A 55,026-nucleotide genomic window follows, 5' to 3' on the forward strand; every position below is an offset into this window, starting at 1 on the left:
ATAAAGACAACCCCTTTATTTGAGATTAACTCACAAAGGGTTTGTCTTCAGTCTGAACCTTACATTTTTGTAAGGTTAACTCATCTCTTGATTAAATTGTATGATAAAACGGCTTCCTTCACCCTTTTTTGACTGAACACTTACGGCTTGGTTGAGACGCTTACTAATTAACTGCACCATGTATAAACCAATACCAGAAGATTGCTCGTTCAGTAAACCGTTATGGCCCGAATAACCCTTATCAAAAATCTTAGGTAAGTCTTGAGAATGAATACCTCTTCCATCATCTTCAATGACCAAGTCATAACTAGCTTGTCTCCATTTAATCCATATATTCCCTTTGGGGCTGTATTTTAAAGCATTGGATAAGATTTGTTCGATCATAATCTGACACAGATTAGCCTCCGTTAAAATTGCTTGATCGATCGGTTGATAGTGTAAAGTAATCTCCTGATTGATGAACTGATGGCGGTAACGTTTTAAGAGCGGTTGGATAATCTCATTCAATTGAACCCGGCTAAAGACCATGTCTCTTTTAGGGTTAGTTACTTTAAGATAATTTAAAGCTAAATTGGAATAAGATTCAATTTTGACTAACTCTTGATTAAGTAGCCCTTTCGACGGATCATCGCTTTCTTCTAAGAGCATTTTACTTGCCGCAATCGGTGTTTTAATTTGATGGACCCATAATAAGAAATAGTCTTCCAAATCTTTCTCCCTATTTAATTGAATATTCTTCTCAACAAGTGAACTCTCCAATAAAGTTTGAAATTTTACTTGGTAACTTACTTCCATTTGAAAATAAAACCATTGCCTCCCTAAATATAAGACTAAAATAAGCACAATCAGTAAAGAAGGGATGAGGTAATGCATCCAGTTTAGATGAAATAAGTAAAAAACAAGAGCAAAAAGAGCTAAGATAAAGAGAACAAATAATATCAGACCGCGATATTCATTAATGAAAGCTTTCATTTTTTGCCTCTTTCTTTAAAAGACAATAACCGACTCCTTTTTTAGTACCAATTACCGGCCCACGATTAAATGCTATCAATTTTTTTCTTAAGCGTGAAATATTGACCGCTAATGTATTATCATCAATAAATTGGTTTTCTTGCCAGCAGGCATCAAGTATTTCATCCCTTCTTGCATAATTCCCCTTTTTCTTAAATAAGACTGCTAATATTTGGTATTCAGTGGCGGTTAAGTCAATAATTTCTTCTTGGTATCCAAGGCTTAAAGCTTGTGTATTTAAAGTCATCCCATCAAAACTAAGATTAAGACTGTTATCTGGTTGATAGTTATAACTTCTTCTTAAAAGAGCCTGGATTTTTGCAACAGTCAGCTGACGATCAATTGGCTTGACTAGATAATCATCTCCCCCCATCTGTAAGGCTACTAGCTGGTCCATACTTTCAGATAAAGAAGAAATAAAAATAATTGGAATTTGTGATTGAGCCCGCAACTGACTACACCAATAATAGCCATTTTGATAAGGTAAATTAATATCTAAGAGGACCAGATGGGCTTGCCAAGAGAGGCATTCTTCGACAACATTTTCAAAGTCTAGACACTTTCTAACTTCAAACCGATGCTTAATTAGTGTATTCGCTAAACCCTCAGCAATAATCGGGTCATCTTCAACGATAAATACTCGCATACCCTTCTTCCTTTCTAAAATTGATCACGCGCTTTTCTTAATTGGATGAAATCTTTCAAGCTTTCAGCTTGTAGGAACAGATTAATTTCCTTTTCAACAGCTAAACTAGTCGGGAGGCTCGGTAAGCCTTTGGACCTTAAAACTTTGACAGCTTGTTGCTGGTTCATTAAGTTTTGGTTGTCAGGTTCGATGGTTAAAGCAAAGGCCAAGTTGGTTAAAGTGTATTCGTGTCCAGCATAAAGTTGCGTTTCATCAGGCAAGTCTTTTATTTTTTGAAGACTGTCATATTGCGCTTGATAATCATTAGTAAATACACGCCCACAACCCGCTGAGAATAAAACATCACCACAGAAAAGATGCTTCCCCAGTAAATATGACACATGCTCAGCACTGTGCCCTGGTGTTTTAAGCACCTCAAACTCTAAACCACTTATCTCCAACCGGTCACTCCCTTTGACCACTTGATTAACTCTTTCTTCAACTTCAATCGGTCCGTAAACGGTCACCGCATGCTTTTGACTGGCTAACAATTCGCTCAATCCACCGACGTGGTCCTCATGAAAATGCGTTAAGAGAATCGCTTTGACTTTTAAGCCTAATGTTTTTAAGTAATTTATTAAAGGTTCACTTTCTCCTGGGTCCACGACAATAACTTCATCTTCTTTTTCAATTACCCAAATATAATTATCTTCTAAAGCAGGAATTGCTTTTATTTGCATCAGTCTCATCCTTTCTAAACTTTTTCGTGATTTAATAACCAAATCTTCCTATCAGCCCCTGCACTATAAGCAGTCAAAGCATTTGTTGCTGAGATCACTCGATGACAAAAAATGAGCAACAAAATAGGATTGGCTCCCACTGCCCCTCCTACTGCTTGAGCAGATACCTTTTGCTTAGTTTCGGCTTCAATAGTTTTCGCTATCTCTTTATAAGTCATTGTCTTTCCGTAAGGAATTTTCTTTAATATTCGCCAAACGTTTTGCCAAAAACAGTCTGGTTCATTGGATTGAGAGGAAAAAATAATGGCAGAGTTAGTTTGTCCGCGGAAATAGCTTTCTAACCAATTGATATAGGGTTTAAATTCAGGTCTCGACCAGGAAATAAAGTGCACATTGTCCGGTAAATTTTCTTCCACCCTTCCTTTGTTCTTGAACCATCGGCCAATGAGCGCTTCTTGGTCTACTAAAAGTTGTAATCGTCCAATCGGACTATCATAAATCGTAGAGATCAACAAAACTCCCCTGATCTTTCATTCAATTTATCCTAACAAATTAACATCTACAAATGAATAAAAACCGAATCTTAATTGAAGATACTGACATCCTTTAAACCTTCTAAGTTAACTCGGTAAGTCAATCCAATAACGATTTACCCTTACACCCTTTTCTATTCTTTGGTCTTCCAATACACCCTTCCACTTTTTAATGGTCGCTTGAGAGGCTTTATTACTGGCTCTACAAGTAATTAGAATGCGTTCATTTCCTAGTTCATGGGCTTTCTTCAAGGCCTCACCTAGCATCCAACTTGCTACACCTTTAAACCGATAGTCTGGATGAACCACATAACCAATCTGACCCCCAGAATGAAGTAAATAGTCATTCAGATGAGGACGTAAATTAATGGCACCGATCATTGTTCCTTTTTCATCAAGACATAGCCATTGAATCACGGGTACTCTACCGACAGGTAGTTCCTTCCCTTGAGACCAATTCTTCATTAAATTAATCCACTGGTCTAATTTTCCATGATATCGGTGAAGACTAGAAGTCCCAGCAATCCATTGATCAGATTCAGGATAACTGTCTAAAAATGCTTCAATTCTATCTATATCTTTTAAATCAGGTTGTTTTAAAAACATATGATTATCGTTCCTTTTCTTATAAATGTTAATAGCTTATTGCTTTCAAGAATGGTATAGTTATTTTAAGGCAAAATTTAAGGAGTGATCTTTTGAAAGACATTGTATCCATACTCTTGACTATCGCTTTAATCGCTGGTAGTAGTTATCATTTTTATAAAAGAAGTCGCAATCTTTTTGTAGAAGTAACTCAAAGCTACTGGATTTGGACTCAATTAATAACCATCGGTTTGTTAGTTTGGATTGGTTTTCAATTTGCAACTAGTAGGTGGCATTATTTATTGATTGCTTCAGCTATTCTTTATTTTATCTCGGGCCCATTAGCTAGAGGTATCTCAAAAAATGATTTTTCTATTTTCAGAGGAACTTTATCCGTAATGATTCCAATTTCTTTTGCAAAGGTCGATCGTGTTGTTTTAACTAGAGATCTTAAAAAAAACCGTATCAATCTATTAGGAAAAGCCAATAAGCAGTATTTTGCCCAATCTTTTCCTTTAAATGATGAAGGCAAACTAATCGCCCATTTAAAAGAAGCAAATATTGAAGTAGATGTTCAAGATGTTACACGTCCTTAAAGTAAAGTCAGACAATCATTGTCTGGCTTTTTGGAAGCTTAATTATAAATAATCTTTAGATTTTAACCAAAACACAACAACGATACTGATTATTAAGCTTAATAGAATTGTCATAAAAAATCCCGCTTCGCTATTTGCAAACGGAAGTGGTACATTCATTCCCCACAATCCTCCAATAATTGTCGGAATCGTAAGAATAATCGTAATCGAGGTCAAAACTTTCATTACATTATTCAAATTATTGGAAATTACATTCGAGAATAGATCACTTAATTGACCGGTGATTCGCATCCCTTCATTAACCATTGATTCGGCCTGATACGACTCAATCAAGACATCATGCATTAAAGACTTCAAAGCAGGCACAGACTGAAATCTTTCATCCTGACTAATTTTTTCCAGAACTATTCGATTATTATGCACGGCTGTTTTTATATATGCCAAGCTTTTATCAAGTCTCATAAGACGGTAAAGTTCTTTATTTTGAGAAGAATACTCAATATCTTTTTGCATGTCTTCAATTTCTTCATGCACCCAAGCTAAAACTTTAATGGTTTCGTTTTGAATTTTCCAAAAAACTTTCATTATCATCTCTTCATAGCTTAATTGAATATTTCGATCAAATTGTTTAAAAAGATCTGAAAAATACTGAGGATCTTCATTGAGACTCACAAACAGCTGGTCTTCCACTTTTACTAGCGAAATAGCTCGTGTCTTGTATTCGCATTCTTCCAAATTATTAGATTGTGGTAGTAGGTACTGTAAAACGACTAGGTAAGTCGAATGCCCTTTGATATTAACCCCATCTTCTATACGCGCTATTTCAAAAGGATCGTTGACGCTTGTAAGGTAGTCGTTAGGAATGTTTAACTTTCCACAGATATTCTCCAACTCTTGCTCGGCTAACCCTTGAAATAATTGCCAATGAACATCTTTCACCATCTATTCAGTCTCCTTTAAATTGTTTAGAAATTTCATTTACTTGGTTTAAATTGCTCAAGAATGCTCTTTTTTATATTCAAACTATTTAATCGTTGACCCCACTTTATTATAAGTGAATTTTTACTTCAAATACTATTATATCACTCGCTAAATGTATAACCTTCAATTAACAAGCACTTGTCAAAAAAAATAAGATGCCCTAGAATAAAAAAGGAGGTTTTTTATGAAAAACACTTATACTTCAATCAAAACGCTCTTGCTCTGCGCCCTTACCGGATTAATAACTGGCTGTGTAATAGCAGCTTTTAATCTTCTTATCAATCATCTTGCAAATTTTTCATACTCCTTATTATCACTCTCGCATCAAAATATAACAAATCTTATTATTTATGCTTTGTTTATGCTAGGTCTGGGATTTTTTACCGCCTTTAGCTTAAAAATGGAACCAGCTATCGGAGGGTCAGGTGTCCCACGAATAAATGGCCTTCTTCACAAGCATTTAAATCAAAATGGGCTCACCGTTTTAATTTACAAATTTTTTGGTGGAATTGCTGCTATTGGCTCCGGCTTAACTCTAGGAAGAGGAGGCCCATCTATTCAAATCGGCTCTACTATCGGGCAAGTTGTGAGTAAGTTTTTTCATAGCGATTCTTCTATCAGTCGTTACCTAATAGCTGGTGCAGCAGGAGGAGGAATGGCGGCTACTTTCAATGCACCTTTATCAGGGCTATCTTTTATCTTAGAAGGTTTATTCTATAAAACAAGTAGGCAATTATTTATTTATGCCGGTATAATCGTGCTGCTTGCTAATCAAACAGCTAATAGCATTTTAGGAAATCAACCTTCTATTATTCTGCTTAGACAAGCAGAACTTCCAGATAATTTATTGATAACTTGTCTTGGTTTAGGGATTATTACGGGTCTTTCTGGTGTATTGTTTAATTGGATAATAATCCAGGGAAAAGGTCTTTCACAGGTTTTAGCAATTCCTCAATGGCTAAAATCAATCCTACCTTTTATATTAACCGCTATTATACTCTATTTTGACCGTAATTTATTTGGTTCTGGAGCTAATTTAATAAGTTTCCCAATCGGCGCGAACCCTAATCCTAACTACCTATCTTATTTATATTCAATGAAGATATTATTATTAGCATTCGCTTTTTGTTCAGGCATGCCCGGTGGTATCTTTTTTCCATTATTATCTATTGGAGCTATATTAGGTAATCTCTATGGCAGTTTATTATACAATTTAGGATTGATTCCCTCTGACCTTATCATCTATCTTTCTTTATTTGCAATGAGTGGACATTTTGCTGCAATTGTCAGAGCACCCCTTTCTGGTATTTTTTTAATTCTTGAAATGACAGGTGTTTCTCTCCCATGGTTATTTCCTATCACCTTGGTTACTTATCTTAGCTACTTAGTCGCTGAGTTACTAGCAAGTCCTCCCATTTGTGAAAGCCTACTTGATCTGATATTACTTAATCAAACTCACTTCAATCATACAAAAAAGTCTGTTCCTCAATAAAGAGAAAACAGACTTTTTATATTACATGGTACATTTAAGGGGACCCCACTATGTTTGCTCAGTTTAAACGAACTATTCGTTTTAATGGATTAGTGATACTCTTTCCACAATAAATAAACTAAGGCAACAAAGAAGAGTAAGCCTGATACCTGCCATATAACATAGTTCATAATTAAAGCAATAACTAATTTACCAAAATCTTTACCTAGAGGGTAAAATCCTAAAAATTGGGTATCTGCGGTTGACCTCAAACGTTCTTTTAAAATATAAATAATTAACATAATAGCTAGTGGAAATAGAATGAAATTACTTAAAGCATCAAAGCCATTAATAGCAAAATAAATAAAAGAAGCAACAAAATTATAAATCCAAAAATTCTTTTCAACACTTTGCACATATATATTTAGTGGGATCATATTCATCTTCCTTTCTATGGTTTAATTATACTATTTTAAGTTTTCAATCTAATCAGACTTAGGACCTAAAAGAAAAAGAAGCCATTATTTTTTTTATTCAACCACTCCTTGCGACTTTGCCAACTATAGTTGCTAGATAAGCAGCTAAGTCTTTTGATAAAATTAAGGAAAGTTTAAATAGGAGGAATTTATTATGACTATTGGTGAGCGTATTCAAACTTTAAGGAAGAAGCAAGGCTTGTCTCAAGAAGAACTGGCAAATAAAATTGATGGCTCGCGACAAGCTGTTTCTAAATGGGAAAGTAATCAAAGTAATCCAGATCTCAAAAACATTGTAGCTTTGAGTGAAGTTTTTAAAACTTCAACAGACTCCATCCTAAAAGATAGTCTAGGCGATTTTCAAGCTTTTCAAAGTAACAATCCACTCTTTATTCTAGCCTTTGCCTTAACTTTTTTCATTTTAGTTGGCGTTTGGGCTTATTCAGCGAACCGTTTTCGTGAGGATGAGATCTTTTGGATGGCTTTCTTGTCTGCTATAGCTGGGGGAAGTTTAGGGTATATTGTACACAAGAATCGTAAAAATCAATAGAAAGACAACATTTAAGAAAAATCTTTAATGTTATCTTTCTTAATGAAACTCGCTTTAAAAATCTTTTTTGCTATAAGATCGAGCAGCTAATATGTAAGAAAGACTGAGTGATAGAATGATATAAACAGACAATGGCATGAGTAGTTCTTGAAAAGAAAATTGATTGGAAAAATTGGTAAATGGAGCAAATAATGGTTCATTTAGAGTTCCTTCACTTTTAGCTAAAAAAAAGAAAAAATAGAAAGACATTAAACTACATATTTGGTAAAAAAATTTACCAATAACATAATATGCAAAGTATGAAAATGAGATCGAACCTATTGAATAAGTAAAGGCAATTAAAACTTCATTAGGAGAGTAGGCCTTGAATTCGGGTAAAAGATAATTTGGTAAAATAAAACTAATAAAAAATAGCGTCCCCATCAAAATAGTGTAAACATATTTAGCTAAGACGATTTTTTCAGCCTCAATAGGTAAACTATTTAAAAGCACTCCCGATTTCTTAAAATTTTCCTTTTCATTCATAATTAGTGGGTACCAAACTGTCAAAACAACGGGACAAATGATTGGAATTTGAAATGAATCGGATAGAACACATCCCACAAAAAATATAGCCATAAAAATCAGTAAATTTTTTTTAGAATTTAAAATAAATTCTTTATGGATTAAAGCCTTCATACTATCTCCTTTCATCAAATAAATTAACCATTATCTCTTCAAGATTAGCCGGATCGATAATCACTTGTTCTCCAAATAATTCTTTAAATAGCTCATAGTTTGACGAAAGGCCCTCAAATCCGACTGATGTTTCTCGGCAATTAATTAATTGGCTCCTGAGCTCGTCGTCTAAAATTTCTTTAGGTCCCTTCACTAACCTGTATTGGTTGAGGAGATAATCTTTTTCTTTATTAATAATCAGTTCTCCATAATGAATCATTGCAATATGATCAGCTATTTTTTCTATATCTGTCATAATATGACTTGAGAAAAAAACAGACTTTTCAGAGTCTTGGATATAGTCAAACAAAATATCTAAAACTCTATTTCTTACGATAGGATCCAGCCCAGAAGTTGGCTCATCAAGAATAATCAACATAGGATCATGTGATAAGGCAATGGCTAAAGAAAGCGCTACTTTCATACCCGTTGAGAGTTCTTCTATTTTTTTAGCTTTTGATAATCCAAATGATTGGGTGTAAGACCAGTAGGTTTCCCAATCCCATTTTTTATAAAAAGGGGCGATCATTTTTCCCGTTTCTTCGACTGTTAAGTGATCATAGAAATAATTTTCCGCATAAACAAAGCCTATCTCTTCCTTAATGGCTACCACATGCTTTTTAAGATCCTTACCAAAAACTTTAATCGATCCACTTTCTGCTTTCATAAGTCCCATAATTAATTTTATGATCGTGGTTTTTCCAGATCCATTCGGTCCCACAAAACCAGTCACATAACCTTTACGAATCTTTAAATCTAAGTTGTTAATTGAGAAATCAGTAAATGTTTTTGATACTTGATTCATTTCAATCACAAATTCTCCCATTATTTACCCTCCTTATAGATCCTTTCCACCAATACTTTTATTTCTTCCAAACTGAGGTCAATCATCGCACTTTCTTCAATCAGATTTTTAATTAATGCTTCCATTCTTTTTAAGTATTTCCTTCTAATGAAATCATGGTCTTGCTCAGCTATATAGGTACCTTTCCCGACCACTGAAGTTACATAACCTTCTCTTTCAAGGTCTTCATAAGCTCTTTTGGTCGTTATTACACTGACTTTTAAGTCTTTTGCTAAGCCCCTTACCGAAGGAAGTAAGTCTCCTTCTTCCACATCCCCATTTAAAATGGCTTGGATAATCTGTTCTTTTATCTGTTCATAAATAGGCTTGGGATTTAACTTGGATATTAAAATGTTCATTGATTCACCTCACCTTAGCTGTTGTGTATATATACAGTATATACACAACGGTTGTTTTTGACAAGTTTTTTCCATAAAAAAGCCTCCATTCTTATAATAAAGAATTGGAGACTTAGACTTTTATTTCATATAGGTTACTAACTGATACTCGTCTGTTCTAAATAAACCATTTTTCTTATAAAAACTTTGTGTTTTATCAGTATCGTCAGTCATCAATATAATTTGCCGCACCGCTTGGTATTCTTTTAATATCTTCTGCAATAACTGACTACCAATACCTTGTCCTTGATAATCTTCAAGTACTAAAATATCTTGAATATAGATAATGGTTAGCCCATCCCCTACTACACGTGCTAGGCCAATTAGTTGATCACCCTCCCAAGCTGTCCAAACTTTTAAGCTGTTTTGGATAGCTTTTTCTAAAAGCTCTGGTTCTTTAGTATAGGCTGTCCAACGAACATTTTCATAAAGAGCTAAAATTTGCTCAAATGGAAGCAGTCCATCTTCTCTAATTTCAATATCGTTCATTAAAATCCTTCCTTACTTTATAAACTTAAAAAATCGGCTTAGTTTAACGACGAAAAATAATCATCACAAAACTGATTCCATTGGACTTGATATTCATCATGTGTCAAAACTTTTAAGTCATAAGGTGATAATATGTCACGAGCTATTGCCTCTTTGACAAAATATTCCAAACCCTCATCAGCAGCTGTTTCATAAACTTGAATCGTTTTAAAGCCATTTTCTACAGCATAAGCCAAACGGCTATGCCCGTCTAAAGAGACCCATCTCTTGTTCATTTTTGTAACTGGTATGATGATATCTGTCTGTTTTCTGATAAAAGATGAAATAGCCTGCAATTTGTCCTTATCTACATAGAACTGCGAAGGCTGAATTTAACGAAGTTCAAGTTGAAACAATTTCTGCGGAGGATATTGTTTGATAATCTTATCATTCAGGTCAATAAATGTATCAATAGGCTCAGCATAAAAACGAAAAGCTTCAATTAAGGCTGAAAAGTTATTATCATCTTTTCCTGTAAATCGAGCAGTATGACGATTAATAATCTGAACACTATATGGTTGATTATCCATTAAAAAGGCACCCTGCTGCTTTAAGATTTCTTCTTAAAGCGATTATCTTGATAATGATTTAACCGTCTTATTTCCATTGCACCCCTCCTATAAAATATCTAAATAAAATTGATTCCCAATATCTAAGCCTTTTTCAGTAAACCAAATACGCTCATGGTCATAATCAATCAAGCCTAACTTTTTATGTTTAGACAGGACTGCTTGGTACTTGGTTAAAAAATCAATACCAAAGCGCTGATTAATTTCACTAAATTCAAACCCTTTTAATAAACGTAGGTTCAACATAATATATTCCTTTTCGCGATCTTCCAAAGAAAGCTTTTCACTGATCTGAATAGGATATTCGCCTTGATCAATCATGCCGTAGTAATCATCAAAACGTCGATGATTAACAAAACGCACGAAATCAATATTAGAAGAAGCTCCTAAACCAATTCCTAAATAATTCTTCAACTGCCAGTATTTTTTATTATGGCGACTTTCAACATCACCTTTGGCAAAGTTGGAAATTTCATATTGGTGGAAACCATGTTTTGTCAGTTCTGATTGGATATAATGGTACATTTCTCTTTCAATTTCATCATCTAAAACGCGCATCTGTCCGGTTAATACCCAACGCTGAAAAGGAGTGTTCTCTTTAATCATTAGGGAATAATAAGAAATATGATTAAGCGGTAATTCCATAGCTAATTCTATGTCCCTTTTTAAAACATCCATGTCCTGTTTAGGGTTAGCAAACATCAAATCAATTCCCAATTTCTTAACACCTAAGTCTTTTAATAAAGCAATCTTTTGATAGACTGTTTCACGATCATGTAAACGCCCCATCATTCTTAAGGTTGCATCATCAAAGGACTGGACTCCCATAGAAAAGCGATTAAACCCATATTTTAAATAGGTTTTTACTTTTTCTTCCGTGACAGATTCGGGATTCATTTCAATCGAAATCTCACAATCTGAAAGAATCACAAAATGACTCTGGATGCCTTCCATAATCTTAACCATCTGTTCAGCTTCTAAATAAGAAGGTGTTCCGCCACCAAAATAAATTGTGTCTAATTGATAGTTTCCACTATAAAGAGCCATTTCTTTAATTAAGTAGGTAACGTATTCATCCATTCTCTCTTCCATATCCACAAAGGTTAAAAAGTCGCAATAATGGCATTTCTTTTGACAGAAAGGGATATGTATATAGAGTCCAATTGTTTCTTGCATAGCTTCTCCCACCTTTAATTCTCTCATTCTACTATAACGAGTTTGATTTAAATTTAATAGTACTTATTCTTAAAAAAGAGAAGACGATTGCCTTCCCAAATACTCTACCAATGAAGAGTCACTTGATGTTCCATTTCAATTGAAGCATCCCCAAACAAATCGAGCAACCAACGGCCATAATCATTGAGTTGGTCCAAAATTAAACGCGCACGGTATATTTCAATCTCTAAAGGACGGCTATCTCCTAGGACATCCCATAAAGCATCTAAATTATGACCCGTGTAGTGGGGCAAATTTAATCGATCAATCAAATAGCAATAAGTCGTCTCCTTGTCTGTAAAGGCTTGGCCATCTAATATAATTTTCATACTCTTCATCCTTTCAATAAAGCTGCTTAAAACTATCATAATGATCGTCAGTGTAATAAATCAGCCCATCATTAGAATACACGATTCGTTCAGATCCACGATGGTGACTGTACCCTGCTTGAATATCAGCTTCATAGTATTGCCTTCCTTTTTTCTTAGGTAATTTGCCCTCTCGATTGCCAAATCGATTGCCACCAATCACATAAATCGGATCAGCAGTTGACCAGTTTTGCTTAGTTGCCTCTTCCTTAGTTATATAATTAGCTGGCAATCGATTATATTGATGAATATAGGCAGCGACTTGTTCTAGATTATAATAAAACGCTTCTTCTTGAACGACCTCGCTCGTATTTTCTTGGTTAAGCCATGGATCTGTTTCAATTTTTAATTCTGTAAAACCCTCTCGGCTTGTTTTACTGGAATCACTTGCTAACTGTTCACTGACTGGTTCTTCAGTGAATTCTTGCAAAAACTCTTCAACTTGTAAGCAGCCACTTAAAGAGATGGCTAGAAAAAGTATTAATAAGCTTAATAAATAGTTACATTTCGTTTTCATGCATTCCTCCAAAAAATATTTCAGCAACATATAGATACTAGCATACTTTTCGCATATTTATTCTTTTTATTTAAGAGTTAAAGTTTTTTAATTATCGGTAGATTCTGGATTACTTTCAGCAAACACCACCACATAGATCTTGATTTTTGCAAGACAGGATATATTTGCTACTCATATCCAATTACCATATAAAAAACGGTCGAGTATAAATACTCAACCGCATTTTATTCTCCCTATAATATAATCTACCGAACACCTCATGCATCCGATGAACGTGTATAAGTAGAATGTTTCTTAATTTCTAATATATCCTAAGCTCTCCCTAAGATAAATGTAGTTAGTTCTTTTAGCAAATCTTATAATTATTCCGTTTCAAGAATACCACTCACAATATGGTCAACATTCCATTTGATCATTGTGATGTATGTATCTCCTTCTTCGCCTTCATTTGCTAATGAATCTGTAAAGATTTTCGATTTAACAGGAATTCCTGTTTCTTGAGAAACTGTCTCCATTGTTTTAGGATTGATTGATGTTTCAACAAATAAGGCTTTCACATCACGCTCATTAATAATATCTAAGATACGCTTCATTTGGTCAGGTGTTCCTTGATTATCTGTATTGATTTCCCAAATATAAGCTGCTTCAAAGCCATAGGCCTTAGAAAAGTATTTAAAAGCTCCTTCTGAAGTAACTAAGATTCGTTGATCTTCTGGAATTTTAGCAATTTCATCTTTTGCATATTGGTCTAGATCTTCTAATTCTTTGGTATAAGCTTCTTTATTTTTTAGATACTCTTCTTTATGCTCTGGATCAGCTTCAATTATTTTTTCAGCAATAAGATCAACATATTTAATGCCATTTTGTACGTCTAGCCAAGCATGAGGATCTTGCTCATTTTCTTTACCTTCAGCTGTTAAATGCATAGGTTCTACTTCTTCAGTCACCGCAAAAGCTACATCTTTTTTATCAGTTACATCAAGTAAATCATCAAACCAACCTTTTCCTGTTTCGAGGTTAAATCCGTTATAAAAAACGAGATCAGCTTCAGATACTTCTTGAGCATCTCCTGGTAACGGCTCATAGCTATGAGGGTCTGTTCCAATTGGCACTAAACTATAGACTTCTCCATGTTCTCCAACGATATTCTTAACCATATCAGCGATGATTGAATAACTTGCTACGATTTTTAGGCTTTTATCTTCAGCGGCTTGGGCTTTTACCCCCCCTCCAATTCCTGATAAGATAGTAGATAATAATAGAGTCAATGCAATAAATTTTTTAAATATTTTCATGATACTTTTTCCTTTCTAAAAAAATTGTTTTTTGGTGAAGCAAAAAATGAAATTAAGAAAACTAGTGAACCCAACAAGACAATTGCTGAACTCGTAGGCAGATTATTTTGGAAACTTATATATGTTCCGATTAGTCCCATTGAAGCTCCAATTATTGAGGCTAATAGAATCATATGGATTAGTTTATTTGTCCATAAATAGGAAGTCGCAGCTGGTATAACTAACATAGCAATAACCAACACAATTCCTACTTGGGAGAGTGAGGAGACAGTTACAACGGACAACATAAGCATTAATAAATAATGATAGAAATCCGTATTGAGTCCATATGCTTTCGAAACAACAGGATCGAAGGATGAAATTAATAACTCTTTATAAAAGAGACTTACAATAATAATCACAGCAACGAGTACCCAAAAAGATTGTTCTAACTCAGAATTCGGAACCGCTAAAATATTACCGAACAAGACGTGATTTAAATCGATTCCACTTCGTGCTTGACTAATTAAGATAATTCCTAAAGCAAAAAATGAACTTAAAATGATGCCAATCGCAGTATCACTTTTAATGTTAGATTTTTTTGAAATATATTGAATTAGAACAGCAGCAAAAATCCCAAAAAGCGATGCTCCAAACAACATATTAATACCAAACATATAGGAAAGAGCTACCCCAGGTAATACCGCATGCGATAATGCGTCTCCCATCAAGGCCATCTTTCTTAAAACAATAAAGCTACCTATAATTCCAGACACTACCCCTAAAAAAATTGCGGATAAACCTGCATTAATAACATAGGAAGGTAGGTCAAAGAGTTGAGAAAACACTTCTGTCAATTTAATCACCTAACCCTTTTATTTGAACATTTCCTAATGAGCCTCCGTAGGCTGCTTGAATATTCGCATTAGTAAACACTTCTTTAACTGCTCCCTCAGCGATGACTGATTTATTTAAAATTAAAAGTCGATCAAAGTATGACTGCACCTCATGAAGATCGTGATGGACCACTAATACCGATTTCCCTTCACTGCGCAATTGCCTCAAAATGTCCACAATAATATTCTCACTTTTGAGATCAATCCCAACAAAAGGCTCATCTAAAAAGAAAACTTCTGCTTGTTGAGCCAGTGCTCGAGCAATAAACACCCTTTGTAGCTGACCACCAGATAGATTACTAATTTGTTTTTTTCGAATATCCTCAATCACTACTTGCTCCAAACAGTAATCCACAATTTCTCTTTCCTTCTTACCTGGTCTTTTAAATAATGGTAAATTAGGGTAAGTTCCTGTTAAAACAGTATCTTCAACTGTAATGGGAAAAGTTAAGTCTAAGTCACTTTTTTGAGGAACATAGGCAATTTTTCTTAATTTATTTTTAATGTCCTCGCCATTATAAGTCACTTTTCCACTGCTAGGAATAATTCCTAACATTGCTTTCATTAAGGTTGATTTTCCAGCGCCATTCGGCCCTATAATACCCTCACTGTATCCAAATGGGATATCAAGGTTCACATCGACTAGTGCTTTGTGCCCAAAATAATCAACATTCAAATGTTTAATTTGAATCATATATATACTCCTTTCTTCACTAGTAAGAGTGTACACTATTTTTTACCTTTAAGCAATAAATTATTTAGGAGGGTCTAATATTTTTGTTTTGTGATTGCTATAGCATAATTTTGTTTGGTGAAAAACTATTTTAGTCTAGTTAATTGTAGTTGTGTTATACTAAATTTACTAAGAAAATTCACTAAGAAAGACTAAGGTATTAAAAGCTTATGAAAGAGGGAGAGATAATGAAACGATCCAATGTCAAAGAAAACTATCTTAAAGCTATTTTCAGTTTGAACGGTAGTGAAGAATATGTTTCAAATAAATTAATTGCGGACAGCTTAAATATTTCAGCTCCGTCTGTAACCGATATGATTAGCCGATTAGTTGAAGACAATCTTGTTGAATCCATCGCCTATAAAGGAGTGCGTTTAACCAGACAAGGATTAGAAAGTGCGATTAAGGTTGTGCGTAAACATCGCATTGCCGAACTTTTTTTAATGAAAATCTTAAAATATGACATCACTCAAGTTCACAACGATGCTGAAACCATTGAACATTTAGAAAGTGACTATTTTTTTGAGAAATTAGAAAAACTGCTAGATTATCCAAAATTTTGTCCTCATGGAAGTATTATTCCCACAATTGATAATTATCAAGAAGTTTATCGGACACCTCTATCATCATTTAGTGAAGGTGACCACCTAGTGTTTCGTCGCTGTATCGATAAACATGAACTACTAGAATACTTACAACAAATTAATCTTGAATTAAATCAAAGAATTCACCTAGATAAGATTGATGACACAAATCGTATTTTTATTTTTTCATATAACGATGATCAAACAGCCTATTTTAGTTTCGATATGGCAGAATTGATTTTCTGCGAAAAAATTTAATTTCTAAGACTATTAAAGATGAGTCTATTGGCAAATAAAATATACCCACTTTCGCATCCTATCACCATAAAAAAACGCTGGATAACTTCCAGCGTCTTTAATTTATTTAAGTGTTTGATAAGTAAATCCAGCCGGCAAGAATATGGCCTGTCTTCGATTTAAATCTTCGATGTCATCAAAAACTATTGAATAAACCATTTGATTTTGAGCGGATTGAATGGTCAACCTTCTTGATGGACTATCATAAGCAGATAAATAAACAGTATGTGTGTAAGAATGATATTTTTTGTTAGGGATAAAGCCTTTAGGTAAAGCAACAGAAGATAAGACGCGGTAAAGATTGCCAAAGGCAGACTGACTGTCATGATTATCAAGTGTTTGTTGTGCTAGATAATAAGCTTTTAAAAAACGTGATTTTGGATCATATCCACCAGGTAGGTCTTTAGCAGCATTAAATTGGTTCAAATTTTCTTGATTAAAAGTAGTTTGCAAAAGTTTTTGATGAGAAGGAAATTTTGGTGCATTGGTCATGACGCCATAAGGATTTTGGTAGACTTTTAGTTTTTTCTTTTCAGGCTCAACCACAATGCAGTTTTGCTGACTGTCTGAAAACATAAAGTGGAAAATTGGTGTGATGACTTTATTTCCATTCATATCATGACTTGAGATGTGAACGGTCGGTAAAATCGCTAAGACTTCATCAACATTGCGACAATTACCTAAGATATAATTCATAAAATAAAAAGCAGAAACATTGTTCTTCTTTTTATCTACTTGATTATCATATAAGCCAAATCCTCCAAAATCATTGGTGATTCCAATCAGACCATGCTCATTGACCCCATCCTTTAAAGGGTCCATATTTCGAAAACCAACTCCAAGCATCTTATATTGAGAATGGTGAAAGCCGCCTAGCAAATTTTCAGCTACCGGATACCCCTTAGGCAAGTAAAGTATATTGTAGTCAACGGGTGCTTCCAGATCCATTGTTCGTCCTGCAACATGTCCGCCGGGGTAATTAATTTTAATTCCTGTACACATAGATATTTCCTTTCTATCTTTAGTATCAACCGACTAAATGATCAGCTCGAATTCTCAGTATAGCATTATTAGATCCGATAAGCGTTAAAAGTGCTTTTAAAAGATTGTTACTTTAAAAATTAAATAACAGAAGGCTTAGCTATGACGATTAGAAACTTCATATATTATAATCCATCACATTTCTCATTTAATTAGGACACATTATTGTCCAGTCAATTCCCAATAATAGCAGAGTATTAATCATTTTTGGCTGAGAAACTGTCTAAAAGTTGCTAGCTTCGATAAAATAGTAATCATTCTGAGGCAAAGTCACTGGAGTGAAGTCTATGAGATTGTGTGCAATCTCATATTATGAAAAACTTCTGAAAACAGTAGATAAAATAAAATCTGAAAGCTTGAACTTTATTTTAACCACAGGAGGGGGGCGGTCATTGGTGGGAGTAATTTATGACTGCTGCTTTTAATGGTGATCCTATCGATACCTTCTCAATCATCATTAGTAAAGTTTTAACGGTTAAAAAGATCAGACGAGAAGAAAAAACAGCTATTGAAACCACACGCAATTTCTTCCAGCCAATTGGATTGCCTGCTAGCTTACAGAAATTGATCTTAAAGCATAATATATCAACTATCTAGTCAATTAACTTGAGGCCAATAAATTTACTAAAATTGGTGAACACAAAAATCATACGTTGAAAGTATCCAGAGCAATCTATAAAAAAGCTTTAAACTAGATAAAAACAGCCACATCAAATTGGCTATAAGGTGATTCCAAAAAGTTAGAGTTAAAAACTAACTTTTAATGAATTCTTTTTTTCTAATTTTAAAGTATTTTAGTATTAGCTTCTATATTATTAGGTATTTTTGTCTTTCTTTGGTATAAGGAAAGTGATGAATGAAAAAAGAAGTTTTATAAAATAGCTGGTATTCTTACGGCTGTTATAAGTTTACTCACTTATTTACCTTTATTTGGTGTCTGTCCTCAGAGTATTCAAGCTAGTTAGCTGTCTTAAGTTGTAAAGTTAATATTTGTTTAAAGTAGTTTTCAGCTTTTGAGAGCTACTTTTATTTTTTGATATTAAGTAAATAATTATCTATCACGTAGTTCTTGTTTTTTTGCTTCTTCCTCCTTGGCTTTAGTTATCTTATATTCTAGTGTTTCTTTGTACTTGCTATCTATCAAAGCTTCCTCGTATCTTTCTTTTACTATTTTTTGTACGTCTTCTATCGATTTAGCAGACTTTCTCTTTACATCGTAAAAATCTTCATTATTTGCTGGTTTAAAAGCTGGTGTATCTTCTTTTTTAGGTTTAACCTTCTTCTTAACTTTTTTGTTGTTTGTGTAGGTTCTTCTTTGAACAGATCGCTATAATCTTTGTTTCCGTCGTTTTCTACCACTTGTACGTTTATTAGAGACGTTTGTGTGATTGGTGAGCGTTTTATTGCTGACGATTTCTTTTGTGCAGTTTTCTTTCCTGCGGGCTTTGGTTGACCTTGCGTATTTCATTCAATAGCTAAGTGAAGTTTTTCTTTAGCATAAAGAGTTCCCAATTTATCAGCTCTTATTTTTTGCTCTATAAAATCTTCGTCTATAATTAATAGGATAAATTACCATGCTTTCGTTCCCTCGCATCTACTTTATAATTTAATAATATATCCTCTTTAAACTTCTTCATGGTCACAACTTCAGAATTGGCTAGGGATTCTAGGATTCTCTCTTAAATCGTCTTTCCAAACACATTTACCCTTGTCAGCTGTTTTAATTTCGCTAATCGTTCTACAATTAATCGCTTTATCTTTTGATAAGTAATTACATTCGCACCAAATTCTCCTAGTATTTCGTCGTGCTTAGGCTGTATATTTACCAAACGATTATTAGATCTTGATAGTTTGATACACCAATTGGATTCGGGTTGTTTATAACAATGTGATTATATAGGAATGCATTTTCGTTGTCTGCTTGTGTAACTACTAAAACTTGTCGACCAGGGAACAGCCTTTGCCCCGTTTCTAAGTCTAGCTCATGAACTTTCTTTATGTCTTCGGGATTATCTACTATAAATTCACCTCTTGAAAACGATGGAATAGCGTTATAAGTTTGAACATTTTACCCTCATTAACATTGAAGCTATCCCACACTTTAGAAAAGATTCTAAAGCAGTTTCTGATAAACAATTAATTCCTGAAGCTTGCATAACTCAATCCATATCTTCGCGATGGCTCTTTTCTTCCATCGCTTGTCACCCTTTTCCTTTTCTATTACTACCTTTAATCGCCAGTCAAAATTATCTTTAGACATACATATGACCTCCTAATTCCGTATCCGGATTTAGGAGGTCAGTACATTTTGAGAGTCCTTTTTAATATTATTTATAAGTTTTCTTCCGTTTTTTACTATAGTTCTGAAAGAATTTTAAGTGTATCCAACACTTGTCCTTCTACTCGGTTATTAAGATCATTTAATTCTGAACCCATGACAACCACTATATATTCTTTACCATCTTTTTCAGCTAAAGTGGCCCAGCATAAGCCGGCTCCATAGGTAGTACCAGATTTGCCACCAGTAATCTCAAAACCGTCTTGATAAAATTCCCGCAATTTTTTGAAAACAGTACTTTCCATATAAACACCTGAGGGATGGGCATTAGTTGCCGTCGATAAATAGTCTTTACGTTTAAAGATTGCTTCAAAATGACCATTTTTTAAAGCTTCTTTCAATAACATAGCGATTTCCTTAGCAGTAGTTACTTGACCTGCTTGATCCATGCCATCCACGCTTTTAAACTTAGTTTTTTTTAATTTTAATTCTTCAGCTTTTTCATTCATCCACTTAATAAAAGTCTTTTTGGATCCGGCTACATTAAGTGCTAATGAATTTGCACTTTCAGCTCCTGAAGGAAGCATGGTGCCATAGAGCAAATCACGAAAAGTGGTTGACTCATAAGGATAATAACCCGCCATAGCTGCGCCTTCTTCTATGGCCTGATAGTAACTGGCTTCATCCACTGGAGCATAGGCTGATAGATTATCGATATGTTCTAGTGCAACAAGTGTTGTCATAATTTTTACTAAGGAAGCAGGTTTACGAGAGACGTTGGCTTTTAAAGACAACTCGGTTTTGTCTTCTGTTAAATTATAAACATAAATACTTTTAGAATAGTAAGCCTCCAAAGCCAGGACTTGATATGGATACAAAAGATTTACAAGACTGATCAGTGTAAGTATTATTATCGATTTTTTAAAAAAAGATAAATCTCGCATCCAAAACGCCCTCTCTATTTTATTATTTCTTTTTTAGAGTCTCATACTTTTCAAAGTCGGTCAAGTCAAGAACGGAAATTTCTATTTTAATTCAAAAACAGCCTAAACCAATATAAAGAGTAGAGCTGTTAGTTATTAATTTTTTTGAAATTTAACTTTGGCCTGAGCAATTTCTCTTTGAATAACTAGTCGCTCTTCATCAGATACTTTATCACAGGAACATCCTACTATATTGGTGGGTGTTTTAACATTCAATCCGGCCAAAGGACAATCCGTTACAGTGCAAGATGTCCACTTGTTCTTTCCGGCTTTAAAAGATTACCATTCTTTTTTAGGAGATAAATTAAACCTCCTACAATTATGAAAAGAATCATAAAGGTTTTAAAATTCATTAACAGAAATGAAAAGAACAACTCAATGAAAGAATTCTGATAAAACTATTGAATCTAATTCAATGCTTTTTTTAACTTATGCTGCCCTATTCACTACAATAACCAGTGGGATTCCTAACTCTAATAATTGGATAGTTAAATAAAAACTTCTTTCAAATCTATTCCCATCTACTACATTTAAATCATATCAGCCTGCTCATCTAATAGATAATCATGTGACAAAGTTTCTTTTATATAGGAAGGTAAAAAAATGCCTGGTAAATCAACAATGACCGTGGTAGGATTCGTTTAAAATTAGCCCTCTTTTTATCAATCGTCACGCCCGGCCAATTTCCGACCTTTTGATTAGATCCGGTGAGCAGATTAAAAAGTGTGGTCTTCCCACAGTTAAGATTAGCTAATAAGGTAATTTTACGCATGCTTCGCTCCTCCCGATAAAAGGGTTGTTTAAATTAATTTAGCTTCACTCTTACGAATCGAAAGTTGATAACCTCTCACTCGAATTTCGAGTGGATCTCCTAAAGGTGCCAATTTAACAAGCTCAATGATTGCATTTTTTGCAATTTCCATATCCCTAATGCACTTTCTAAATTAAGTTTCACTTTCTACTTTTATAAGCTTCGCTCTCGATTTGACTTTCAGCTGACTAAAAGCTACAAAATCTTCATTATCATAAGATAACATTTCGATCGTCACACTTTTAGCAAATTACAGACTGACTGCAAGACACATTCCTTATCAACATCACACTCTTATTTTATACTAAAACCATTCAATAAATAATAAAACAATGCGAAATGTAAAATTCGAGACAAAATGCTTGCATTTTCTGTTCATTCATGTTAAATTTAATTCGAATTCGAGATAACAAAATCGAATCTTATTAAATGCTTTGACTCTCTAAATTTAAAGGAGGAAATTTTATGAACAACTTATTAGGAATCCACCACGTGACAGCTATGACAAATAGCGCAGAAAGAAACTATGACTTTATGACAAAAACTTTAGGCTTACGTTTGGTTAAGAAAACAGTTAACCAAGATGATATCCATACTTATCACACTTTTTTTGCTGATGACCGTGGAAATGCTGGTACGGATGTAACTTTCTTTGATTTTCCTAACTTACCAGAAGGCGTTAAAGGAACAAACTCAATTTCCCGTATTGGTTTGCGTGTAAAATCTGATGAGGCTTTAGAATATTACTTAAAACGTTTTGAAGAAAAAAATGTTAAACATGAAGGTATTAAAGAATTATTCGGTAGCAAAGTATTAGCTTTTGAAGAAGAAGATGGCCAAGCCTATCAAATCTTCTCAGATGAAAATAATGAGGGTATCCCTGGAGGAATTCCTTGGAAAAACGGTCCTATTCCTGAAGAATTTGCTATTTACGGCCTTGGGCCTATTGAAATTACTGTCGGTTACTTTGAAGAATTCAAAGCTGCCTTAACAACTATCTATGAAATGCGTATTGTCGAAGAACATGACGATGTTGCACTCTTAGAAGTTGGTGAAGGCGGACACGGTGGTCAAGTTATTCTACGCAAAGACGTTGAAACTCCACAAGTGCAGCAAGGTTATGGACTTGTTCACCACGTATCCTTCCGAGTAGCCGATGACGAAGCGATTCAAGCTTGGGCAGATCGTTACCAAAAATTAGAAATTGGAAATTCTGGTTTGGTTGATCGCTATTACTTTAAGGCTTTATACGCTCGCATCGGTCACATTTTAATTGAAATCTCTACTGATGGACCTGGCTTTATGGGAGACGAATCTTATGAGAATCTGGGTGAAATCTTATCTTTACCACCATTCTTAGAAGGTCAAAGAGAATCAATCGAAAGTCAAGTTCGCCCATTTGATACTGTTTGGAAAGGGGAATAAATCATGGTTGATAAAATTCAAAGTATTCATCATATTAGTGCCATAGTGGGTAATGTGCAAGAAAACTACGATTTTTATACAAAAGTCCTCGGTTTAAAACTTGTTAAGCAAACTGTCAATTTTGATGACCCTTCTGTTTATCATACCTATTTTGCGAATTCGAAGGTTGATAATGGAACAATTATGACCTTCTTCCCATGGGATAATGACCATAAAGGGACAAAAGGCGGGGGGCAAGTCGGAAGAATTGCTTTTTCTATTCCTAAGGGCAGCCTCACAGCTTGGCAAAATCAATTAGAAAAACATGAGATTACTTATCATAAGAGTAATATGTTCTCTGCAGCCACTTTAGAATTTTCAGATCCTCATGATCTAGATATTGCTTTAGTCGAAGCTGAGACAAGCTCAGACAATAATGAAATTATCGGTTTCTATGGCTTGGTACTCCTATCTACCAACCCTCAAGGGACTCTTGACTTGTTAACACGTGAAATGGGGGCCAAATTGGTTGAAGAAGCTGACGAATACCTACACATCGAATTAAGCGGACCTGAAAAACACCGTGTGTTACTTTTAAAAAAGGCACAACCACTAGGACGTTTTGGCATAAGCACTGTTCATCATGTAGCCTGGTCAGTTGATCGATTGACTGACCTTCAAGCTTGGCATGACCATTTAAAAGAAGCGAATTATCATCTGACTCCTGTCAAAGATCGTAAATACTTTAAATCGATTTATTTAAGAGAAAAAGGTGGCATCATTTTCGAATTTGCTACTAAAGAACCTGGCTTCCAAGTAGATGAAGATTTCGATCATTTAGGTAGTCAATTAAAACTACCTGAACAGTTTGAGTCTAAGCGTTCAGAAATCGAGTCATCTTTACCTAAATTTATAGTGGATTAGGCGAGTAGATAATATGTTATCTTATAAAGTTACAGACTTATCACCTAAAGATCAGTATAAGGTTTTAATTGGTTCAGTCATCCCTAGACCTGTTACAATGATAGCCACACAAAATGACGATCAAAGCTTAAATTTAGCACCCTTTTCCTACTTTAATATGGTAGCTTACAATCCACCCATCCTCATGGTGTCCATTCAAAGAAAAGGTAAGATGAAGGATACCGCTCGAAACATCCTAGCTAATAAAGAAGCCGTTTTCCACATCGTAGACCAAGAAAATTTACAAGAAGTCAATTTGACAGCTAGCAATTTGCCAAAAAATAAGAGTGAATTGGATTTAACCCAATTCACTCTTGCTAGCAGTCAAACAATTCAAACGCCTGGTATAGCTGAGATGAAAGTAAGGTATGAAACAGTATTACACCAACACATCGAGATCCCATCATCAAATGGTAAAGAAGTTTCAGCTGACTTATTCTTGATGCGAGTAGTACATTTCCATCTTTCTGAGGAAGTTTACCAGAATTCTTATGTGCTTGCTGATCAGTTAAAACCGATCAGTCGTTTAGCGGGTAATGATTATGCAACTTTAGGACAGACCATTCAACTTGAAAGACCAAAGTAGGAGGTAATTATGGAATATATCTATCACGCAGCTGATAATGCTGAATACACTTTTGTCCTGTTACACGGTACAGGAGGAGACGAAACTAACCTTATTCCTTTAGCCAAAGAAATCTCATCTTCAGCTAATATTCTCTCTATAAGAGGAACTGTTAACGAAAATGGAGCCCTCCGTTATTTTAAACGGAAGGCCGAAGGTCTCTATGATTTAGAAGATCTAGCGGAAAGAAGTGATGAGCTTGTTGAATTCATCAAAAAGATGAGTAGTGAAAAAGGATTTGATTTAAGTAAAGTAATATTTATTGGCTTCTCAAACGGATCTAATATTGCTTTAAATATCTTAATTCACTATCCAGAAAGCTTTAATAAAGGAATTTTATTTGCCCCACTCTACCCTATGGCCATTGATCAGCAGAAAGATTTATCAAACCATCAACTCTTCTTATCCATGGGTGAGGCAGATCCAATCTGTAGTATGCAAGCAAACAATGACTTAATTAAAAAATTAACAAACGTTCAAGCAGACCTATCCATTGAATGGGTACATACCCATCAAATTACGCCTCAAATTGTGCAAGATGCTAAAGATTGGGTGTCAAATTTAAAAGAGAATAATTAATTAATTTAAGCTCTACTTTCTTATGTCTAATTAGCATGAGACAGGTAGAGCTTTTTCCAATTCTTACGGGCTAATAAGTAAATAATTATTCCTTTTAAAGCAGTGGAAAGAGACATAGCAATCCAAACTCCAACCACACCATAATTAGGCATAAACAGCCAAGCAAATGGGATTCTCAACAAATTACAAACAGTATTCACAGTTGCAGGGGCTTGAGTATTTCCTAAACCGTTAAGGAAGCCACTTCCACCAATTTCAAAACTCATAAATAATTGGCTTAAACCAAAGACAAGTAAATAAACAGCTCCTAAAGCGATAGCTTGCTGGTCATCTGGTATAAATAGCTTGAAGAACTGCATTCTAAATACGATAAGAACTAAGGTCGCAAATGAACCAATGGCTAATAAGGAGCGAATGGTCGTTTGATAAATCCCTTCTACTCGTTCATAAAGTTTAGCTCCATAATTCTGCCCTACCATAGCCGTAATCGCTACTGCAAAACCTTCAGTGGTCATCCATGAAATGGATTCAATGTTTGACCCCACACTGGTAACAGCTAAAGGCATAGCACCATAGGAAGCAACATAACGATTTAGTAACACACTGACTAAAGCGTGTGCATTCGACTGAATAGAAGGTGGTAGTCCTACTTTAATGATTTGCCCTAGATTCTTACTGTTAAATGACCACAAGTGGATGCGACTGCGGTAAAGTAAATCTCCTTGGCGATAAATAGCATAAAGATACAAAATAAATACCATAAACTGAGCAAAAATAGTTGCCATAGCAGCCCCTTTAATCCCTAGGGCTGGAAGAGGCCCTAAGCCAAAAATTAAGATGGGATCTAAGATAATATTAATAACCAGTCCGAGAGTATTGACGGCAAAAGGTGTTTTACTATTACCTAAACTATTATAGGCTCCAGATATAACAGGGTTAATAAAAAATAAAAAAACACCCGAAGCAATCACAATCAAATATTCTTCAGTCAGTTGATTGACGTCATCTTCTAATTGGAAGAAATTAATAAAGGGATCTTTAAATAAAATTAAGAGGCCTCCAAAAGCAAGTCCCATTATAAGGGCTAACCAAAAACCATTGTTAATATAAGAGCGTGCTGTCTTTTCATCTCGTGCCCCATAGGCTTGTGCCGTCAGGACACTCATTCCAATTCGAGGGATCAACATCAAACTCGAAGCAATCCACAAAGCAAAGCCAACTTGTCCTGCTGCAGCTACAGCCTCAGTAGAGAGTCTTCCAATCCAGGCAATATCGGTTAAAGTGTAAGTCATTTGAATAAAAGCAGTTAACATTAAAGGCGTCGATAATTTCAACATTGTTTTAAATATCTTACCGTTTAATAAATCTAAATTTCTCATTGCTACTCCTCCATATCTCAATAAATAGTAACAAGTTGAAGCACTAATTACAATCACCAAAAACTTAGTGAAAGAAAAAAGATCTTTCAATAAGTTTTAATGGCTTCATTTTATTCCTCTAAGGACGTTGGTAGTAGAAATCTTCGTATCCCACTGTTTTGGCCCTTTTGATAAAGCACCCATCTTTTATCATACTTTTGATTGGTCTTTGCAATCATTTGTTCAATGTCTTTTTGTAATTCTTTTAAAAGGGGATTCTTGAATAATCTGTTCAATATTTCAAGATCACCGAGACGGTCGCTCTCAATCATCGCATGAGCCAAGCGATCACTTACTTGTGGATTATCCGGGGTCAAATGAGTCGTAACATAGGACATTGAGACGTCTTGGAAACCAAACTTTTCCATTATTTGAGGCAATTCTTGCTCGTTTAATTTATACTTACCTAGTTGAAAAGTTTGGATACTATCATCTTGGCCGTTTGTTAAGACTTCAATCTGCTGCCAAAAGGTATTTTCATCTTCATTAAAAGAAAGCAAAGCCGGTGCTTGGTGAATGACCCCTTGAGCTTGACTGAGACAAAGACAGACTCCTCCGGATTTTAATAAATGATACTGTGTTTTAAAGAAAGTGTTTGTTTCAATGTGCTCAACCACTGTATTCGAAAGAATAACATCAAACTATTTTCCTCAAAAGGAAGCTTATAAATATCACCCTCTAAAAATTCAACTTCAGGAATGTTTTCTTTAGCAAATTCTATAAAGTTGTGATCGCGGTCTAATCCAATTACATTGGCATTCGGGTACCAATCTTTTAATACCTGACATAAAGCACCCGGCCCACAACCTATTTCTAAAATTCTAAGAGGAAGTTTTTGATCGATATTAAAAATGGTTTGATAAGCATTGGCATTTTCCTTACTAAAACGTAGTTTACGACTAGAATAGAGCGTTTGAATTCCCTGTACTTGGTTAGACCAAAAATTTAACCTGTTCATTGTATCCCCCTCTTTTCGTTCCAACTTAACTTCAAACATGATATTTTGTGTTTTCAGTTTTTTTAACAGAGCCTATTATATCATTTATTAGTAATTTTTGATTAAATTTGCCCATCAAGGTCTTAAAATAGATGATAGGGTCATGTAAAACATCTTTTCCACTATTATTTTACGAATGTAAAAGACTTTCGCTAGACATATCATGTGAAAATGCTAAATTTAAAACAGAAGGAGGCGACATTATGAGTCTTGGCCAACAACTCAAAACAGCACGCTTGCATGCAAATTTAACTCAAGAAGAAGTAGCAGAAAAAATCGGAGTAACTCGGCAATCCGTTTCAAATTGGGAAAACGAGAAAAATTACCCTGATATTCGGAGTGTCATAGACCTTAGCAATCTTTATCAAATCAGTCTGGATCAATTGATGAAAGGAGACGAAAAATTGATTAATCATTATCAAGAAAGTTCAAATGTAGTTCGTAGTAACAAACATTTATTTAAGATTATTTTAATTAGTTTAACTATCATCTTAGCACTATTCATACTCCATCACCTGATGCCTAACCATGTCGAATGGCTACTTGCTATTTTTATTATAATGGCCATAACGGCAGGAATCATTATTCATGAAATCATTCAAAGAATATAGGAGGCGTAAAAATGAATGAAACTATCAAAATATTTATAATTGTAATTGTCGCTACCATTGCGCTGGCTTCTGGCAGCTTATTAGCTTACTTCATCTATAAAATGACTATTATTGATGCTAAGGCGCGAGGGTTAAAACATCCCAAATTTTGGGGTATTTTTAATATCGCTGGAAACAACTCTTCAAATATCTTACTCTATCTTATCGGCAGAAGGAAATTTCCTAAAGATAAACTCACTTCCTATGATCAACTCTTAATGAAGCAATATAAAAGAGAAGCTAGTATATCTCTTATTTGCCACCTTTGTGGGACGATTATCCTACTTATCTGCATTGTTTATTTCTATGCCTAACTAGTTCGCCTATCTTTATTAGAAAAAGTAGGGTTTTTGTTATTTTATTAATTAATAAAGTTTGGTAGGATAGATGTGATATAAAATTAAAGGAGATCTCTTTACATGAACTCAGTAAAAAATAAACTTCCAGGACTTCTTTTATGTTTCTTGATTGCTATTTTTGCTAGCCTTTTAGCTAGTGTATCGATTGGAAACTTTTCACTGGCGATTATTGGAGCACCCGTCTTTGCTATCTTAATAGGCATGATCATCAGTCTCATTCAGCCCCAATTAGCTAATCATGCCATTTTTCATCTCGGTATTCGCTTTTCAGCGAAAAACATCCTACAATGGGCAGTTGTTTTATTAGGTTTCTCCTTGAACCTCTCAATGATTATTAAAGTTGGTAGCAAAAGCTTACCTGTAATAGTTGCTACTATCTCGATTGCGCTACTGGTTGCTTGGTTCTTTCATAAGCAATTTAAGATGGAAACGAAATTAGCGACTTTAATTGGTGTCGGATCAGCTATTTGTGGAGGTTCTGCAATTGCAGCCACTGCTCCAGTTATTGAAGCAGATGATAAGCAAGTTGCTCAGGCTATTTCAATTATTTTTATTTTTAATGTACTGGCTGCTTTGATTTTCCCTACTTTAGGTTATAACTTAGGATTAGGAACAGAAGGTTTTGCTATCTTCGCAGGTTCTGCAGTTAATGACACTTCTTCAGTGACTGCCGCAGCAGCGACAGCAGAAAGCTTCTATCAAGTGGAAGGCATCCTATCTGCTGCAGTAACGGTCAAATTAACACGAACACTAGCCATTATTCCCATTACGATAGGTCTATCTTTGATGCAAGCTCGTAAGGAAAATGAACACGCAAAAGCCACTATTTTTCACTTACTTCCTACATTTATTCTCTATTTTATTTTAGCTGCCTTAGTCACTTCCATAGTGGACCTTCTTCCAACAAATGCATTTACCTATAGTTACGTCGAAAAGTTTATTCCCCTGATAAAAACTCTCGCTAAATTTTTTATCAGTATGGCTATGGCGGCTATCGGGTTAAACTCTCAATTAAGTGAACTAATTAGAGAAGGAAAGAAACCCATTTTACTTGGCCTCTCTTGTTGGATAGCTATCAGTCTCGTTTCACTAACCGTTCAAGCTCTAACCGCTACTTTTTATAGTAATCTTCCTTAATCAAAAACGGTTAACTAGTAGAATTATCTAGTTAACCGTTCTTTTCTATTTAATTAACTGCTTAATTTGAAAAGAACCATTTTTGATAGCCCTTATCAATCAATAGGCTCACGAGCATTTGAATAATCATAGAGATAAAAACTGTTAAGGGAAGCCCCTTTAAAACACCCAAAAAAGCTTGGCCGTTTATGCCCGCTTCCATCCATACTCCAAGAAAGCCCATGACAAAAGAAAAGATCAAGGCGGGTGGGAATTGTCCCACTACGAATTTTAACCATTCTGGATGCTGGATACCTAGTAATTCATTGAATTGCTCAGACATTTTTGGTATATCAAGAAGATAAGCCCCAAGAATTACTGAAACGGGTAAAAGAACAGATAGTTTAACTAACATTTCAGGGAATACGACTTGCCCCTGCATGGCAGTCATAATTAAGGGCATGATAATTCCAAGATGAACGGGAAAAGCAAAGCGTTTAAATGTTTCAAAGTTTATCGAATGCAAAATAATGTCACCTTTCTAATTGTGTTTTTAACTTTTTTACTCTAACAAATACCTTAAGCCCTTTGCAAGTTGTTTTTAACGACTCACCACATACTTTGTCTTTAACACATCATTTTCTAGTTAAGTATGCTCAAAAAATAGAACAATTTTTGAAAAGATAATACTTCATTATTCATCCCTTAGCTCTATCCAATACCTTTGATCGACAGTGCCATCAGGATAAACTACTTCATTTTCTAAAACGCCACCATTTTTTTGAATGGATTTCGCGGACCCAATATTTTCTTTATTACAAATCATTAAAACCCTTTTTATACCGATTCGTTTACACTCTTTTAGTGCTAATCCTATCATTGCTGTGGCATAACCTTTGCGTCGCTCACTCGGTCGAATACCGTCTCCTATATGTCCACCCTTTAGTAAAAGGCCATCATTTATATAATGGCGAATATTCACTGCCCCTACCAAAACATTCCGATTGCGGTCGAGACAAAAAAAGGTCGAATCCGGTACACGGTCTGAGTGTACAGCTTCTTTATCTTCTATACTCTTAATATATCCTCCAAAATCATGTGGATCATGACGAAAGATGGCCGATGGCGAACCATCTGTTTGATTTTTTTCTATGTCTTCTTTCCATTCTTCGATCATCTCAATTAATAGTAGCTGATGTTTTTTCTCTAACTTAACAAGTTCGATATTCATATTAGGCTTATCCCTTTCAAAGTGATTTTATACTTTATAAATTTTGGCTTGCGTCCTAGCGATAACTGGTCCCATCTCTTCTTGTCGGATGGCTGATAAATCTATGACGGTTTGCCTAAGAAGTTCTTTTAAAGATTTAGCCATATGCTGAACTTCTTTTCTATCACAAATAATCTTATCCTCCCTTGGCCAATCACTCTCAAGTAAAATATGATCTCCAGCTATTTGTTGAACATAGGCGCGTCCTTTTTTTGTATTTAACATCGTCGGATGAACAGATAGATAACCTCCTTGATCTCGATGTCTGGTTAATTGATCACTGGTTCCATTAAAGCGGTGTAAAATTGCCGTAATATTCTTAGCAGAATGACTTTCTATTAAGTCCAATACTTTTGAAGCTGATTGTACTGCGTGGATTGATAACACATAATGATTATCTAAACGCTCAGCTAATAGTGATAGAATGTTTGAGAAAACATAAATCTGTAAGTCCTCATCCGCTTTTTCCAATCCATTGGTCGAAAAATCTAAACCGACTTCTCCTATTAAAAGAGATTGGTCTAATTCCCCTTGAAAGATAGCTAACTCCTTATTCGCTTGTTCCTTAGACTTAATCCACCAAGGATGAAAACCTAAAGATAAATAAGGCAGAAACTTTTGATCACAATCCATTTTTTTGAGGCTATCCTTTAACTCAATAAAACCTGAGGGTGTGACAGTTTGAGCCACAATTTTAAGCTTTTCTTTAGCAATTGTTTCTAAAAATAACTGACGAGCCTGTTGGTCTTTTATAAAATCAAAGTGATAGTGACTATCTAATAAATTCATAGTCTCTCCTCTCCTTCTTACTTCGATTTACCAAACTTTATATTCTTCCTTCCCTGCCAAACGTCGGATCACTTTTCCTGCTAGCATCATTCCCATAATTGGTGGCATATAACTCATCGAACCTAAGGTTTGTGATTTTGTATTGCCAGTAGGATTTTCAACTTTGAAGGGTTGTTCATTAGAATAAAGAACCTCTAAATTTTTAATGCCTCTTCTACGGCACTCTAGACGTATAATCTTTGAAAGGGGACAATAAGAGGTCTTTTCTATTTTACTAAAGTTTAAGTAAGTCGGATCTAATTTATTCGCTGCCCCCATAGATGAAATTAAGGGCAATTTTTCTTTTTGACAAAAGGCTGCAATTTCTAATTTTTGAGAGATAGTATCAATACAATCAATTATATAATCCACTCCTGCTAGATCAGTTAAAATTTCCTCAATATTTTCTTTGGTTAGAAATATTTGACGGGCATCCACTTGGCAGTCCGGATTGATTTCAGCGATCATCGCTTTCATAACATCTGCTTTAACCTTACCCACGGTTGATGAAAAGGCTAAAGCTTGACGATTAATATTGCTTTCTTCAATAATATCTCCATCAATTATCGTTAAATAGCCTACTCCTCCTCGAGCTAACGCCTCAGCACAAGCAGAACCTACTCCGCCTAGCCCCAATACTACCACTCTTGATTGAGCTAACCGACTTAGGCCCTCTTCTTTTAAGAGCAGGCTCACCCTTGAGAGTCTTGTTGGTATTTTTGCTTCCATAACATCATCCTTAATCTTTTAAGTTTATTAGCTGCTTTTTTATTATAACACCATCGCTCTAATTAGATCTTATTAAAAGAGGTGGTCATAAAGATCACCTCTTTTAGGTCTATTAATTCTTACATTTGCTCTTTATGAAAACGACTTAGGAACAATTTAGTTCGCTCATGCTGGGGCTCATTAATCACTTGCTGGGCTAAGCCATCTTCCACAATTACACCTTTGTCCATAAAAACAACCCGACTAGAAACATCACGGGCAAAAGCCATTTCATGAGTCACTACTATCATTGTCAGACCCTCTCTTGCTAATTGGGTCATGGTATCTAATACCTCTCCTACCATTTCTGGGTCAAGCGCTGAAGTCGGCTCATCAAACAGTAATAATTCTGGATCCATTGATAAAGCCCGAGCAATAGCAACTCTTTGCTGTTGTCCACCTGACAATTGTTTAGGACGCGCATTGACATAAGGAGCCATACCCACCTTAGTCAAGTTGGCCATAGCAATTTGCTCTGCTTCTTCTTTTGTCCGTCCCAAGATTTTAACTTGTCCAATGGTACAATTCTTCAAAACATTCATATTATTAAAAAGGTTAAACTGTTGGAAAACCATTCCCACTTCTGCTCGATAGTGATTCAAAGGGTAATGATTGGTCATCACTGACTTGCCTTTATAAAAAATATCCCCTCCGCTCGGTTGCTCTAGAAGATTGAGACATCTCAGAAGGGTTGATTTTCCTGAACCTGAAGAGCCAATAATAGAGATGACCTCTCCTTGTTTCACGCTAAAATCAATGTCTTTTAAGACTAAGTTGTCCCCAAATTTTTTAGATAAGTGAGCAATCTCTAAGATTTTATTTTCATTAGTCATGTGTTTTCACCCCCTTGACCGCTTCTGTGGATGAAGACTGAACAACTGTATAAGAATGAGAACCTGACATCTTTCTCTCAATTAAATTTAAAATACGAGTGGTCGTAAACGTTAAAACAAAATAAATCACTGAGGTAATCAAGAAGGTCTGGAAAGTCTGATAGGTCGATCCTGCGACAGACTTGGAAACAAAGAACAATTCTGTCACTGCTATAACATTTAAAACGGAAGTATCTTTGATATTAATCACAAACTCATTTCCTAAAGTTGGTAGAATCGATAAGACAGCTTGCGGTAATACCACATGTCGCATGGTTTGTCCGTGGGTCATACCAATTGCTTTGGCCCCTTCATATTGTCCCTTATCCACCCCTTGAATACCTCCACGCATGACTTCAGATAGATAGGCACCTGTATTAATTGAAACAATAAATAAAGCTGCTGTCATTGAAGAAAGATCAATATCAAAGAAAAGTTTTAGACCATAAAAAATTAACATGGCTTGAACCATCATCGGTGTTCCTCTAAAAATTTCGATGTAGGTAACTAAAAGAAAATCAACTACTTTAAACAAATAATAAGAAGGGCGACCTTTTTGGAACAAGTCCTTCATCGAACGGATCACTGCAATCAAGAGTCCAATTACGGACCCCACAATGGTTGCAAACAGCGCAATGAATAGAGTGTTCAAGGCACCACGAATAAATTGATTACCGTAACTAGCCCACAAAGCCTGAACATCTTGCCAAAAGCTAAGGTTTTCTTGACTTTGATTGAGTTCTACCATTTCTTTCATCAATGCTATCCGTTCCTCTTCATCAATCTGACTTAAAACTTGATTAATTGGTTCCACCAAAGGACTTCCTTTACGTAAACCAATCGCGATTCCTGTATCTACCTGACTCAGATCAAAGCCATTCTCTTTAGTAAATTTTACATAAGTTAAGTCGGTGTTAGCAGCTACAGCAGCCATGGCTCCTGGTTCTTCCGATAAATAAGCATCAATTTTACCTGATAGGACGGAAGAAATCATGGTTGGAAAAGAATCCAAAGCTGTCCCTTTCTGGACATTAGGTATTTGATCGATTAAGCCATAATGGAAGGTATTTAGCTGAGCGGTTACTTTAGCGTTTGAAAAATCTTCGATGGATTGAGCATCGACAAAATCAGAATCTTTGCGAACTACCAGGACCATCTGACTTTCATAATAATTATCAGAAAAGTCAATTTCCTTCTTACGCTCTGGTGTGACCGACATGCCAGCAATGATAGCATCTACCTTACCAGAATTTAAAGCTGGAGGTAGACCATCCCACTCTAATTTTACAATTTCTAATTCCAAACCTAACTGTTGCGCTAACTCTTGTGCGATGTGGACATCATAGCCATTGCCAAACTCTCCTTTAGAGTTAGAAATAGGGAGCGCTCCATTTACTAGAGAAGGTTGCGACCAGTTAAAAGGTGAATAATTAGCTTCCATTCCTACTTTTAAAACACCAGGATCTTCAAGTCCTTCTTGGATCTGTTCACTATTAATAGTTGATAACTTCTTGTCTTCAGCACCTACAATCATTTTAACAGGCAAAAGCAATATAAACATTAAGATTAAGACACTGAGCTTTTTAAACAGTCCTTGATTCTGTTCCATTCTGATCCTCCTCGTAATTTTTACTATAAAAAATAAATATACCTTTTATAGTAAATTTGGTCAAGTTTTGAATGTATAGACTATTATTTAAAAATGTTGAATGTATAGACTATTATTAAAGCTTCTTAATAAGACAGATCGAAATGTTAATATTTTTTGTAATAGTATTTCTATTTTTTCTAAAAAAACAGATCAAAAAACTCCTTTGATTCATAATTACACATATATAATGCTCTCTGCAAATTATACTGTCTTCATGATCTAAGGAGTTATTTGTTTATATTTAATTATTAAATTTAGGGGTTATTTTAAACTGGATCATCTTAGTTCCAATCAGCTAAAGATCCCATTGGATCCCATGGTTCTAATTCAATGACTGGTTGATTAAGAGCATCTAACCATTTTTGATCAAGGTATTTCTTATCAACAGTCACTTGATAGTTATACTCGTCAAACCATTGATCACTCATTGAGAAGATACCTTTATCGCCAGATTTTTCACCCCAACTGTTCTCAACCTTCCAATTGACTGGTTTACCATCAGCATCTAGGTCCACACCTACTAAAAGCATGGCGTGAGTTAATAAACTCTCCCCATAATCTAAGCGCTCAGCCTTATTTAATTGAGGCGCTTCAGCTAAGATAGCCTCATATTCGTATAAGTCTTTATCCATAATACCCAATTCACGATCACTCATCTTACCAACATCACAACCAAACCAAACTGGCTTGCCATCTTTGATTGAAGCAATTGCAGCTTCTTTAAGCACTTCAATTGGTGCATTAATATAAGTAATCGGGTGGCCTTCGGCTACAGAGGCTAAATATTTAACAGTGAACGCCCGTCCGAAAGGCTTATCTTCAGTCGGTGCGTTGATTACACTGACTTTACCTTCTAAATCCCAACCCACATACTTATTAAAGAAATCTTGTGGTGTGATGTCTTCAATACGGTGATATTTTCCATCCTTGTCGCGGTAACTGTAAGAGAACTTCTCTGGAACCTGTCCCAAGGCTTTAACTAAGATGTTGTATATAACATACAGCATATCCTCTTTCATTGCTTTCAAATCTTCTTTTGAAGCCTTATTTTGATAAGCCGTTCTTAATTCTTTAGCAAAGGCTCTTAAACGTTTAGTAATGATTGCTACCATTTCATAAGTATTAGAAGAATGGTAAGTTTCTGGCATTACCGATTTAGGAACTGAACCATACTTTTGTAGTAAGGCTGTGAACATATCCCATTGTCCACCATCTTCGACCGGCGCTTGCAATAAATGTTGTACCACACGTGAATTTAAAGGTTCCTCTACCGTTTCAATGATAGAATCCAAGAAGAAGTTTGATTTTTCTAACTTATCCCAGAAGAGGGTATAATTTTGCGAAAATTCAAAAGTTTCTAAATTTAACTCTTCCATTGTATTTACACGCGCACCGTTTAAGGCAGCAAACATCCAGCAACGACCGCTTTTCTTCTGATCGGTAATCTTGCCTCTTTTTGTTTCATCGGAGAAAACGAAGGTATGGTCTCTCACGGCCTCATTATTAAATGAAGATTGATTGAACCCAACTTTAGCTACCGCATTTTCTACTGCATGATTGATCGTTTCTGCTTGATATTTTGTTTTGAATGATTGTATTAATTCTTGATTGATTGTCATAGTCATTTCCTTTCTTTAAATAAAATTTTTTAGAGTCCATTCTAATAATAGAGAACTTCTTCATTTATTCTGGCTAGTCTTTAAATTTTTTTCTAAAGAATAGCTTAAAAAATAATCACTACTATTCACACCACTTCCTTTAATAACTAATCATTTTAACTAATTAATAAGATATAGGACTGGCCTTCAAAGCTTAAATCCCTTAAGAATTTATATAGAATTAGCGATTAACTAGACTTCTAAACTTACTATATAAAAACTCAGTGCCACCATTAAACTTAATTAATTATATAAAGCTACAGCCATTCCCTAATAATATTTTATAACAAAATTAGAGTACTTGCAATAAATTTTTAGGTTAACCTAAAATATCCTTCAGTCTATACCTTGCTAAGTCACAACATACTTTATGATCAGTCATCGAATATAGCTACAATTTAAAAATTCCAGCCACAAACCCCCCACTTGATTGAAATGAACCTTAGATCAGATATATTGTACAAAAAGTGCTCCTGGATATCCACAATCGGGTCTTACTTGACATCTTACCCTATCACCAAAGAAAATTTAATTCTCAGTGGTCATTTTTCTGATATCATTATCAAAATCTTTATTGATAGTCGTTAAGTGAAGATTGCACCATTCTAACCATCCATTAGTCTTTTGATGAAAATAATTCAAATTTCCTGCTAAGACTTGCTCAAAATACATTGCAATTCCTTCGGTAAAGAGTAACCATAAAAAATAGTTTTCACCTTGCTCAAATTGGTCAAAATTACCATATTGTTGATGATAGATATGCCCTAATTCTTGAAAAATAAGTCCATGCATACGGTCTTTACTCATCCAATCTCATTCGATCATTTTTTCAATTCCCACTAGAATATAAGTTCTTCTGTCCAGTTCTACCACCCAACCTGCCCCATTACATAAACCTAAATAAAGCATAATTGTAAAATCTAGCTCTTTGCCAAATGCTTGAATAACTTTTTTATTTAACCCCCCAGTTACTTGCCTAAATGAGTCTACTACTTTGAACCGCTTTTTGCTTTCTGAAAAAGTCCTTTTTTAATGGGGAAATAATCGTTTAAAAGCTAAACTTCCCACCAACAAACACTCTTTTGGCGTCATCAGACAGTAAATCCTGATAGTTGGCTAACCATCTATCCATATATTCTTTCATAAACTGATTTGAAACTGCCCATTTACAAATAATGGATCAACTTCAGCAGTCGCATTAATGATTTCCATACCAAGTCTCCTCTTATTACCTATGTCAGCATATCCTATAGATCGGATCATTGCCAAACAAAGACCAGGATAATTTAAGCTATTTACAATTAGTCATATTCAGCCAACTAGCAATTTCTTCAGCTATTTTTTCAGGTTGGTCTTGATAGATAGCATGACTCGCGTTTTCGATAATTTTCATGCTTATATTATCATTTAAATTTTTAGATCTTTTTAGCTTGGTCGGTAAAACCTCTTGAAGATCACTAATCAGAAGCAATGTAGGTGTTTTATATGCTTTACTAGTAATCGATAACTGAATCGAATGATTAAGACTCAAAAGATTCAAAGCGCTCTCCTCGTTCATATATTTATAATTACCGCTAGATAGGATCTGTTTTGCATTGATCAGTTCATCTTCCAGTGATACTCCAAAATCTTCACTTGAGATAATCCCTCCATCAAGTAAAATGACTTTAGTAATATTACTTAAATGTGCAGCTAGAAAAGCAGCTATTTCACCCCCGATAGAATGCCCTATTATAACAGATGGTTTCTCCCCGATAGTATCCTTATAAAAGTTAATCAGTTCTTCTTTAGCTACTACATTGTCATTAAAGGCCTCTTCATGTCCGGGTAAATAGAGATAATTTACTCCTAAGCCTTTTTTAGACAATAATTTCAAAAATATTTCACTCTCTTCCTTCATGCCACCAAAACCATTAATAAAATAGATACATTCTTCTAACATATTGCTCTCCTTAATCTTATCAAAGACAGATTGTTAAAGTGGTTAAATACATAAATTAATTATACAGCGATACTAAGACAACTTTCAAAGTGTTTTAAATGTTCCACAAACTTGCTCAATGGATAAAAATCATAAATTTATGGGGAGTTTAACTCAACTTATAAGCAAATAATAATAATTACATTTTAACATAGTAATAGTTGCTGTGTTTAGCTTGTTTATACCGTAGCTATTATCATTTATGTTGGTCTAGTAGCCTATTGATATACCAGTTATTCATCTTTGTACTCTTGTCGCAACAATCTTATTCTCTTTTGTACAATTTGGAGTCATTTCTTAATAAATTGTTGAAAATTTACCTTACTTTTACTTAGAATTTACTAAAAATTTACAATGCTCTGCTAACTTATATCTAGATGAATAAATCATCAATAAATTATAAAGAAGGATTGAGCCAATGAAAAAAACAGTAATTCTATCATTATGTGCTTCTGTATTAATGTCAGTATGTGCCCCTACAATGACTTTTGCTAAACAAGAAGAAGGTCAATGGTCGGAACTTCCAGTAGCAACCTTGGAAGAAGGCCGTGCGCTAACTGAAGATTTATCTCTTATTTCTAAAAACCGAGCAAAATATGTCTTCTTATTTATCGGAGATGGCATGGGAAATATCCCTGTTTCTGCGGCTGAATATTACTTAGGTCCAGATAATGGTGACGAAGGTAACGGTCAAGCAGTCGCTCAACCGTTAAATTTTGCTAAATTTCCTGTTGTTGGTCTGCAAAACCCAACCGATGCTGACCATTATGTTCCGGACTCTGCTGGTACTGCTACCGCATTTGGAAATGGCGTAAAGATTGATTCAAACGTCATTGGTCTAACACCTGGCTATACCGAACAAACAGAATCAATTGCTGAAAAAGCTCAAGCTCAGGGAAAAGCCGTTGGTATCCTATCGACAGTAACTTTAAATCATGCGACTCCTGCTGCCTTCTATTCAAACGTTGAACACCGTAGAAATTATTACGAAATTGGTGAACAAATGGCTGCTTCAAACTTTGAATATTTTGCAGGGGGTTCTCTTGGTAAGCGAACAGGTGCTGAAGATGATCAAAAAGACTTATACGAGGTATTAGAAGAAAAAGGATATATGGTAGCAGATACTCAAGAAGAATTCGATACTATTACTGCTGACACTGAGAAAGTTTATGCACCTGCATCTGTTCTTTCTGAATCAGATGGTTCTTCTATGAAATATGCGATTGATCGACAAGAAGGTGAACCTACATTAGCAGATATGGTCGCTAAAGGAATTGAAGTCCTAAGCGCTAACGAAGAAGGATTCTTCATGATGACAGAATCTGGTAAGATTGACTGGGCAGAGCACGCTAATGATGCCGCAACAACTATTAAAGAAGTGATTGACTTTCAAGACTCTATCCAAGAAGCAATTGATTTCTACTATGAACATCCTGAAGAAACTTTAATCGTTGTAACTGCTGATCATCCTACCGGCGGTTTCACCATCGGAAACTCGGAAACAGGTTATAACTCTTACTTCCATTTACTAGACAATCAAAAAGTTTCTCAAGAACAATTTGATGTAATCTTTGCTAAGGCCAAAGAAGAAAATCCAGAAATGACTTTTGAAGATGCTGTTCCATTACTAGAAGAAAACTTCGGATTTATCTTTGACCTGGAAGCAGAAGAAGTTGTAAAGACTGCTGGCGAAGTCGAGAAAGCGGCTGAAGAAGGTGAAGAAGAAGCCAAAGACTTAATGTTAGTAACACCTTATGAATTAGCAGAATTACGTTATGCTTTCGAACAAACAATGAAACCATATGAAGAACGTAATCTGGGTCAAGCAGATATTATCAAAGGCTACCATGCATATGAACCATTATCAATCGCTGCTACACGTCTATTAGCACGTAAAGCTGGTTTAGCATTCACAACTGTTGACCACTCACCTGAGAAAGTTCCAGTTTTTGCAATCGGTGCTGGCGCTGCAATGTTTGAAGGTAATTTTGAAAATACAGATATTGCCTATAAGATTTTAGCAGCCATGGGATTATATGAAGGTGGCGATACTAAAATGGCTCCTTTAGAAGTAACAAAGAAGTTTTCTGGATCTATTGAGGAAAACGATAAAGAAGAAGCTTCTAAAGAAACAGTTGAAGTAGAAGAAGTTTCTGAAGAAAGTGTTGAAGAAAGTTCAGATTCTGAAACAAGTGAGGAAAGTTCTGAAGATTCATCGGTTGAAGAAAGCAGTAACTCTGAAGAAGAACCTGAAGAAGTAACTGAAAGCTCTGCTGAATAATTAATACATTAGTCACAAAAAGCACAGCTAAGATAAGGCTGTGCTTTTATTCTTTAAGGAGAATCTTATGCAACTTAAATCTATTTTAGCAAGTTTCCTTTTGTTTATTTCCCTACTCTCACCTTGTTCTCTTGTTAAAGCTGAAAGTTCAAGCATGAAAGAATTACCTTTCAGCGGATACTATCTAGCCCCTGAAGCAAGTAGTATTGAAGGATTGCTTTTTCAAGAAAACCAATTAATCATCTATATTAAAGATGAATCAAGGTATGCTCACCCTGTTTATGGACACGACCATGAAGATAACTATGATAATGAACAGCAAGATGTGGAAAAAGATATTAAATCAAACAAAGACCATCACGATGACACCATTGATCAAGAATTTATAGAATGGTTATTCGAATTTAATGCTTACCCTTATCCAGACCTTAAGAATTATTCTATATCTGTTCAAGAGAGATATAAGAAAGAAAATAATCTTCCAATTAACTTAAAAGAAGTTTATCTAGCCATTGTAGATCAGATAACACCTGAAATGACACAAAGAAATATCTTAGACTTGATTAATCAAACGATTCCTGACATTTCATATACACAAAAAAATGATTATAATTATTTCACTATTTCCTGCCCAACTATCACTGTAAATAACGATCATTGGACCGTCCAATTATTCGGTGAAGAAATTTTTTCTTTTGTGCAACAGTCTGGACAATTAATAGATAATCATGGAAATACTTATGAATACATTGACGGAATTAAACCCAACTAATTGCTGAAAGGTGTGAACTAATGAAAAGAATATTTATTACTTTATTAATTTTAACTGCCTTAACCCTTAATCTACTTTTTCCACACGCCACTTTCGCACAAGCAGAAGCTAATGTTAAAGAAACAAACCATATGAAAGTAGACGGTCATCACCAAGGACATCACATTAAGGCTAATTTTATCCCTGATAAAATTCTTAATCCTGACGATAGTCTATATGAAGCACCAGAAAAAATTGAAAAGTACGTTGGTATATATCAAGCACAAGCAACAGTTCCTAAATTGAATCTTAACTTAGATATCATTGTCTCAATCGAAGAAAGCGGCTTATTTAATATGGCCTACTATTTTACACAACGAGAAAAAGGAGAAAGTATACGTTTCTACGTAGATGAGAATGAAACAATTGAATCTATACCCGCTCCATATCAAGACCTCGTTATCTTGACAGGAGGTCTCAAAGAGTTTGAAGGTGGCTTAGGCTCAGGCTTAATTCGTAAAACGGTGTCACCGGTAGTACTATTAAATAATCAAGGCAAACCCGAAAGCTTATATCCTTATCAATCAATGGCATATGATCTGCGAGAAAATTATCAAAATGCTAGGGTTTATCAAGACCTTGGTCTTTATATAGTAAATGATGAAATTGTGATCGATGTAAACCATTTGATTGGTCTAGATGATGAACAAGAAAATAGAATCGCATTAAAAGCTACAAGTTTTAAAAATGAAGATGCTTTCCTAGTTGAAAAGAAAACATATGAAATTCTTCAAAAAGCTTTTGATCACTATCTTGATGATTATAATGATTTTAAGCTTCAATTTAAAAATAGTAATGACTTTGTTCAAGTCATTCAAGCAATGCATTTGAAGACCAACGCCAGTTTTCCTGCCGATACTAAATTTGAACTGATCGATCCTAGTCAAGTCAATAAAGATTCTGAAAGTGCCCATACATTTGCTTTGCTCATTAATGACCAAATCTTATATTTTTATGATGGACACAAATTATTTGTTGCAAATGAAATTGAAAATAATAATAGATGCTATTCTGCAAATGAATGGCAAACGAATTAATAGTTGAAGTCACCGAAAATTAAATTCTAAAATTTTCCATCCAGCCAAACCCTATTAAATAATCAACAACTACAAATAATCCCTTGTTAGATTGAGCAAATCGATTGAAGATAAATACCATCTTTGCTAATGTTTAAATAAAGGAGATGGTATGAATGTTTTTAGTTATGCAACATATAAAACCTAAAGTAGGCAAAACAGAAAGCATCATCAATAAATTATCGAATCGTGAAATCATAAATGATCAACCAGGTTTCATTAATTTATCAATCAGTAGAGGCATTGAAGAGGATTTAATTGTGGTTTTAGGCTCATGGAAATCACAAGAAGATTGGAAAAATTGGGAAAATTCAGAAGATCGAAAAAAATTAGACGATCCAGATGACAGTGAAATTGAATCGATGGAGTCACATAAATTAGAAATTCTAAAGGACGAAAAAATGCCTAAAAAATAATCCAAGTTATCTTAAATAATTCGATAGGATTAGGAAACAAAAGAGCAAGCAGCATGTGTGCTGTTTGCTCTTTATTTAGTTAATTGATTATAAACTATCTATCAAATCTAACATCTCACTATTTTCAGGGATATCTTTCATGGAATGACCGTAGTGAATATATCTCAACTCACCCTTTTTATCTACCAACATTTGAGCTGGCATCCGTCCCATCTTAAAAAGATTTACTTCTTGACCATACAATTTTAATACCGAATGGTTTGGATCAGGTAGACCATAAAATTCTAAGTCATTTTCATGCCAGTAGTCTGCGAATTTTTTATCGTTTTCAGGACCAATGACGACAATAGCGGTGTCTCTTTTTTCAAACTGATTATAATCTTTATGCAACTGCATCATGTGCTTGCGGCAGAAAGGTCATATAAAGCCTCTGTTTAATACAAGCATTACATTTTTACTTCCTCTGAAAGCTGAAAGCTTAACTGTCTTTCCTTCGAAATCTTCTAATTCAAAGTCTGGTGCCTTTTTATTGACTTCAATACTTGCCATAAAATTCATCTCTTTCCTTTCACTGATTAAACAATATACTATTTAAAAATCACTATCTTTCAGCTTTATTAAATCAATAAAGTGGTTTAATGATTAATCTTAAAGGATTAACTTTTTATATCCACTTTAATAAAACACTTTAAATAGTTGATACATACAACTTACCACTCATTGCTTAGTCATTTTAAATATTTACAAAGCTTATTGTTATAATGTTTTTGTTTAAAAATAAGAGACATGAATTTAATTTCATGTCTCTTATTTTTAATTTATATCAACACTTTTGACCTACTCATTAGCTTCAGTAAGAACTTTTTGAACAGCTGGATCTTCCTTAAGATGTTCTACCATACGCTTAACGTTTGGATAGTCTTTATACGTTTTTTCTAAATTCTTAGTCCAAGTTGCAAAAATGAATGCTAATGGATCAAGCACAGTACGTTTATTTTGGTAGAGGTGATTAGAATCACCAATAATATCATCAAGATGTTTGAAGTTCGCATCAATACGAGCAGGCGCTGCCGCACGAGCCATTTCAATTACATCTATGTCTTCAGATGTTGTATAACGCTGTGGGTTAAAGAACGGCCAGAATGATGGATGAATATCTGCAGAAAGGAATAGAGATGTTTCATCAAACTCAAAAACATTTTCTAACCCTTCATTAGGTCCTAAATCTTTTTCTGGAACGGAATTAGCAATGTATTGTAAAATTGCTCCTGCTTGAGTCATCGGACGATCGGCTCCAATTTCAAGAGCAGGAACCATTCCTAAAGGATTAATTTTACGATACTCAGGATCATTGTAATCCACACGAATGGTTTCATACTCAAGACCAGACCATTCTAAAGCGATCCAGCAAGCCAAGGAACAAGTACCAGGTGCATAGTATAATTTCAACATTTTATCAAACCTTTCTTTTTTTTATTGATTATATTATAGCATTAAAAAGTGTCATAGGAAATAATTGAGTGAATTCGATAGCATGCTTTTAAAATAAGAGTAAGCTAGTAACTAGCTAATTTTAAACAGCAGCTGTAACTCCTCCATCAATGACAAACTCAGATCCAGTTGAATATCTTGCTTCATCGGAAGCTAAGAATACAACTAAATTAGAAACTTCTTTAGGCTGAGCCACTCGGCGCATAGGAATAGTTTCTTTAAATTTATCAACCGCTTCCTTAACACCCGGTTGTTCTAACATTGGTGTGTGTACTACACCAGGATGGACAGAATTAACGGTTATATTATATGGAGATAACTCTCTCGCTGCTGATTTCGTCATTCCTCTAACCGCAAACTTAGTGTCTGTATATCCGATCGCCCCACCTACTAAACCATTCATAGAAGAAATGTTAATTATAGAACCATACTTTTGTTGCTTCATAATAGGTGTTACGGCTTTAATACCTAAAAAGACGGAAACTTGGTTGATATTCACAATTTTCATGTAATCGTCTAATGAAACATCTTCAATTTTCATATTATAAGTGATACCTGCATTATTAACGAGCGAGTCTATCCTGCCCCATTTATCCATTGTCGCATCAATTACCTTTTTCCAGTCACTTTCCTTGGTCACATCTTGTTTAACAAATAGAACATTTTGACCAAGTTCTTTAGCAACTTCATTACCTTTTTCTTCATTAATATCAGTAATGACAACCTTAGCTCCTTCAGCTAAAGCGACCTCTGCATGCACTTTCCCCATCCCTTGAGCGCCGCCAGTAATAATTAAAACTTTACCTTCTAATCTTTCCATTTTGTTTCCTCCTAATATAATTTAATACTTCCTCCATCGACCATAAATGTTTGACCTGTGATGTAACGTGATTCATCACTTGCTAGAAAAACTGCGACTGGTGCGATATCTTTGTCAATATCACCAAATTTTTGGAGTGGAATACCTTGAACGACTTTTTCATAATATTCAGGGTTTTCAGCACGCCAAGCATCGACACCTTCAGAATAGGCTATAGGTGAAATGACATTCACATTGATACCATCTTTACCAAACTCATTCGCCATCACACGCGAAATCCCACGAATCGCTTCTTTGGCTGCTACATAAGCCCCTTGATGGTTATCACCCTTAATGGCTGCTCCTGAACCAAAATTAATGATATTTCCTTTAGTCTTTTTAAGATATGGAATAGCTAGTTGACTCAAGAAAAAGGTAGCATAGAAACCAGACTCCATTGATAGAGCTAAATCTTCTTCTGTAATATCTAAGAAGCTCTTCATCCTTGAAGCATGAGCATTATTGACCAACACATCGATTTGATGATAGCGGTCAACAACCCCTTGAATGCACGTTTCTAAGGCTGATTTTTTAGTCAAATCAGTCTTGATAAAGAAGGTATTATATCCCTCCTCATTTAGAGAACGGCTTAAAGCCTCGCCTTTTTCTTGATTAAGATCGACGATTGCTACTTTTGCCCCTTCTCTAGCATAGGCGCGGACAATGGCTGAACCAATTCCACCAGCCCCGCCTGTTACTATTGCCACTTTATCTTTTAAGCGCTCCATTCTATTTCCCCCTTATAATTTATTTTTGAATCTGTAACATCTGCATATTTTAATCATACGCCACTTTAAGAAAATTGGCTAATAAAGCGACTCGTAAAAACGTCCTTAGGGTTGCTATAAATACATTTGTTAAAATTTTAAACAGTTAGGATAAAAATAATTTTAATCCTTTATATTTAAATTCCGTATAGGGCGGGTCATTCAGTTGAAGCATATCTTCTTGAAGCATTTCCTGTAATAAAGTGTTGATATATAAGTCACCGATCTCTGTAAGTTCTATAAAAGCTTGCAATTCTTTTTTAAAAGCATCTTGATAGCTATTCGGATCTTTTAAATAACTAATTACAAAATCTTTTTCTTCACGACTATATTCCATTTAACCCCCTCCTTCTCTATTAAAAGCATCCTCTTATCCATATTCGGTGGCAAACCAGACGGCTTAAAAAAACCTCCTGCTGATACAGGAAGTTTAAATAAGTCGCCCACTTAATCTTCATAAGATTTAAAGGGATCGTTTGAATTAGGTAATCGGTCTGGTGTAATGGTTAAGCCCATTTCTCTTTGTTCATGATTCAATTCTTTGATGAGGGATAAAATAACTAAAATAAGAATGAAAACAAAGGGTAAGGAAACGATTATTAAGACATTTTGAATAGCTAGTAAACCGCCAGACAATAGTAAGACAACCGCAATAATTGAAAGTGTAAATCCCCAAGTAATCTTAGTTCTATTATTAGGCTTGATATTACCTTCTTCCGACAACATGGCCAAAACAAAAGTCGCTGAGTCCGCTGACGTAATAAAAAATGAGACAACAAGAATAATCGCCACTAAAGAAAGAAGGCCGCTTAAAGGATAATAGTTAAAGGTTGCAAATAGCAACTGTTCGGGTTCAAAAGCTGTTAAGTCGGCTATATTCATTTGAACATTGGCTGCTAAAGTTCCAAAAGTAGAGAACCAAATAAAACTTAATAGCGTAGGAAGTAGAAGTACCACCGTTAAAAACTCACGTATGGTGCGTCCGCGCGAAATACGGGCTATAAAAATCCCCACGAAGGGCGACCATGAAGTCCACCATGCCCAATAAAACAAAGTCCAAGTATTAATCCACTCCCTCTTATCCCTATCAAAAGCGGCTGATCGAAAACTCATTTCAATAAAATTTTGTAAATAATTACCCAATGATTCTGTAAATGTGTTTAAAACACCGACAGTCGGGCCTACAATAGCGACAATGGCTAATAGACAGCCCGCTAAAAGCAGGTTTAAATTGGAAAGAATTTTAACCCCTTTTCCTAACCCTGAAATAGCAGAAAGTATAAATAAGATCGTTGTGATAATTATAATAATAATTTGGACACTATTAGAAATAGAGATATTAAACAAATAATTTAACCCTCCATTAATTTGGGCTGCGCCAAAACCAATAGTAGTTGCGACCCCAATAACAGTGGCAACAATCGTTATTGTATCCACTACTGTTCCGATCCAGCCCGTTGCTTTATTTCCTAGTAAAGGTTTTAAAGTATGAGATAATAGGTAGTTTTCTTGCTTACGAAAACCAAAGTAAGCTAGGGCAAGTGCTACCACACCATAGATCGCCCAACCATGTATCCCCCAATGGAAAAAAGTAAAGCGAAAGGCATCCGCTAACGCTTCTTGACTTCCTGCTGGAGCAATCGGAGTCGAAATAGCAAAGTGTGACAAAGGTTCTGCCGCTCCGTAAAAAACAAGCCCAATTCCCATACCAGCGGAAAACATCATAGCTACCCAAGAAGTGGTCGAATATTCAGGTTTTGAGTCGGGTTCTCCTAAACGAATCTGGCCTAAGGGACTAAGTATGAAATAAATACAAACTAATAATATTAGTGGAATGAGTAGAAGATAAAGCCAACCAAAATTGTTTGCCACCTGATCTTTTAAAATTTGTGTTCCAACACTTAATTCATTAGGAATAAAAATACCTAAAATAACTAATAAAAATGACGTTATAAGCGATGCATGATATACTGAAATTTCTTTTAACTTTTTCAAATCATTCCTCCTAAATTTATTTTAAAACAGGGCTTTTATACTATCAAAATTGACTTTGTTTGTAAAATTTACCCATTTTTCATCTTAAGACTTGTTGTTTTTGACAAGATTTTATATAGTTAATATTTATAAGTATTCAATAGAAAGGATGCCCTTATGACCAAAAAAATTATTGGTAAAATTACTAGTGCTTATTTTATCTTCACCATACTGACCACACTTTTTGTCCATTTAGGTTTAGAAATTAAAAAAAATGAATTGGTAACTTTCGATACTCCCATTCAAAGCTGGGTACGCGACCTTCAAAATCCCTTGATGGACAAAATCATGCTCTTTATTACCCACTCTTCAAGTGCCATACCAGTCTTAATTTTTTTCGCCATCATCCTTTTAATGCTTTTTAAAAAAAGAGCCTTTAATAAAATGCACTTCCTATTGATAGCTATTCCGGGAACTTTGGTTATTAATACAATTCTAAAGTTGATTTTCCAAAGAGACCGACCAGATTTGCTCAATCTTTTAATCGAAGAAAACTTTTATTCTTTCCCATCTGGTCATGCTATGATTAGTTCTACCGCTGTCTTTGCCATAATGGTCTTATGTTGGCGTAGCAAGCACTTTTATAAAATTTTAACTTTAGGTTTAATTTATACTTTTCTAGTTGGTTATTCCCGCGTTTATCTAGGAGTACATTTCCCTTCGGATATTATAGGCGGCTGGATGATTAGTTTCGCTTGGGTGGTCTTAGCTCAAAAATTAATTTTAAACAAGAATGTGATTGAATAAAAAAGCCAGCTCAATTGTACTGACCCTTAAACCCGAACAAGGTTTTAGGGGGTCGGTACATTGAGCAGGACTCTTTTTTTAATTAGCTTAAAATCTTAAAGATAAACACGTTAAGCTACCGTCAATTTTCTTAAATTCATCAGTATTTACTACTTTTACAGGATAACCTAAACTTTCAATATGTGCTTGTGTTTTAGGGTGACCTTCAGGAACCAGCACCGTCCCATTGATATAAAGACTGTTGATGGCATAGAGTTCTTCCGCTTCAACCACATATCGCTTATATTTTTGGAAATCCTCGACCTTATTCATCACCGGACTAACTAACATATTGTTATTTTCTAAATAAATAACAAAGTCTTTTAAGTGCAGTCCTTCTGTGACCGACACCGTTGAAGAAGTATAGCCAAACTGGCGCACAATTTGGTCAAATTGTTTAGCCCCTTCTTGATTAGTTCGATCGGATAAGCCCACATAAAAATGCTTATCTACTAGCATCACATCTCCACCCTCCATAGTTCCGGGTGCCTCAATGTAAAAGATTTGATCTTCTTTATAGAAATCCTTAAGTACTTTTTTCATTTCATATTTTTCTCCATTACGCGATTCTTTGGGTGAATTAGTCACAATCGCAAACTCTGCCATAACCACAGCTGGATCTTCAACAAAACAAGAATCAGGGTATTCTTCTAAAGGCTCTAAAGCAGTGACTTTTACTCCTAATTCTTCCAATGCTTTGACATAGTTAGCGTGTTGCACCAAGGCATCTTCATAAACTGGTTGCTCTTTAGAGAACATTCCAGTCGTAATACCTTCTAACATTGATTGACTAGGTGTTCTAACGATGGCGTGCGAAAATTTTAACATGTAATTCCTCCTGTTTTTTTAGTTATTGATGTGTTGGCACTATTGTATTTATTCAAGGACTTGTATTTATTTTATTTGTTCAATTAATTTATTATCAATACTTAACAAATCAATTAGGACAATGTCTTCATGTTTGATTTCGTATAACTGATTTTCAGTCAAATCATCGATTGTTGAAGAAGAAAGAACAAATGATTCCTTGGTTTTTTCTATAATCCTACCTTGAAGTATAAAATCATTCTCGGTAGTTATAATAGATACTTGTTTATTCACTAAGATAGGCTCATTGATTGGGTCTTTTCCTTGAAATTGTTGTTCATAATCTTTGGTCAGTGAATATGGGTCGTAAAGATTAATTGATTTATTATAATCAATTATTTTTTTAAAATTTTTAAGATAGCAAGTTGAAGAAACGATATTGGATATAAATGCATTTTTTCTATATTGAAAACTCTCAATCATTCCATATTCATTAATTGAAATTAGAGTTGAGAAGTCGTCTTCAATTGCAATTAAGTATCCAAGTGAAAAATATTCTTCATTTTTGTTACTAAATTCAGAATAAATTTCTACTAATTGATTTGTTTTTAAAGTTAATTCTAATTCATTCATATAAATCAGCTCCTTAATTAGATTGCTAAATTCTCATGAAATTCACTCCCTTTTTTTAGTGTTTATAGGTGGGGTTAGTGAATGTCCGTTTGTAATCTTTCTATTATTTAGGCTTTTTAGTAAAACTTTGTAACCTATTGTCCTCCTATAAAATGAAAAAGTTCCAGCATAGGCTTTGGTTCTAGTAGGATACACTATTCCTCCAAAAACAAAGTGATGGTTTTCTAACAATGCATTATAATTCATAGCTTATCTCTTCAAATAAATCAGCTTGTTCCACTCCTGCTTTTGTCTTTTCATGCTCCTTTCTTTCAATAGATAATCTTTCAACTTTTTTCTCTAGACTCTTCCATTAAGAAGTTGAACTGTCTTACACTTTCCTCTCGGAATATAGGAAGGGCAGATTATTTATCGATATATTTTACATTTCCACTGAAACTTTGCTTTAATCGAAAGGCTTCTCCTAAACGTTCACTATAGTCGAAAATGCTAATAGGTGTGTGTCTAATCGCATGCTTGATAGATAGTCTCCCAATTTTTATTTGTTCAATTTAAAGCTTTATTAAGCATCGGTATATTTAATTGGTTAAAAAGCTAGTGTCTTAAAACTATCCACCTGCAAGATGTTTGTATTTTCTTTTAATCGTTTAAGTATTGATTTATTGCCGATACCATTTAGCTCTTTGAACGATAAAATCAGCTTTGCAATCGCTCGATTCATTTTTTCCAATATTTTCACTCCAATTGATTTGTCTCATTAATTTTATCAAAAAAACGCTTTAAAGTCTTAGCTATTCATAGTTAATATTTAGAGAATCTAACTTCGGAATGACCGATATAAAAGACGCTCCTGCTGCTTAAACTCTATTTTTTGACTTACAAGCTATGAGGAGTAAAACGAAGCCATAGATAGACAACCGTCTATATAGGAGAATGTAAATGAATTGAGAAGAACTTAGTTTATTACTAAAAGCAATCGCCGATCCTAATCGTCTCAAGATCTTAGAACTTATTTCATGTCAGGGAAAGAGAGCTAGTGAACAAACCACGACCTATTGCTGGCATTGAGAATTTAAAAGTAGCTAATTTCAGTCCTGAAATTTCCCCTTCAAAGGTAAATTGATTAGGATTAGAAACGAAGCCTCCTAACTGTTGGCTCCATTAAACATTACGCCTAAAAAAGAGTGCCCTTCACTGATTAAAATTACCCTTTAACCGGTTAAGATTCCATTGTTTTTAATAACTCATAATTGCTTGACTTCCTCATCCGTTAAAGTAACTCCTTTGCCCATCTTATCATGATCAGGTAAACAATCTCCAAGGCCCTATTTAGCAGGACACTTATTCCATGAAAGAAGATTGAATTCTTTAGACCATCCTTTATTAGCGGAAAGACTCCCAATGGTTTCAATATTTTTGTAAGTAATAGCTGCCCTTTTAAAGTAGTCTTATTTTTAAACGAATAGCCACCCTCTGTTTCTATCCATCTTATAGTCTTCATTACCGTCATTATTATCACCAATCCTTCCAGTTTAATTTACCATAAGCCTCGATGACTAAAAACTATTATAATCAAAAGCACTTATCTCTAAGAGACAAGTGCTTGATCGTATTACGGATATTCTTTTGCTTTTAAATTTCTTTCTAAATGGGTTTCTTTCACAAGAATTATTCATCTATAGTGAGTAGTGAAACCTGAGCTAAAATTTCTTTCTAAGTACTGCTTGCCATAATCCGTCATATATAACAAAAAAATTATGCAAAGATTGGCTTTTAATGATTATTTCCATTTTAGCAGTAACATTTAGCTTTTTAGTAGAGACGTAACCATTCTTGTAATATAGATAAACTCTTAAAGAAATGAGTTGCCTTCTCCTTCCTCCGCTATTGCTTGATAGGCACTAAAAATTAAATGAATTCCGCTTGCTTAAAAGCTTTTATTTCTTGGACCATCATGGCTAAAGCAATAAGAATTACAATCAAATCAACTAGTGCTTCTGCCCACCAAACAGCCCCACTTCCAAATATTCCAGGTAAGATAAGCAAAGCTGGTACGAATAAAATAAGTTGTCTTAACAGAACAATAATCCCAGCTTTTTTACCATTGCCAATCGATTGGAAAAATGTGATTGCCATATTCATAGCTGCATAAAGTATATATACTGAGAAAAACAGTCTAAAATGCCCCACTCCACGTTGGATAATTTCTTCGCTCACATTAAATAAACCAAATATTCTTGCAGGGAAAAATTGTGCCGGTAGGTAGAACACTAAAGATAATATAGTACCTGATAGGATAAAAATCTTCATCGTTTCTTTAACTCTTGCATACTGCTTCGCTCCAAAATTAGCCCCTATAATAGGTTGAAGGGCTTGACTCATACCCCAAAGTGGAATAAATGAGAAGCCATAAAACCTCAAGGTCGCAGCCATTAGTGTTGCCCACTCATCACTTCCATATTGAAAGGCTTGTCGATATAACAAGCTTTGTTGAACCATAAATAAAATCTGCATGAGCATAGCTGAAATACCTACCCCCACCATTTCTTTAGAAAGTTCATTAGCCTTTTTGATTTTTCCTATCTTTACAACATCACTCTTATAACGGAAATAATACAAGGTAAACCCTGCTTGAACGGATTGAGCCAAGATTGTAGCTAAGGCTGCTCCTTCTATTCCATATTCTCCCATCGCAATCATGAAAATAGGGTCAAGAATTATATTGAGAATCGCTCCTAGCCCCATTATCAGCATAGCCTTTTTTACTTGGCCTTCGCCTCGCATGACCATATTAGATGATTGAACATAATTGATAAAAAATGACCCTGCGAAAATAATTCTCACGTATCGAAGACCTAGCTCTTTGATTGCTCCACTTGCTCCTAATAAATCTAAAAAATAAGGAGATAAAAAGATTCCAAATACTGTAATCAAAAGTGATAATACAATTACCCAATAAACTAAGTTCCCCATTATCTTATCGATTTTCTCCTGATCACCTTCTCCTAAGGCTCTTGATAAAATAGAAGCACTCCCTATTCCAATCAATGTCGATACGCCATTATTTACAAAAGTAATCGGCGCAGAAACAGAGCAAGCCGTCATGGCAGCTTCTCCTAAAATATTTCCAGCAAAAATTCCATCCATCAAAGGAAACAGTCCGATAACGAGCATACCGAGTACAGCTGGAACAGCCTGATGAAACATAAGTCGAACAAGATTATCCGTTAAAAGTCTTTCTTTCATTGTTTTTTCCATTTTGTTTTCTCCCTTCTTTGAAAAGTGCTACAAACATTTTTTCTATAATTTCTTTATTTTTTTTAAAATTATCTCTAGCTTCTAAAATATCTGCCCCTAAAATCATTGAATTAATAAAATCTGTCACAAAATCATAGAGTGCATCATTCAATAAAAATTCTGGAACATTCCTTTGAAGCTGACTAAATTCTTCCCTACTTTGTGCTTTTAACTGGTTAAAGATACTATTGAGCTTTTTGCTTCTCTTTTTTTCAATTAAAAATTGGACATAAATTTCCATATATAAATTATCATCCAGTATTTTTTCGACAAGTTGTTTTGCTATAAACTCTATTTCATACCCTTGCTTGAACTCACTTAAGTTGGATTTGATTACTTCATTTCTATAATGTATCCCATCAACCATTAGGTCATGAAGAATATCAATGGTGCTTTTATAATAATGATAGAAGCCTCCTTTAGACATGGTCGTTTCGTTAATAATATCTTCCATCGTAGTATTAGCGAACCCTTTACTAACAAACACTTTTCTGGCTGCTTCTTTAATTTCATTTTTTCTTTCTTCTGGCTTTAATCGCCTAGCCGAGCACATGCAACCCCCCCTTTTTTTATATACCGACGGTATCGTCGATAATAGTTTATTATTCTTACTTTAGAGAGTCAAGAGTTTTTATAAAAAAGAATGCTCTAAATTTTACCCCCCGTGCAAATCTCGTTCCATACAAAGAAGTAAGAAAATATTAAATAGTTTACGTCTAAATTTTTTAACGGCTTCTGAGACACTTATTAGTCGTGTCCCTTAGAGTGCGTCCTTTAATTCATTCATTGAAACAATATGGGTTGTTAAAATAGGTTGAAATACAGCTTCCTTCGTTTTTAATCGGTAGGATTATAACGCTTGAGTAAGTTTGAGACGTTTCACTTTTTTAAGCTCCTAATTGAATTGCGAATTAGGGGCTTTAGATAATGCAAAAACTCATTAAACCTTTCTTCTGTCAACCGTAAATGAAAATGTCCTGAAATTTTAAAAATTTGCGGGATAAAACT

General features: G+C 34.7%; 63 protein-coding genes and 4 pseudogenes. 17 read left to right on the forward strand and 50 right to left on the reverse strand.

The genetic code is table 11. From position 1 onward, the window contains the following. Positions 1-75: 75 nt before the first annotated feature. From ACQV2T_RS05075 to ACQV2T_RS05095, 5 genes are all read right to left on the reverse strand, one after another. Complete coding sequence (locus ACQV2T_RS05075) at positions 76-972, reverse strand: sensor histidine kinase (RefSeq protein WP_428872749.1); 897 nt, start codon at positions 970-972, stop codon at positions 76-78. Continuing rightward, the gene (locus tag ACQV2T_RS05080) at positions 956-1,657 is read right to left on the reverse strand and encodes a response regulator transcription factor (protein WP_428872748.1); all 702 of its coding nucleotides are present in this window, start codon (positions 1,655-1,657) and stop codon (positions 956-958) included. Before ACQV2T_RS05080 ends, ACQV2T_RS05075 begins: the two co-directional genes overlap by 17 nt. Before the next feature lie 14 nt (positions 1,658-1,671). After that, a complete protein-coding gene (gene gloB / locus ACQV2T_RS05085; protein ID WP_428872747.1) occupies positions 1,672-2,376 on the reverse strand; it encodes a hydroxyacylglutathione hydrolase in 705 nt (234 codons plus the stop codon). Between the two features lie 14 nt (positions 2,377-2,390). Beyond that, entirely contained in the window at positions 2,391-2,888 is a 498-nt protein-coding gene (locus ACQV2T_RS05090; RefSeq protein ID WP_428893319.1) for a methylated-DNA--[protein]-cysteine S-methyltransferase, read from the reverse strand. A 108-nt stretch (positions 2,889-2,996) separates the two neighbouring features. Next, on the reverse strand, positions 2,997-3,515 hold the full coding sequence (locus ACQV2T_RS05095) for a GNAT family N-acetyltransferase (RefSeq protein WP_428872745.1): 519 nt from the start codon (positions 3,513-3,515) through the stop codon (positions 2,997-2,999). 92 nt (positions 3,516-3,607) lie between these two features. Between ACQV2T_RS05095 and ACQV2T_RS05100 the strand changes: the two genes are divergently transcribed. Then, complete coding sequence (locus tag ACQV2T_RS05100) at positions 3,608-4,090, forward strand: hypothetical protein (protein WP_428872744.1); 483 nt, start codon at positions 3,608-3,610, stop codon at positions 4,088-4,090. A gap of 42 nt (positions 4,091-4,132) precedes the next feature. On the opposite strand, the gene ACQV2T_RS05105 is transcribed toward ACQV2T_RS05100, so the two are convergent. Beyond that, on the reverse strand, positions 4,133-5,032 hold the full coding sequence (locus ACQV2T_RS05105; protein WP_428893320.1) for a magnesium transporter CorA family protein: 900 nt from the start codon (positions 5,030-5,032) through the stop codon (positions 4,133-4,135). A 223-nt stretch (positions 5,033-5,255) separates the two neighbouring features. Between ACQV2T_RS05105 and ACQV2T_RS05110 the strand changes: the two genes are divergently transcribed. Further along, positions 5,256-6,563 (forward strand): ClC family H(+)/Cl(-) exchange transporter, encoded by a 1,308-nt coding sequence (locus tag ACQV2T_RS05110; protein ID WP_428893321.1) that lies wholly within the window; start codon positions 5,256-5,258, stop codon positions 6,561-6,563. Between the two features lie 89 nt (positions 6,564-6,652). On the opposite strand, the gene ACQV2T_RS05115 is transcribed toward ACQV2T_RS05110, so the two are convergent. Continuing rightward, positions 6,653-6,979 (reverse strand): hypothetical protein, encoded by a 327-nt coding sequence (locus ACQV2T_RS05115; protein WP_428893323.1) that lies wholly within the window; start codon positions 6,977-6,979, stop codon positions 6,653-6,655. 193 nt (positions 6,980-7,172) lie between these two features. On the opposite strand from ACQV2T_RS05115, the gene ACQV2T_RS05120 reads away from it, so the two are divergent. After that, positions 7,173-7,568, forward strand: coding sequence for a helix-turn-helix domain-containing protein (locus ACQV2T_RS05120; protein ID WP_428893324.1), 396 nt, complete (start codon positions 7,173-7,175; stop codon positions 7,566-7,568). Positions 7,569-7,622: 54 nt separating this feature from the next. Here the strand turns inward: ACQV2T_RS05120 and ACQV2T_RS05125 are convergent, their stop codons facing one another. The 12 genes from ACQV2T_RS05125 to ACQV2T_RS05180 form a co-directional block, all read right to left on the reverse strand. Then, positions 7,623-8,246 carry an ABC-2 transporter permease gene (locus ACQV2T_RS05125; protein WP_428872739.1) on the reverse strand — a complete coding sequence of 208 codons (624 nt, stop codon included), beginning with the start codon at positions 8,244-8,246 and terminating at the stop codon, positions 7,623-7,625. 1 nt (position 8,247) lies between these two features. Continuing rightward, complete coding sequence (locus tag ACQV2T_RS05130; RefSeq protein WP_428872738.1) at positions 8,248-9,111, reverse strand: ABC transporter ATP-binding protein; 864 nt, start codon at positions 9,109-9,111, stop codon at positions 8,248-8,250. Next, positions 9,111-9,488 (reverse strand): GntR family transcriptional regulator, encoded by a 378-nt coding sequence (locus ACQV2T_RS05135; RefSeq protein ID WP_428872737.1) that lies wholly within the window; start codon positions 9,486-9,488, stop codon positions 9,111-9,113. Before ACQV2T_RS05135 ends, ACQV2T_RS05130 begins: the two co-directional genes overlap by 1 nt. 120 nt (positions 9,489-9,608) lie before the next feature. After that, positions 9,609-10,016 (reverse strand): GNAT family N-acetyltransferase, encoded by a 408-nt coding sequence (locus ACQV2T_RS05140; RefSeq protein WP_428872736.1) that lies wholly within the window; start codon positions 10,014-10,016, stop codon positions 9,609-9,611. Between the two features lie 38 nt (positions 10,017-10,054). Then, positions 10,055-10,291, reverse strand: coding sequence for a hypothetical protein (locus tag ACQV2T_RS05145; protein ID WP_428872734.1), 237 nt, complete (start codon positions 10,289-10,291; stop codon positions 10,055-10,057). 96 nt (positions 10,292-10,387) lie between these two features. Beyond that, a complete protein-coding gene (locus tag ACQV2T_RS05150) occupies positions 10,388-10,585 on the reverse strand; it encodes a hypothetical protein (RefSeq protein ID WP_428893325.1) in 198 nt (65 codons plus the stop codon). Positions 10,586-10,672: 87 nt separating this feature from the next. Next, a complete protein-coding gene (gene hemW / locus ACQV2T_RS05155) occupies positions 10,673-11,827 on the reverse strand; it encodes a radical SAM family heme chaperone HemW (protein WP_428893326.1) in 1,155 nt (384 codons plus the stop codon). A gap of 77 nt (positions 11,828-11,904) precedes the next feature. After that, entirely contained in the window at positions 11,905-12,168 is a 264-nt protein-coding gene (locus ACQV2T_RS05160) for a barstar family protein (protein ID WP_428872727.1), read from the reverse strand. Between the two features lie 13 nt (positions 12,169-12,181). Further along, positions 12,182-12,724 carry a ribonuclease domain-containing protein gene (locus tag ACQV2T_RS05165; protein WP_428891670.1) on the reverse strand — a complete coding sequence of 181 codons (543 nt, stop codon included), beginning with the start codon at positions 12,722-12,724 and terminating at the stop codon, positions 12,182-12,184. Positions 12,725-13,086: 362 nt separating this feature from the next. After that, positions 13,087-14,019, reverse strand: a complete 933-nt coding sequence (locus ACQV2T_RS05170) for a metal ABC transporter solute-binding protein, Zn/Mn family (RefSeq protein WP_428874906.1) — start codon at positions 14,017-14,019, stop codon at positions 13,087-13,089. Then, complete coding sequence (locus ACQV2T_RS05175; protein ID WP_428873005.1) at positions 14,016-14,846, reverse strand: iron chelate uptake ABC transporter family permease subunit; 831 nt, start codon at positions 14,844-14,846, stop codon at positions 14,016-14,018. Before ACQV2T_RS05175 ends, ACQV2T_RS05170 begins: the two co-directional genes overlap by 4 nt. A gap of 10 nt (positions 14,847-14,856) precedes the next feature. Next, positions 14,857-15,588: a metal ABC transporter ATP-binding protein gene (locus ACQV2T_RS05180; protein WP_428872724.1), complete on the reverse strand. Its 732-nt coding sequence runs from the start codon at positions 15,586-15,588 to the stop codon at positions 14,857-14,859. A gap of 227 nt (positions 15,589-15,815) precedes the next feature. Between ACQV2T_RS05180 and ACQV2T_RS05185 the strand changes: the two genes are divergently transcribed. Further along, positions 15,816-16,469 (forward strand): metal-dependent transcriptional regulator, encoded by a 654-nt coding sequence (locus ACQV2T_RS05185; RefSeq protein ID WP_428872723.1) that lies wholly within the window; start codon positions 15,816-15,818, stop codon positions 16,467-16,469. A 102-nt stretch (positions 16,470-16,571) separates the two neighbouring features. Here the strand turns inward: ACQV2T_RS05185 and ACQV2T_RS05190 are convergent, their stop codons facing one another. Beyond that, a complete protein-coding gene (locus ACQV2T_RS05190) occupies positions 16,572-17,510 on the reverse strand; it encodes a linear amide C-N hydrolase (RefSeq protein ID WP_428872722.1) in 939 nt (312 codons plus the stop codon). A 447-nt stretch (positions 17,511-17,957) separates the two neighbouring features. On the opposite strand from ACQV2T_RS05190, the gene ACQV2T_RS05195 reads away from it, so the two are divergent. Beyond that, positions 17,958-18,146: a hypothetical protein gene (locus ACQV2T_RS05195; RefSeq protein ID WP_428872720.1), complete on the forward strand. Its 189-nt coding sequence runs from the start codon at positions 17,958-17,960 to the stop codon at positions 18,144-18,146. A gap of 1,225 nt (positions 18,147-19,371) precedes the next feature. Here the strand turns inward: ACQV2T_RS05195 and ACQV2T_RS05200 are convergent. The 6 genes and pseudogenes from ACQV2T_RS05200 to ACQV2T_RS05225 all read right to left on the reverse strand — a co-directional run. Next, positions 19,372-19,602, reverse strand: a pseudogene (locus ACQV2T_RS05200) (hypothetical protein); the annotation flags it as partial. Between the two features lie 60 nt (positions 19,603-19,662). Continuing rightward, on the reverse strand, positions 19,663-19,809 hold the full coding sequence (locus tag ACQV2T_RS05205; protein ID WP_428893327.1) for a hypothetical protein: 147 nt from the start codon (positions 19,807-19,809) through the stop codon (positions 19,663-19,665). A 95-nt stretch (positions 19,810-19,904) separates the two neighbouring features. After that, complete coding sequence (locus ACQV2T_RS05210; RefSeq protein ID WP_428893328.1) at positions 19,905-20,705, reverse strand: D-alanyl-D-alanine carboxypeptidase family protein; 801 nt, start codon at positions 20,703-20,705, stop codon at positions 19,905-19,907. Positions 20,706-21,239: 534 nt separating this feature from the next. Continuing rightward, positions 21,240-21,332: pseudogene (locus ACQV2T_RS05215) on the reverse strand (hypothetical protein); the annotation flags it as partial. A gap of 61 nt (positions 21,333-21,393) precedes the next feature. Beyond that, entirely contained in the window at positions 21,394-21,582 is a 189-nt protein-coding gene (locus ACQV2T_RS05220) for a FeoB small GTPase domain-containing protein (protein WP_428881659.1), read from the reverse strand. Between the two features lie 28 nt (positions 21,583-21,610). Further along, positions 21,611-21,751, reverse strand: a pseudogene (locus ACQV2T_RS05225) (FeoA family protein); the annotation flags it as partial. Positions 21,752-22,086: 335 nt separating this feature from the next. On the opposite strand from ACQV2T_RS05225, the gene ACQV2T_RS05230 reads away from it, so the two are divergent. Genes ACQV2T_RS05230 through ACQV2T_RS05245 form a run of 4 tightly spaced genes read left to right on the forward strand, consistent with a single transcriptional unit; the run spans position 22,087 to position 25,192 of the window. Further along, positions 22,087-23,046, forward strand: a complete 960-nt coding sequence (locus ACQV2T_RS05230; protein ID WP_428872715.1) for a VOC family protein — start codon at positions 22,087-22,089, stop codon at positions 23,044-23,046. Positions 23,047-23,049: 3 nt separating this feature from the next. Continuing rightward, a complete protein-coding gene (locus ACQV2T_RS05235; protein WP_428872714.1) occupies positions 23,050-23,949 on the forward strand; it encodes a VOC family protein in 900 nt (299 codons plus the stop codon). Positions 23,950-23,962: 13 nt separating this feature from the next. After that, positions 23,963-24,574 (forward strand): flavin reductase family protein, encoded by a 612-nt coding sequence (locus ACQV2T_RS05240; RefSeq protein WP_428872713.1) that lies wholly within the window; start codon positions 23,963-23,965, stop codon positions 24,572-24,574. 9 nt (positions 24,575-24,583) lie between these two features. Next, positions 24,584-25,192 (forward strand): alpha/beta hydrolase, encoded by a 609-nt coding sequence (locus ACQV2T_RS05245; RefSeq protein WP_428872712.1) that lies wholly within the window; start codon positions 24,584-24,586, stop codon positions 25,190-25,192. A 26-nt stretch (positions 25,193-25,218) separates the two neighbouring features. On the opposite strand, the gene ACQV2T_RS05250 is transcribed toward ACQV2T_RS05245, so the two are convergent. The 3 genes from ACQV2T_RS05250 to ACQV2T_RS05260 form a co-directional block, all read right to left on the reverse strand. Next, positions 25,219-26,571, reverse strand: a complete 1,353-nt coding sequence (locus ACQV2T_RS05250) for an MATE family efflux transporter (protein ID WP_428872711.1) — start codon at positions 26,569-26,571, stop codon at positions 25,219-25,221. A gap of 110 nt (positions 26,572-26,681) precedes the next feature. Then, positions 26,682-27,227 carry a hypothetical protein gene (locus ACQV2T_RS05255; RefSeq protein WP_428885322.1) on the reverse strand — a complete coding sequence of 182 codons (546 nt, stop codon included), beginning with the start codon at positions 27,225-27,227 and terminating at the stop codon, positions 26,682-26,684. Then, on the reverse strand, positions 27,173-27,568 hold the full coding sequence (locus ACQV2T_RS05260; protein ID WP_428885323.1) for a class I SAM-dependent methyltransferase: 396 nt from the start codon (positions 27,566-27,568) through the stop codon (positions 27,173-27,175). Before ACQV2T_RS05260 ends, ACQV2T_RS05255 begins: the two co-directional genes overlap by 55 nt. Before the next feature lie 242 nt (positions 27,569-27,810). Between ACQV2T_RS05260 and ACQV2T_RS05265 the strand changes: the two genes are divergently transcribed. From ACQV2T_RS05265 to ACQV2T_RS05275, 3 genes are all read left to right on the forward strand, one after another. Then, a complete protein-coding gene (locus ACQV2T_RS05265) occupies positions 27,811-28,218 on the forward strand; it encodes a helix-turn-helix domain-containing protein (protein WP_428872707.1) in 408 nt (135 codons plus the stop codon). Positions 28,219-28,229: 11 nt separating this feature from the next. Then, a complete protein-coding gene (locus ACQV2T_RS05270) occupies positions 28,230-28,571 on the forward strand; it encodes a hypothetical protein (protein WP_428881657.1) in 342 nt (113 codons plus the stop codon). Positions 28,572-28,676: 105 nt separating this feature from the next. After that, positions 28,677-29,753: a YeiH family protein gene (locus ACQV2T_RS05275; RefSeq protein WP_428891674.1), complete on the forward strand. Its 1,077-nt coding sequence runs from the start codon at positions 28,677-28,679 to the stop codon at positions 29,751-29,753. A gap of 61 nt (positions 29,754-29,814) precedes the next feature. Here the strand turns inward: ACQV2T_RS05275 and ACQV2T_RS05280 are convergent, their stop codons facing one another. From ACQV2T_RS05280 to ACQV2T_RS05320, 9 genes are all read right to left on the reverse strand, one after another. After that, positions 29,815-30,258 carry a hypothetical protein gene (locus tag ACQV2T_RS05280; RefSeq protein ID WP_428875791.1) on the reverse strand — a complete coding sequence of 148 codons (444 nt, stop codon included), beginning with the start codon at positions 30,256-30,258 and terminating at the stop codon, positions 29,815-29,817. A gap of 168 nt (positions 30,259-30,426) precedes the next feature. Further along, the gene (locus ACQV2T_RS05285; protein WP_428893329.1) at positions 30,427-30,963 is read right to left on the reverse strand and encodes a GNAT family N-acetyltransferase; all 537 of its coding nucleotides are present in this window, start codon (positions 30,961-30,963) and stop codon (positions 30,427-30,429) included. Between the two features lie 27 nt (positions 30,964-30,990). Next, positions 30,991-31,791 (reverse strand): TatD family hydrolase, encoded by an 801-nt coding sequence (locus tag ACQV2T_RS05290; protein WP_428872702.1) that lies wholly within the window; start codon positions 31,789-31,791, stop codon positions 30,991-30,993. A gap of 27 nt (positions 31,792-31,818) precedes the next feature. Further along, the gene (locus ACQV2T_RS05295) at positions 31,819-32,559 is read right to left on the reverse strand and encodes a tRNA threonylcarbamoyladenosine dehydratase (RefSeq protein WP_428875795.1); all 741 of its coding nucleotides are present in this window, start codon (positions 32,557-32,559) and stop codon (positions 31,819-31,821) included. Between the two features lie 119 nt (positions 32,560-32,678). Next, entirely contained in the window at positions 32,679-33,431 is a 753-nt protein-coding gene (locus ACQV2T_RS05300) for an amino acid ABC transporter ATP-binding protein (RefSeq protein WP_428881652.1), read from the reverse strand. Next, a complete protein-coding gene (locus tag ACQV2T_RS05305) occupies positions 33,424-35,079 on the reverse strand; it encodes an ABC transporter substrate-binding protein/permease (RefSeq protein ID WP_428875797.1) in 1,656 nt (551 codons plus the stop codon). The genes ACQV2T_RS05300 and ACQV2T_RS05305 overlap by 8 nt, the downstream gene beginning before the upstream one ends. 323 nt (positions 35,080-35,402) lie before the next feature. Beyond that, a complete protein-coding gene (locus ACQV2T_RS05310) occupies positions 35,403-36,746 on the reverse strand; it encodes an aminopeptidase C (RefSeq protein WP_428881650.1) in 1,344 nt (447 codons plus the stop codon). Positions 36,747-37,307: 561 nt separating this feature from the next. After that, positions 37,308-37,586: a hypothetical protein gene (locus ACQV2T_RS05315; protein ID WP_428885250.1), complete on the reverse strand. Its 279-nt coding sequence runs from the start codon at positions 37,584-37,586 to the stop codon at positions 37,308-37,310. A gap of 484 nt (positions 37,587-38,070) precedes the next feature. Beyond that, entirely contained in the window at positions 38,071-38,721 is a 651-nt protein-coding gene (locus ACQV2T_RS05320) for an alpha/beta hydrolase (RefSeq protein ID WP_428874071.1), read from the reverse strand. A gap of 457 nt (positions 38,722-39,178) precedes the next feature. Here ACQV2T_RS05320 and ACQV2T_RS05325 point away from each other — a divergent pair, with 457 nt between their 5' ends. The 4 genes from ACQV2T_RS05325 to ACQV2T_RS05340 all read left to right on the forward strand — a co-directional run bounded on the left by ACQV2T_RS05325 (position 39,179) and on the right by ACQV2T_RS05340 (position 43,344). Next, the gene (locus ACQV2T_RS05325) at positions 39,179-41,041 is read left to right on the forward strand and encodes an alkaline phosphatase (RefSeq protein WP_428893330.1); all 1,863 of its coding nucleotides are present in this window, start codon (positions 39,179-39,181) and stop codon (positions 41,039-41,041) included. Positions 41,042-41,195: 154 nt separating this feature from the next. Continuing rightward, complete coding sequence (locus tag ACQV2T_RS05330) at positions 41,196-41,813, forward strand: hypothetical protein (protein WP_428893331.1); 618 nt, start codon at positions 41,196-41,198, stop codon at positions 41,811-41,813. Positions 41,814-41,833: 20 nt separating this feature from the next. Further along, positions 41,834-42,889, forward strand: a complete 1,056-nt coding sequence (locus tag ACQV2T_RS05335) for a hypothetical protein (protein WP_428893332.1) — start codon at positions 41,834-41,836, stop codon at positions 42,887-42,889. A gap of 155 nt (positions 42,890-43,044) precedes the next feature. Continuing rightward, positions 43,045-43,344: an antibiotic biosynthesis monooxygenase family protein gene (locus tag ACQV2T_RS05340; protein WP_428874925.1), complete on the forward strand. Its 300-nt coding sequence runs from the start codon at positions 43,045-43,047 to the stop codon at positions 43,342-43,344. Positions 43,345-43,431: 87 nt separating this feature from the next. Here the strand turns inward: ACQV2T_RS05340 and ACQV2T_RS05345 are convergent, their stop codons facing one another. From ACQV2T_RS05345 to ACQV2T_RS05370, 6 genes are all read right to left on the reverse strand, one after another. Further along, positions 43,432-43,893 (reverse strand): peroxiredoxin family protein, encoded by a 462-nt coding sequence (locus ACQV2T_RS05345; protein WP_428874926.1) that lies wholly within the window; start codon positions 43,891-43,893, stop codon positions 43,432-43,434. A gap of 288 nt (positions 43,894-44,181) precedes the next feature. Further along, positions 44,182-44,796 (reverse strand): glutathione S-transferase family protein, encoded by a 615-nt coding sequence (locus ACQV2T_RS05350; protein WP_428874066.1) that lies wholly within the window; start codon positions 44,794-44,796, stop codon positions 44,182-44,184. A gap of 121 nt (positions 44,797-44,917) precedes the next feature. Next, positions 44,918-45,655, reverse strand: a complete 738-nt coding sequence (locus ACQV2T_RS05355; RefSeq protein ID WP_428874065.1) for an SDR family NAD(P)-dependent oxidoreductase — start codon at positions 45,653-45,655, stop codon at positions 44,918-44,920. 11 nt (positions 45,656-45,666) lie between these two features. Next, positions 45,667-46,422 (reverse strand): SDR family NAD(P)-dependent oxidoreductase, encoded by a 756-nt coding sequence (locus tag ACQV2T_RS05360; RefSeq protein ID WP_428874064.1) that lies wholly within the window; start codon positions 46,420-46,422, stop codon positions 45,667-45,669. 145 nt (positions 46,423-46,567) lie between these two features. After that, entirely contained in the window at positions 46,568-46,798 is a 231-nt protein-coding gene (locus tag ACQV2T_RS05365) for a hypothetical protein (RefSeq protein ID WP_428874063.1), read from the reverse strand. 110 nt (positions 46,799-46,908) lie between these two features. Then, positions 46,909-48,456, reverse strand: a complete 1,548-nt coding sequence (locus ACQV2T_RS05370) for a BCCT family transporter (RefSeq protein WP_428874927.1) — start codon at positions 48,454-48,456, stop codon at positions 46,909-46,911. A 156-nt stretch (positions 48,457-48,612) separates the two neighbouring features. Between ACQV2T_RS05370 and ACQV2T_RS05375 the strand changes: the two genes are divergently transcribed. Beyond that, entirely contained in the window at positions 48,613-49,242 is a 630-nt protein-coding gene (locus tag ACQV2T_RS05375) for a phosphatase PAP2 family protein (protein ID WP_428892540.1), read from the forward strand. Between the two features lie 87 nt (positions 49,243-49,329). Here the strand turns inward: ACQV2T_RS05375 and ACQV2T_RS05380 are convergent, their stop codons facing one another. The 6 genes and pseudogenes from ACQV2T_RS05380 to ACQV2T_RS05405 form a co-directional block, all read right to left on the reverse strand. Beyond that, positions 49,330-50,109 carry a dimethylarginine dimethylaminohydrolase family protein gene (locus ACQV2T_RS05380; protein WP_428876349.1) on the reverse strand — a complete coding sequence of 260 codons (780 nt, stop codon included), beginning with the start codon at positions 50,107-50,109 and terminating at the stop codon, positions 49,330-49,332. Positions 50,110-50,175: 66 nt separating this feature from the next. Then, entirely contained in the window at positions 50,176-50,721 is a 546-nt protein-coding gene (locus tag ACQV2T_RS05385) for a hypothetical protein (protein WP_428874059.1), read from the reverse strand. 586 nt (positions 50,722-51,307) lie between these two features. After that, complete coding sequence (locus tag ACQV2T_RS05390) at positions 51,308-51,451, reverse strand: hypothetical protein (RefSeq protein WP_428874058.1); 144 nt, start codon at positions 51,449-51,451, stop codon at positions 51,308-51,310. A 514-nt stretch (positions 51,452-51,965) separates the two neighbouring features. Next, a pseudogene (locus ACQV2T_RS05395) lies at positions 51,966-52,148 on the reverse strand (YdbC family protein). A gap of 481 nt (positions 52,149-52,629) precedes the next feature. Continuing rightward, positions 52,630-53,979 (reverse strand): MATE family efflux transporter, encoded by a 1,350-nt coding sequence (locus tag ACQV2T_RS05400; RefSeq protein WP_428874930.1) that lies wholly within the window; start codon positions 53,977-53,979, stop codon positions 52,630-52,632. Then, on the reverse strand, positions 53,942-54,571 hold the full coding sequence (locus tag ACQV2T_RS05405) for a TetR/AcrR family transcriptional regulator (protein ID WP_428874056.1): 630 nt from the start codon (positions 54,569-54,571) through the stop codon (positions 53,942-53,944). Before ACQV2T_RS05405 ends, ACQV2T_RS05400 begins: the two co-directional genes overlap by 38 nt. Between the last annotated feature and the right edge of the window lie 455 nt (positions 54,572-55,026).

Source organism: Facklamia sp. P13069 (assembly GCF_050409405.1).
Classification (GTDB): Bacteria; Bacillota; Bacilli; order Lactobacillales; family Aerococcaceae; genus Facklamia.

Coding starts and splice junctions, on each gene's coding strand:
- ACQV2T_RS05160 (WP_428872727.1), bottom strand. CDS start 12,168: ATGAAAATTATATTAGATGGCCAAGCCTTTACAGACAAGGAGACGACT.
- ACQV2T_RS05220 (WP_428881659.1), bottom strand. CDS start 21,582: ATGCGTAAAATTACCTTATTAGCTAATCTTAACTGTGGGAAGACCACA.
- ACQV2T_RS05145 (WP_428872734.1), bottom strand. CDS start 10,291: ATGAACAAGAGATGGGTCTCTTTAGACGGGCATAGCCGTTTGGCTTAT.
- ACQV2T_RS05265 (WP_428872707.1), top strand. CDS start 27,811: ATGAGTCTTGGCCAACAACTCAAAACAGCACGCTTGCATGCAAATTTA.
- ACQV2T_RS05330 (WP_428893331.1), top strand. CDS start 41,196: ATGAAAGAATTACCTTTCAGCGGATACTATCTAGCCCCTGAAGCAAGT.
- ACQV2T_RS05300 (WP_428881652.1), bottom strand. CDS start 33,431: ATGACTAATGAAAATAAAATCTTAGAGATTGCTCACTTATCTAAAAAA.
- ACQV2T_RS05325 (WP_428893330.1), top strand. CDS start 39,179: ATGAAAAAAACAGTAATTCTATCATTATGTGCTTCTGTATTAATGTCA.
- ACQV2T_RS05115 (WP_428893323.1), bottom strand. CDS start 6,979: ATGATCCCACTAAATATATATGTGCAAAGTGTTGAAAAGAATTTTTGG.
- ACQV2T_RS05360 (WP_428874064.1), bottom strand. CDS start 46,422: ATGGAGCGCTTAAAAGATAAAGTGGCAATAGTAACAGGCGGGGCTGGT.
- ACQV2T_RS05170 (WP_428874906.1), bottom strand. CDS start 14,019: ATGAAAATATTTAAAAAATTTATTGCATTGACTCTATTATTATCTACT.
- ACQV2T_RS05135 (WP_428872737.1), bottom strand. CDS start 9,488: ATGAACATTTTAATATCCAAGTTAAATCCCAAGCCTATTTATGAACAG.
- ACQV2T_RS05105 (WP_428893320.1), bottom strand. CDS start 5,032: ATGGTGAAAGATGTTCATTGGCAATTATTTCAAGGGTTAGCCGAGCAA.
- ACQV2T_RS05385 (WP_428874059.1), bottom strand. CDS start 50,721: ATGAATGAATTAGAATTAACTTTAAAAACAAATCAATTAGTAGAAATT.
- ACQV2T_RS05305 (WP_428875797.1), bottom strand. CDS start 35,079: ATGGAACAGAATCAAGGACTGTTTAAAAAGCTCAGTGTCTTAATCTTA.
- ACQV2T_RS05140 (WP_428872736.1), bottom strand. CDS start 10,016: ATGAACGATATTGAAATTAGAGAAGATGGACTGCTTCCATTTGAGCAA.
- gloB (WP_428872747.1), bottom strand. CDS start 2,376: ATGCAAATAAAAGCAATTCCTGCTTTAGAAGATAATTATATTTGGGTA.
- ACQV2T_RS05260 (WP_428885323.1), bottom strand. CDS start 27,568: ATGAACAGGTTAAATTTTTGGTCTAACCAAGTACAGGGAATTCAAACG.
- hemW (WP_428893326.1), bottom strand. CDS start 11,827: ATGAGAGAATTAAAGGTGGGAGAAGCTATGCAAGAAACAATTGGACTC.
- ACQV2T_RS05110 (WP_428893321.1), top strand. CDS start 5,256: ATGAAAAACACTTATACTTCAATCAAAACGCTCTTGCTCTGCGCCCTT.
- ACQV2T_RS05365 (WP_428874063.1), bottom strand. CDS start 46,798: ATGGAATATAGTCGTGAAGAAAAAGATTTTGTAATTAGTTATTTAAAA.
- ACQV2T_RS05320 (WP_428874071.1), bottom strand. CDS start 38,721: ATGTTAGAAGAATGTATCTATTTTATTAATGGTTTTGGTGGCATGAAG.
- ACQV2T_RS05080 (WP_428872748.1), bottom strand. CDS start 1,657: ATGCGAGTATTTATCGTTGAAGATGACCCGATTATTGCTGAGGGTTTA.
- ACQV2T_RS05180 (WP_428872724.1), bottom strand. CDS start 15,588: ATGATTCAAATTAAACATTTGAATGTTGATTATTTTGGGCACAAAGCA.
- ACQV2T_RS05190 (WP_428872722.1), bottom strand. CDS start 17,510: ATGTGTACAGGAATTAAAATTAATTACCCCGGCGGACATGTTGCAGGA.
- ACQV2T_RS05075 (WP_428872749.1), bottom strand. CDS start 972: ATGAAAGCTTTCATTAATGAATATCGCGGTCTGATATTATTTGTTCTC.
- ACQV2T_RS05125 (WP_428872739.1), bottom strand. CDS start 8,246: ATGAAGGCTTTAATCCATAAAGAATTTATTTTAAATTCTAAAAAAAAT.
- ACQV2T_RS05275 (WP_428891674.1), top strand. CDS start 28,677: ATGAACTCAGTAAAAAATAAACTTCCAGGACTTCTTTTATGTTTCTTG.
- ACQV2T_RS05235 (WP_428872714.1), top strand. CDS start 23,050: ATGGTTGATAAAATTCAAAGTATTCATCATATTAGTGCCATAGTGGGT.
- ACQV2T_RS05375 (WP_428892540.1), top strand. CDS start 48,613: ATGACCAAAAAAATTATTGGTAAAATTACTAGTGCTTATTTTATCTTC.
- ACQV2T_RS05095 (WP_428872745.1), bottom strand. CDS start 3,515: ATGTTTTTAAAACAACCTGATTTAAAAGATATAGATAGAATTGAAGCA.
- ACQV2T_RS05150 (WP_428893325.1), bottom strand. CDS start 10,585: ATGGATAATCAACCATATAGTGTTCAGATTATTAATCGTCATACTGCT.
- ACQV2T_RS05335 (WP_428893332.1), top strand. CDS start 41,834: ATGAAAAGAATATTTATTACTTTATTAATTTTAACTGCCTTAACCCTT.
- ACQV2T_RS05315 (WP_428885250.1), bottom strand. CDS start 37,586: ATGAGTAAAGACCGTATGCATGGACTTATTTTTCAAGAATTAGGGCAT.
- ACQV2T_RS05250 (WP_428872711.1), bottom strand. CDS start 26,571: ATGAGAAATTTAGATTTATTAAACGGTAAGATATTTAAAACAATGTTG.
- ACQV2T_RS05285 (WP_428893329.1), bottom strand. CDS start 30,963: ATGAATATCGAACTTGTTAAGTTAGAGAAAAAACATCAGCTACTATTA.
- ACQV2T_RS05240 (WP_428872713.1), top strand. CDS start 23,963: ATGTTATCTTATAAAGTTACAGACTTATCACCTAAAGATCAGTATAAG.
- ACQV2T_RS05130 (WP_428872738.1), bottom strand. CDS start 9,111: ATGGGAGAATTTGTGATTGAAATGAATCAAGTATCAAAAACATTTACT.
- ACQV2T_RS05205 (WP_428893327.1), bottom strand. CDS start 19,809: ATGTCTAAAGATAATTTTGACTGGCGATTAAAGGTAGTAATAGAAAAG.
- ACQV2T_RS05120 (WP_428893324.1), top strand. CDS start 7,173: ATGACTATTGGTGAGCGTATTCAAACTTTAAGGAAGAAGCAAGGCTTG.
- ACQV2T_RS05295 (WP_428875795.1), bottom strand. CDS start 32,559: ATGGAAGCAAAAATACCAACAAGACTCTCAAGGGTGAGCCTGCTCTTA.
- ACQV2T_RS05350 (WP_428874066.1), bottom strand. CDS start 44,796: ATGTTGAAATTATACTATGCACCTGGTACTTGTTCCTTGGCTTGCTGG.
- ACQV2T_RS05340 (WP_428874925.1), top strand. CDS start 43,045: ATGTTTTTAGTTATGCAACATATAAAACCTAAAGTAGGCAAAACAGAA.
- ACQV2T_RS05405 (WP_428874056.1), bottom strand. CDS start 54,571: ATGTGCTCGGCTAGGCGATTAAAGCCAGAAGAAAGAAAAAATGAAATT.
- ACQV2T_RS05290 (WP_428872702.1), bottom strand. CDS start 31,791: ATGAATTTATTAGATAGTCACTATCACTTTGATTTTATAAAAGACCAA.
- ACQV2T_RS05165 (WP_428891670.1), bottom strand. CDS start 12,724: ATGAAAACGAAATGTAACTATTTATTAAGCTTATTAATACTTTTTCTA.
- ACQV2T_RS05195 (WP_428872720.1), top strand. CDS start 17,958: ATGACTGCTGCTTTTAATGGTGATCCTATCGATACCTTCTCAATCATC.
- ACQV2T_RS05400 (WP_428874930.1), bottom strand. CDS start 53,979: ATGGAAAAAACAATGAAAGAAAGACTTTTAACGGATAATCTTGTTCGA.
- ACQV2T_RS05355 (WP_428874065.1), bottom strand. CDS start 45,655: ATGGAAAGATTAGAAGGTAAAGTTTTAATTATTACTGGCGGCGCTCAA.
- ACQV2T_RS05380 (WP_428876349.1), bottom strand. CDS start 50,109: ATGTTAAAATTTTCGCACGCCATCGTTAGAACACCTAGTCAATCAATG.
- ACQV2T_RS05310 (WP_428881650.1), bottom strand. CDS start 36,746: ATGACTATGACAATCAATCAAGAATTAATACAATCATTCAAAACAAAA.
- ACQV2T_RS05230 (WP_428872715.1), top strand. CDS start 22,087: ATGAACAACTTATTAGGAATCCACCACGTGACAGCTATGACAAATAGC.
- ACQV2T_RS05245 (WP_428872712.1), top strand. CDS start 24,584: ATGGAATATATCTATCACGCAGCTGATAATGCTGAATACACTTTTGTC.
- ACQV2T_RS05270 (WP_428881657.1), top strand. CDS start 28,230: ATGAATGAAACTATCAAAATATTTATAATTGTAATTGTCGCTACCATT.
- ACQV2T_RS05185 (WP_428872723.1), top strand. CDS start 15,816: ATGAAACGATCCAATGTCAAAGAAAACTATCTTAAAGCTATTTTCAGT.